Below are 56158 nucleotides of genomic sequence, written 5' to 3' on the forward strand. Positions count from 1 at the left end.
CTGTCATCACGTCGCTCGTCCAGGAGACGCGCCATGGAGCATTGGAAAAGCACCATTCTCAAAGGCAACAGCTGCTTCAACCGTGGCGATCTGGTGGACGCCCGCGAACTCTATCTGCAAGCCCTCGCCTTGGCGCAGGTGCTGCTGGAGCGCTGGAAAAACCCGGATGAAGCAGTGGCGGCCTTCGTGATTTCCCACCACAACCTGGCGGACCTGCACCTGAGCCTGAAACAGCCGGAAGAAAGCGCCGAGTACCTGTGCGCGGCGCATCAGCGGCTGTTGCGAGTGATTCAAGACCCACGCATTGCGCCGGGGCTGCGTCAGGCGGCCTTTCGCCACAGCCATAAAACCTACAGCGAACTGCTGACCTTCATCACCGATCACGGTGAATACCCACGGACCCGCCGTCTGCTCAATAGCAGCGGCGAGCACGCACGCACCGTGCTCGAGCGCAACGCCGCTGCCGCCGGAACCCTGTCATTTGGAGTGCACTGATATGCCCTACACCTTGCCTGCCTTGCCCTACGCCTACGACGCCCTGGAACCGCACATCGATGCGCAGACCATGGAAATCCACTACACCAAACATCACCAGACCTACATCAACAACCTCAACGCCGCGGTCGAGGGAACGGAGTACGCGAACTGGCCGATCGAAAAGCTGGTGGCCAGCGTCGCCCAACTGCCGGAAAAGCTGCGTCCGGCGGTGATCAATCAAGGCGGTGGTCACGCGAACCATTCGCTGTTCTGGGACGTCATGAGCCCGAACGGCGGTGGCCTGCCAAACGGCACGCTGGCCAAGGCCATCGAGAGCGATTTGGGCGGCATCGACGCGTTCAAGGAGGCGTTTACCAAAGCGGCGCTGACCCGCTTCGGCAGTGGCTGGGCCTGGTTGAGTGTCACGCCTGAAAAAACACTGGTGGTCGTAAGCAGTGGCAACCAGGACAGCCCGCTGATGAATGGCCATACGCCTATCCTCGGTCTGGACGTCTGGGAGCACGCCTACTACCTGCGCTATCAGAACCGCCGTCCTGAATACATCGCGGCGTTTTACAACGTAGTGAATTGGGACGAAGTGGCCCGGCGCTACTCGGCTGCCATTTCCTGATGTTCTGACGAGACAGACGACTTATGCCTTCCGATTTACTCACCCTAAGCAGCGCACGCCTGCTCCGGCTGGCCGTCGGTTCGATCCTGCTCTTGGCGGGGATCGGGCTGCTGATCAATCAAGGGCTCACCTGGTTGAGCCTTGAGCCCCGACTGCTGAGGGCGTTGGAAGGTGGCGCGCTGTGCGCGCTGGGAACTGCATTGGGGGCCGTGCCGGTGCTAGTGATTCGTGGCATGCCGGTGGCGGTGTCCGACGCTTTGCTGGGGTTTGGCGCCGGAATCATGCTCGCCGCCACCGCCTTTTCTCTGATCGTGCCAGGCCTTGGCGCGGCGCGGGACCTTGGGTTCTCGGCCTGGGGTGCGGGGGCGTTGGTCAGTGCGGGGATTCTGGTCGGGGCGGTGGGACTGTTTGTCGTCGACACCCTCGTGTCATCCGGGCCGCAGTTGTCGGAGCCTGCTACCACACCGAGCATCCCGTCGAATATCTGGCTGTTCGTCATCGCGATCATCGCCCACAACATCCCCGAAGGCATGGCAGTGGGCGTGTCTGCGGGGGGAGCCCTTGCTCATGCCGACAGTCTGGCGATGGGCATTGCGCTGCAGGATGTACCCGAAGGGCTGGTCATTGCGCTCGTGCTCGCGGCGGCGGGCATGTCGCGTCTGAGTGCATTTCTCATCGGCGCGGCATCGGGGTTGGTCGAGCCGGTGTTCGCGGTGCTCTGCGCCTGGTTGGTGGAAATCGCTGCGGTGCTGTTGCCCGCAGGCCTGGCATTGGCAGCCGGTGCGATGCTGTTGGTGGTCACCCACGAAATCATCCCCGAATCCCGCCGAAACGGGCACGACAAGGTCGCCAGCTTCGGGTTGTTGATCGGGTTCTGTCTGATGATGGTGATGGACACGGCGTTGGCGTAGGCACGCCACAACCTCTGTAGGAGCGCGCTTGCCCGCGATGAACGATAACGCGGTATTGCAGACGCAGCGCGTATTGTTCATCGCGGGCAAGCGCGCTCCTACAGGGGTGTGTCTGGATCGGGAAAAACCCTTATAATCGCGCGCCTATTTTCCCTCAGATGCGAGATCCGCCGTGAGCTTACCGCCGTGCCCCCAATGCAATTCCGAATACACCTACGAAGACGGCACTCAGCTCGTATGCCCGGAATGCGCCCATGAGTGGTCCGCCGATGGCGCGACAGAGGCGGACGATGACGTGAAAATCATCAAGGATGCGGTGGGCAATACGCTGCAGGATGGCGACACCGTCACTGTGATCAAGGACCTCAAAGTCAAAGGTTCATCGCTGGTGGTCAAGGTCGGGACCAAGGTCAAGAACATCCGCTTGGTGGATGGCGATCACGACATCGACTGCAAGATCGACGGTATCGGCGCAATGAAGCTCAAGTCCGAGTTCGTCAAGAAAGGTTGAACACGATCATTGCCCGCGCTCTGCGTGGGCATGCCGCCTAGCAGACTCTGCGTCGTCTTCCCCCCGCCTGGCCATTCAACACGGCAAGTTCATCCCGAAGGTGTTCTCGCCGTCCTCGCTGCGGACGAACACCGTCCCGCCGTGCATCAACGCAATCGCCTTCACAATCGCCAGCCCCAGCCCATGGTTACCGCCGCTGTTGGTGCGCGACGCATCGACCCGGTAAAAACGTTCGAACAGTTTTGGCAGGTGCTCGGCAGCGATGGGCGCGCCGGGGTTGGTCACCCCGATGCTGACGTGATTGCCCGTATCCTGAATGTCCACCTGGATGACCTGCCCGGGCGAGGTGTGCTGCACCGCGTTGTGCAGCAGATTGATCATGGCCCGTCGCAGGTGGGCTTTTTCGATGGGCGCCCGCGCATCACCGTTGACCTGAACGTGCACCTGGGCGTCCTCCAAGATGAAATCCAGATAGTCCAGTGTGGTCGCCACTTCTTCGGCCAGCGACGCTTCAGTGAGCTCGGTGGCCTTGCTGCCCTGATCGGCGCTGGCGAGAAACAGCATGTCGTTGATGATCGAACGCAACCGCTCAAGCTCCTCCAGGTTCGATTGCAGCACTTCGAAGTAGTGTTCTGCGGATCGACCGCGTGTCAATGCGACCTGGGTCTGCCCGATGAGGTTGGTCAATGGCGAGCGCAGCTCATGGGCGACGTCCGCGTTGAACGACTCCAGCCGCGAGTAAGCCTGCTCCACGCGCTCCAGCGTCGAGTTGAATGAGGTGACGAACTGGTCCAGCTCAGGCGGCAAGGAGGAGAGTTGCAGGCGCCCTGACAGGCGAGGCGGTGTGAGTTTGCGCGCTTCAAGGGACAAGTCCAGCAAAGGCTTCAGACCGATGCGTGCCACCCAGTAGCCCAGTGCGGAGGCCAGCACGATGCCGATCGCCGCGAGGCTGATCAGGGCAACCAGCAGCGAATGCTGAGTCTGCCAGAAGGTCTCGGTGTCGATGGCGGTGAGGAAGCGCAGGGGAGGGCGTTGGTCTTTGGCCGGAAATTCGCTGACCAGCACTTTGAACGGGTAGGCGTGTTCGGTGAGGTTCAGGTCACGCATGCCTAGCGGGCCGCGCGCGAAGGCACGCACCTGCGCGTCAGGATGGCCGAACTCGAAGCCCGGGTCATCGCTGACCACCCAGAACCGCAGGCGTTTGTCTTCTTCACTGAGCAAGCGGAGCTTGGCGGTGAGCTTGATCCAATGCTCAGGCGTGCCGTACCGCTGCACTTGCGACTCCAGTACGCTGTAACGCGCATCGACTTCCGCTTCCGGCAACAGGCCAAGGCTTCTGTCCACTTGCAGGTACAAGGCCCAGCCGATCAACAGGAACACCAGCAGGGCCACCAGCGCGAACATGCCGCTCAGGCGCCAGGCGATGGAGTTACTCGCCACGACGGCTCTCCAGGACGTAACCCATGCCACGGATGGTGTGCAGCAGTTTCTGTTCGAACGGACCATCGAGTTTGGCCCGCAGCCGTTTGATCGCCACTTCGACGACATTCGCATCGCTGTCGAAATTGATGTCCCAGACCATCTCGGCAATCGAGGTTTTCGAGAGGATTTCCCCGTGGCGGCGAGCCAGCACGCTCAGCAGCGAGAATTCCTTGGCGGTCAGGTCCAGCCGGCTGCCGGCTCGGGTAGCCTTGCGGCTGATCAGGTCGATCCACAAATCCGCGATGCTGATCTGCACCGGTTCATGGCCGCCGCTGCGGCGAGTCAGCGCTTGCAGGCGAGCCACCAATTCCAGAAACGAGAACGGCTTGCCGAGGTAATCGTCAGCGCCCTCGCGCAGACCGCGAATACGGTCATCGACGTTTTCCCGGGCGGTGAGCATGATCACCGGCGTCTGTTTGCGCGCGCGCAGCGCCCGTAGAACGCCGTAACCGTCCAGCCCCGGAAGCATGACGTCGAGAATGACCACCGCGTAGTCGCTCTCCAGCGACATGTGCAAGCCTTCGATGCCATCCCGGGCAACGTCCGTGGTGTAGCCCTGCTCGGTCAGGCCCCGGTGCAGATAGTCAGCGGTTTTCTCTTCGTCTTCGATAATCAGGACACGCATGGGTGCATTCTCAAGTCGTTGGTGCTCACGATTCTGCTGCTGACCTTCGAGCCACGGGCACGCTTGTCGTTTTCTGGGGCGCCGAGGGCGGGGTCGATGTCGGCATCGGCTGCCGACGGTGGAAGAGCCGTTCCAGTTGCAGGTAAATGACAGGGGTGGTGAACAGCGTCAGCGCCTGGCTGACCAACAGTCCGCCCACGACGGCGATTCCCAGTGGCTGACGCAATTCGGCCCCCACGCCATACCCGAGCATCAGCGGCAAGGCGCCGAGCAGGGCGGCCAGCGTGGTCATGATGATAGGGCGGAAACGCGTTATGCACGCCTCGTAAATCGCCACCTCGGGTGACAACCCCCGATGCCGCTGCCCCTCCAGCGCGAAATCGACCAGCAGAATGCCGTTCTTCTTGACGATGCCAATCAGCAGCACGATGCCGATCAGGCCCATGATCGAGAAATCCTGGCCCATCAGCCATAGCAACAGCAGCGCGCCGATGCCCGCCGAAGGTAGCGTCGAGATGATCGTCAGGGGATGCACGAAGCTCTCATAAAGCACCCCCAGGATGATGTACACCGCAACCAGCGCCGCCAGAATCAGCCAAGGCTGGTTGGCCAGGGAGCTTTGGAACGCCTGGGCGGCGCCCTGAAAATTGCCGATGATCGACGCAGGCATGCCGATGTCGTTCTTGGCCTGATCCAGCAACTGCACCGCCTCCCCCAGCGCGACGCCTGCGGACAGGTTAAAGGACAGGTTGGCGGCCGGAAACATCCCGTCGTGGCTGATCGACAGTGGCCCCATCTTTGGCGCGCCGACCTTGGCCAGCGCGGACAGCGGGACCATTTCGTTGGTCAGCGGTGAGCGCAGGTAGAAATAATTCAGGCTTTCGGCCCTGCCGCGTTGGGAGGGGTCCAGTTCGAGTATCACTTTGTATTGGTTGATGTCGGTCTGGTATTCGTTGATCTGCCGTTGGCCAAAAGCGTCGTACAGGGCCTGATCCACGTCGGCGGTGGTGAGGCCAAAGCGCGCGGCGGCATTTCGGTCAATGTCCAGATGGGTCACGCTGCCGCCCAGTTGCAAATCGTTGGACAGGTCGCGAAAGGCCGGAATCGACCTGAGTTTTTCAGTGAGCTTCTGCGTCCATTCATTGAGCAGGGCGCCGTTGTTGCTCTTGAGCACGTATTGATACTGCGCGCGGCTGGGGCCTGAGCTGAGGTTGATGTCCTGCCCTGCCCGCAGGTACAGCACGATGCCCGGGATTTTCGCCAGCTTGGGGCGAATCCGGTCGATAAACTGGCTCGCGGAGACATCGCGCTCGCCACGGTCTTTCAACGCAATCCACACCCGGCCGTTGGCGATGGTCTGGTTGCTGCCGCTGACACCCACGGAGTGTGAAAACGCCTTGACGGCAGGGTCTTCGCCGATGATTTTCGCCAGTTGTTTGTGCTTGGCCACCATGTCCGGGTAGGAGATGTCAGCCGCCGCTTCACTGGTCCCCAACACCATGCCGGTGTCCTGTACAGGGAAGAAGCCTTTGGGAATCAGCACGTAGCCCACCACCGCCAGCACCAGCGTCAGGCCGAAGATGCCCATCATCAATCGTTGATGGGCCAAGGCATAGCGCACCCCCTTGGCGTAGCGCGCCAGCAGCTTCTCGCCAAAGCCGGGATTGGCATGGGCATCATGATGAGGGGCGCGCATGAACAGCGCGGCCAGGGTCGGTGCAAGCGTCAGCGAAACCATCACGGAGATCAGAATGGTCGAGGTCGCCGTCAGCGCAAACTCTTTGAAGAGCCGCCCGACCACACCTCCCATGAAGAGCAGTGGAATGAACGCCGCAATGAGCGAGAAGCTGATCGACACCACGGTGAAACCGATTTCGCCCGCGCCTTTGATGGCCGCATCGCGCTTGTTCTCGCCGGCCTCCAGGTGACGGTGGATGTTCTCGACGACCACAATGGCGTCGTCCACGACGAAGCCCACGGCGACCACGATGGCCACCAGTGTCAGGTTATTGAGGCTGAATCCGAGCACATACATCAGCGCGAAGCTGGCCACCAGCGACACGCCCAGTACGGCCGTGACGATCAGCGTCGCAGAGACCTGCCGCAGGAACAGGGCCATGACCGCGATCACCAGCGCAATGGCGATCAACAGGGTCATTTCCACTTCATGCAGCGAGGCGCGAATGGTCTTGGTCCGGTCGCTGAGCACCGTCACGTCCACGGAGGCGGGAAGCATTTCCTGTAGCCGTGGCAGCTCTCCTAGTACACGGTCCACGGTTTCGACGATGTTGGCGCCGGGCTGGCGGAAAATGACGATGTTCACGCCTTGTTGCTGCCCTGACCAAGCATTGACGTAGGCGTTTTCAGAGCCGTCGACGACCCTCGCTACATCTCGCAAGTGAATCGGCGCGCCATCCTTGTAGGCGACGATCAACTGATCGTAATCCTTTGCCTGGAACAGTTGATCGTTGGAGGCCAGGGTCGAGACGCTGTCCTTGCCGTATAACGCCCCTTTGGCCAGGTTCAGGCTGGTTTGCTGCAGCGCGCCACGCAGGTCAGCGAGGGTCAACCCGAGGGAGGCAAGCTTGTCCGGTGCGGCCTGAACGCGAATGGCCGGACGTCGCTGACCGGTGATCGCGACCTGACCGACGCCGTTGATCTGGCTCAACTGGCGGGCCAGCAAGGATTCGGTCACATCGCTCAATTCCGTGCTGGGCATCAGGTTGGAGCTGACGCTGAGGATCAACACCGGGCTGTCGGCCGGATTGACCTTGCGCCAAGTGGGCGCGGTGGGCAGATCCGCCGGCAGACGACCGGACGCGGTGTTGATCGCTGCCTGGACTTCCTGCGCAGCAGTGTCGATGCTTTTGTTCAGAACGAACTGCAGCGTCAGGTTGGTGGAGCCCAACGCACTGCTGGATGTCATTTGGGTCATGCCGGGAATGGCGCTGAACTGCACCTCCAACGGCGTGGCGACCGAGGAGGCCATGGTTTCCGGGCTGGCCCCGGGCAGCGTGGCTGAGACCTGGATAGTGGGGAATTCCGCTTCAGGCAGTGGCGCCACCGGCAGACGTGGAAACGCAATGCAGCCCAGAAGGACCAACGCAAAGGTCAGCAAAACAGTCGCGACAGGATGATTCACGCACCAGGCAGAAACCGAAGCATGGCCTTTCATTTCGCCGCTCCGCCCGCATCGGCTAGCGTGGCCAACGGTTCGGCCTTGACCACCTCAATGTGGGCGCCATCCTTGAGTCGCGATTGACCATCGCTGACCAGGACGTCGTTGACGTTGACGCCGCTGATCAACACCAGATCGCTGTTCTGGTACAGCACCTTGACCGGCACCACCTCGACTTTATCGCCCGTGACCCTGAACACGTAATGTTGATCGATACCCCGTTGCACCACTTGGGGCGGAACCTTGAGGGCAGCGCGATCGATGGCCGTTTGAATGCGTACGCTGACCAACTGACCAGGCCACAGTTTTTCGGTCGTGTTGTCGAAAAGCGCCTTGGCGCGAATGGTGCCGGTGGTCGCAGCCACCTGATTGTCGATCAGGCTCAATGTGCCGCCGCCCAGCAGCGTGCCCGTGGTCCCGTCACCCATGTAGGCGTTGACCTTCGCCGGAGCAGGCGCTGCCAGCAGTTCATGCAGAGTGGGAAGCATGTCCTGCGGCAGGGAAAATTCGACGGCAATGGGGTCGATCTGGGTCACCGAAAACAGGCCGTTGGCGTCCGTAACCCGAAGAAAATTGCCTTCATCGACATTGCGAATGCCGACACGGCCTGTCACTGGCGAGCGAATCTGGGTATAGGACAATTGCACTTGCGCAGCGTTGATCGACGCCTGATTGCCTTGCACCGTCGCTTTGAGCTGGTTGACCAACGCCTGTTGTTGATCGAACTGCTGCTTGGGAATGCTGTTGTCCTGCGTCAGCAACTTGTAGCGCTTGAGGTCGATTTCCGCCACGTTCAACTGGGCCTGGCTCTGGCTCAACTGAGCGTTGGCCTGTCCGAGGGCGGCACGGATCGAGCGATCATCGATGGTGGCAAGCAGATCCCCGGCTTTGACCCGTTGACCTTCCTTGACCATCAGCCGGGTCAGAATGCCGTCCACCTGCGTACGAACGACCACATTTTGCAAGGACAGCACCGAACCAATCCCCGTGGCGTAACGCGGCACGTCTTCGCGCACGACATTGACGACTTGCACCGGGACCGCCGTGGGTGCGGTGATTCGCTTCGGCGCGGGGCGAGTGAAGGTCCATAGGCCCACCGCCAACCCGCCAACGAGGACGGCCACGGCCATCACAGTTTTTTTCTTTTTGTGCATACAGGGATAACGCCAGCGAAAAGATGGGGTGCGGATAATCGAGCCTTCCCTTTATACCCCTAGCACCCGGTCAGCAAAATGACTGCTGCCTGTCAATATTGTCAGGTGGAGATGGGCGGAGGATGGAGTGGCATAAAGAAAAGCGGCAAGGGAGCGATAGCCTGAACGAGAGCGCGAAAATTCCTACCTCGAATGTGCGCGTTTTCTGATCGGTCGTCCTCCCCGGCTCGACATCACTGATTAATGCGAGCCTTCACTTCGGAGTGTGGCGATGAACAGTCAAAAAGCCCTGTCGATGTTTTTCTCGCTGGCGGTTGCCGGTGCTTTTGCTCAGGCGGTATCAGCAGCACCGCCCTCGCAATATGCCCTGGCATTCCACGGTGGGCTCGTGAATGCAGGATGCGATGCGAGGTTACAAACGGCCGACAGCAGACAGGAGCAATCGAAGTCGATGCACGTCAACCTGCGCCTGAGCCTCGCGCTGGCTGCCCATGACGATGCCTGCGAAGGTCACTGGGTGCCGGTCTCCGCCGCTTATATGGAACAGGCCTCTTCCCGCACCGGACAGCGCAACGCAGTCGTGACGCTCACTTACCACTGACCTTTTACCGCACACCTATCAATCAACATAAGCCGCCTCGGACCTCTGGTCCGGGCGGCTTTTCTGTGCGTTCGCCTGGTGATCGGCATTCATCCTTGCAACGCGTCGCAGAAGACCGCGCAGCACTTTCTTCGTTGGATCTTGATAAGGGCGCAATTTACACGGGCTGCAGCGATGCTCTGATAAATCCTACGGAAATATCCTTCGTTTTTCACTGTCGTTTCTGCCCGTTCGAGGTAGACAGCCTGACATCCTGACGCTAACGCCGTCCTTATAGTTCTCGTCGTCCTTAAGGGCACACACGAACTGACACAAGGAATGTCGTTAACATGAAAAATATTTCTCTTTCTCTGGCTGTCATGGCTGCAATGGGGCTGGGTATGGCAGGGACTGCCACCGCGGCAAACAACGGCAAGCTGATCATGACCGGCACGCTGACCAACATCACCTGTGACGTGAGCGCGGGCGTCGGCGCAAGCCAGGGCTCGAATGCGGGTGAAATCAACGTCGACATGGGGAACGTGTCGTTCGCTGACATCGGCACCTACGCCCAGGCCAAGCTGGATACTGCTTCGCCCATTCAGTTGCTGGTCAACTGCTCCGGCGGAGCCTCGGCGTACAACTCTGTCGACATGCGTTTCATTGCCCGTCAAGGCAGCGGCCTGGACAACAACGACCAGAAACTGCTGCGTACCACCGGCGCGGCTGACGGTGTGGGCATCGGCCTGCTCAATGCTTCGAACCGCCTGATGGACCTGAGCGGCACCGAAACCATCGAAACCGACCTGGTCAAGAACGGCGACACGGCAACCGCTGAAATCAATCTTGGCGCGGTGTATGTGCTCAATGGCACAACCACCAACCCTGGCAACGCAGATGGGTTCTTGCCTTTCGTGATGGATTACAAGTGATGTCCCCGGCGAGATGAGCCCCGGCTCTTCTCGCCACCTACCTGTGCGGAATCCTTTCCATGTTTTCTACGATAATGCGTAAGTTGGGCCGCTGGTTGTGCTCCGGTCTGGCCATGACGCTGGCTGTCCAGGTTCAGGCGGGCATCGTACTGAACGCCACGCGTGTGATTTATGACGGCGCCCAAAAAGAGGTTAGCCTGCAAGTGCATAACACCGGTGCTTCGGAGGTGCTGGCGCAGTCATGGATCGATACCGGCGGCGAAGACACCGCATCGTCAGCGCCTCCGTTCGCCGTCACACCTGCCCTCGCTCGCTTGCCGGGCGATGCTCGGCAACTGATCAGAATCATGTATTCGGGCCAAGGGCTGCCGACCGATCGCGAGTCGGTGCTCTGGCTCAGCGTTCAGGAAATCCCCCAGGCGGGCCGTGAGAACGAGTTGCAGATTGCCATCCGCCAACGCATCAAATTGTTCTATCGGCCACAGGGTTTGACGGGCGATCCGCTGGACGCTGCACAGGCGCTTGAATGGCGAATTCGCGACGGCCAGTTGGAAGTGGTCAACCCCACTCGCTACCACGTATCGATGATCAAGCTTGAAGGGCGACGCAGCACAAAGGTCGTGCTGGAGGAGGACAGCAGGATGCTGGCCCCCGGTGAGCGTCGCCAGATGCCTTTGCAAAAGCCCGGAGGTGGGCCGCTTGAACTGGCCTTCATCAGCATCAACGACTTCGGCGCGCAGGAGCGGTATCACGCCACGGTAGCGTCAGACCGTCCCGCACAGGCTATCAAGACCGATCCTTCAACCTGACAAGGCTCAGGGCTTTTTCGTTGACCCACTTTTTCAAGCCGGACCTGTGTCCGGCTTCGCTTCGCACGCCTGCAAGAAGGGACTCGGCAGTGCATCGAACTCAGAACACGAGTGAACACAGCTAATGGAACGGCGACACAAGCGCAGCAAGGAAAGCCAGATAAAAGTCACCCGTGGCGTTGATCCACGCGGGACCAAGCGGCAGTCAAGGACATCTGGAATTCAGCCATGGTCATTCTGGATCGCAGTGAGCACGGCATGCATGACGTTGCCGGAGGCGATGGCGATGACAGACGGGACCGGCGTCAGTGCACCGCCAGTGAAGTTCAACACTGCCTTCATTCAGGGCACCGATCAACCGGCAGACCTCGACACGTTCCTGCAAGCCAACAGCGTGCTTCCCGGTACGTATCGGGTGGATATTTTCGTCAATCGCGTGCTCAGTGGCCGACGCGACATCACGTTTGTCGCCAACCCTCGTAACGGGACCATCGAGGCCTGTCTGACGCTGGACATGCTGGGGCAATTCGGCATGAACGTCGCCGATATCAAGGGCGTGCCTGGGTCGTCCGACCGATGTTTCGATCTGGTGGCAAACGTTGAGTTCGCTCGCGTGGAGTACGAGCCCAACCGCTTGCGGCTCAATATCAGCATTCCCCAAACCATGATGCAGCGCAGTGTTCGGGGATACATCGCGCCGGAGTTGTGGGACGAGGGCGTGTCGGCAGGTTTCGTGAGTTACGCGTTCAGCGCAGCACGGCGTGAGCGGCAGCATCGGACACAGGATCAGTATTACCTGGGGCTGCGCAATGGGCTGAATCTCGGCGCCTGGCGACTACGCAATGAGTCGTCCGTCGTCTACGGCGACAATCAACCCTATCGGTTTCGGAGTAACCGGACCTTTCTCCAACGAGACATCACCTCCCTCAAGAGCCAACTGACGCTTGGGGAAACCTTCACCGATTCGCAAGTCTTCGACAGCGTTCGTTTCGTCGGGGCCATGCTCTCGACCGACGACAGCATGCTACCGGACAACGAACGGATCTATGCCCCGGTCATTCGCGGCATCGCAGAAACCAACGCCACCGTCGAGGTACGACAAAACGGCTTCATGCTGTTCAGTGGCAACGTTTCACCGGGGCCCTTCGAGATCTCGGACATCTACCCCAGTGGCTCGAATGGCGACCTGGAAGTCACTGTGGTCGAAGCCGACGGCCGCAGACGCGTGTTTACACAGGCCTATGCTTCCTTGCCGATCATGGTTCCCAAACATGCGCTGCGTTACAGCCTCGCCGCAGGCCAATACGACGGCTATGAGCAGGGTGAAGATTCGCCCGCCCTGGCCAGCATGACCCTGATTTACGGGTTGACCGACCGGGTGACGGTGGCCGGTGGCGCGCAACTCACGCAGGGCTATCAGGCGGCTAACGTCGGTGCCGGCATCAACACCGGCGTGGGGGCTGTCTCGCTGGACTTGACCCAATCAAGCAGCCAACAGCAGGGGCAGACAGACAATGGCCAGAGCCTGCGACTGCGCTATGCCAACACGCTGGCGGCGACGCATACCACGCTGGCGGTTGCCGGCTACCGCTACTCCACCGACACCTACCGAACCCTCGACGAGCACCTCGAAGAACAGCAGCGGCTGACGTTTTCAGGTGCCGGACGCGCGAAAGACCGCTTGGAAATCAATCTGACCCAGGCGCTGCCCGAGCAGTTTGCGTCGTTAAGCATTACCGGTTCCGAGCAGCGTTACTGGGGTGACGCCGGCAAGACCCGACAACTTTACCTGTCGTGGAACGCGGCCTGGCGCCGCCTCAGCTACAGCCTGTCGCTGGAACGCAACCAGACGTTCGAGCGCGATGGTCAGCGTCAGAGCGACAACCGGATCGCACTGACCTTGAGCCTTCCTCTGGGCGACGACGCGGGCAGCTCACGGGCTTTCTTCAACGCGGTTCGCGACCGGCGCGGCGATTACGATCTGCAGGCAGGCCTGAATGGACAAGTGCTCGGTGATCGCAACACGTTCTACTCGCTTCAGGCCGGGCGGGCCAGCGGTTCGAGTACGTCGATGTTCGGCAGGTTGAACACCGCGACGTCATACGGCCGGTTCGACGCCGGTTACGGTCAAGGGAGCGATTTCCGTGCGTTGAGTTTGGGCGCGTCGGGCTCGGTCGTTGTACACGGCGGCGGAGTGAATGTGGGTCAGCCCTTGGGCGAAACCTTCGCCCTGGTGCACGTGGAGAACGTCGACGGCGCTCGTTTGAGCAATCACAGCAATGTTGAAACCTCGGCCAACGGCTATGCCGTGGTTCCCTACGCTCAGCCCTACCGCGCCAACTGGATCAGCCTCGACACCCGCCAGCTTGGGGCTGACATCGAGTTGGAGAACGCCGTATTTCAGGTGGTTCCGCGTCGGGGAGCCATACCGGTGGCCAGTTTCAAAACCCAGATCGGGCGAAGGGTGCAGTTCGAATTGCTGCGCCCGGATGGCAGCCGTCTGCCGTTGGGAACATCGGTCGAGGATGAATCGGGTAACGTGCTGGCAGCCGTAGACCCGACGAGTCGCGCCTTGGTGTTGAGCGAGAAGGATGCGGGTGAGCTGGTGCTCAAAGGCGATGATTTCGCGTGCCGTGCTCGCTACCAGTTGCCTGAGCGCGATCCGCAGCGCGCTTACGATCGGCTGAAGGTCATTTGCCAATGAAACCACTCAAATCACTTGTCGTGATCGGTCTGGTCGTTGCGCTGCTCAGCCAACACGCCCGAGCAGTTGTTTCTTTGAGCGGAACGCGACTGGTATTCGATGGTCGCTTTCATGAGGCAACGCTCGACATCAGCAATCCCGGCGCTGCCGAGGTGCTCGTTCAAGCCTGGCTGGAAAACCCACAGGCCGCCACCGAGGAACGGGGGGGCGCAGTGGCGGATCTGCCGTTTGCGGTCACGCCACCCCTCACACGACTGGCAGCGCAGGGCAAGCAAACGTTGCGCATTCTGTACGAGGGGGTGGGGCTTGCGCGGGATCGCGAAACCCTCTTGCACCTGTACGTTCTGGAAGTGCCGCGGCGCAGTGCCGCCAAGCGACAGTTGAACCTGGCTGTGCGGCAGCGGATCAACCTCTTCTACCGTCCCCAGGGGCTTGCCGGCGATCCGGCGCTGGCCACGCAAGCGCTTATCTGGCAGCGAATGCCGGATGATCCGTCGCTGCTGCGCATTTCCAACCCGACCCCCTTTTATGTCGCGTTGAACAAGATCGACATCGACGGCGCTCGGATGCACGACGACGTCATGCTCGATCCTTTTTCCAGTCACGCCCTGCGCGTCCCGCCCGCGTTCGCCCAGCGGGCGCTTCCCACGCTGACCTTCAAAGCGCTGACCGATTACGGCGGTCAGCGTGATTTCTGCGCGCAACCCCAGGACAGCGCGCCTTTCCACGCCCGGCCGCAGAGCGCGGGCCCTCGTTCTTCCATAGGGACATGCTGATCATGAAGACCTCCTCATCTGTCTATTGGCGTTCAACGTTGCTCGTCGCGATCCTTCTGCCCTCCGCCGGGATGGCCATGACGTGCAAGACCCAGGGCAGTGGCGAAACGCTCATTCGCGCGGACCTCAGCAGCAGCGTCGCCATCCCCGCGAGCCTGCCGGACGCCAGCGTGGTCTGGCGCTCGGAGCGCCTGAACCTGCAGGTCGAGTGCGCGCGGGACCGACCGGGTGCTGCCGAACCTGTCGCGATTTATCTGAACCCCGAGAACCGTCAGATCGGGCAGGGCATTCGAGCGGGACTGACCTTTGGCGGTGTCGACCATGTGCAAAGCGGGGGGCAGATTCCCACTCAGCAGATTCTGCCCGCATGCAATGAGTCAGGCGCCCGGCTCGCAATGTGCCCCAAAGTAACCTTTTCATTGCCCTTTTCGGTGTTCATCGAGAAGTACGGCCCCACTCCACCTTCAGGCGTGGCCAGTGATCTGCTCGATTAAAGGTTCTTCCAGCTCGACAGCGCGACGGGCATGAATCCAGATCCTGACAACAACCTCAATTACGTCATCAACAACCTGAACGGATTGCGCTTCGTGGCTTGCAACGCCGAGCTGCGCGTGATGCCGGAAACGGTCGAGTTCGGCGACGTGCCCATCAAGAATGTAAGGGTGGGCGAGGTGGCGACCTTCCAACGGTTTGCGCTGGCCACCAGCCGCGTCTGCGATTCGCCGTTCAGCCTCAATGCGCGCTTTACCCCTGTCTCCGGTGTGTTGTCGGGGGACGTGCTGGTGCCTGTCAACAACCGCAGTGTTGGCATCCGGCTGACGAACGCGCGTAACAATCTGCCGGTGCGCTACCACGAGCCCTTTCATGTGACCGACCTGCAAGGCGAGAACTACTCCGCGACCGCCGATTTCAACGCCGAGTTGGTTTGGCAGACCGACGCGCCGATCCCCGGGCCATTTTCCGCAGAGGTCCTGGTGGACCTGTTCTACAAATAAGCGATGGGCCTAAGGCTTATCCGTCCTTGCGGAAGCTGTCGCGATATTGCGTTGGCGTGACCCCCAATCGTTGGGTGAAAATCAGGCGCATTCGGGCTGCGCTGCCGAATCCGCAGTCATACGCCACGGCTTTTATGGCGCGCTCGCTGCCCTCCAGCAGGCGCCTTGCCGCATCGATTCGCGCTCGCTGAACGAACTCGGCGGGCGTCACTTTCGCGTCTCGCGCGAACACGCGAGCGAAGCTGCGCGGGCTCATCGAAACGACATCGGCGAGCCGCTCCACCGAAAACGGCTCGCTGATGTGCTCCAGCACATAGCGCTGAATCTTCGCAACCGGGGAGTCGTCCTCTGCGGACGTGTTGAGGAACGGGCTGAACTGGGATTGGCCCCCCTGACGCTGGGCCACCACCAGTAGCCGTTTGGCGACGGCCAGCGCGATGGCCGGGCCATGGTCTTCGGCTACGAGAGAAAGGGCCATGTCGATGCCCGCGGTCACCCCGGCGGAAGTCATCAATGTTCCATCGCGCACGTAAATCCGGTCAGGCTCGACCCTTGCTTTCGGAAACATCTCCGCCAGTTCCAGAGCGTGGCTCCAGTGAGTGGTGGCCTTCTTGTCATCGAGCAGCCCAGCGTGGCCGAGAATGAAGGCGCCGGTGCAAATCGACCCGTAGCGTCCCGCCTGCGGCGTGACCTTATGCAGCCAGTCGGTGATGAGCGGCATTTCGGGGTTCTCAGGCAACATCGGGCCGCCCGGAACCAGCACGACATCGAACACCGGCGGGGCGCTCTCAAGCGTATGCTCGGCGCCGAGCGGCATGCCATTGGAAGCGCGAATGGGGTAGGGCGCGGCACCGACGGTGGTGATCGTGTAGCCTTCGCCCCCGCTGACGAAGCGGTTGGCTTCGGCAAATACATCCAGCGGGCCGGCAACATCCAGAGCCTGGACGTCAGGGAAGAGCACGATCGCCACGCTTTTCATCAGTGAGCCTCAGACACCCTGCAAAAGGATGAAGATATAGCTCATTTCTTCGGTGGTGTGGTGACGTTATCCCACTCGGTGATCAGCGCTTTCTGATGCTTGCGGTCGTACAGGCACAGCTCGGTGCCGGTCTTGTTCTTCATGAAAGCTTGCTTGTACTGGCCTTTGATCAACAGGGCGTTGTAGCCCACGCTGTCATCGAACATCGCGGCTGCGCCAGCGGGTCTGGCGTTTTTCAAGGTACTGGCGGCCACGCAACTGTCGACCAGCTTTTTGTCGAACGCATTCCACGCTTCGGTGCTCGACGCGCTAGCCGGACCTGCGATGGTGGCTAGGGCGATCAGGGCCAAGGCGGTCAATTTCATGTGAAGCTCCCTCGATTTCGGCGTCACGGAACGTGACAGCGTTTTAGAGTGCTCGGGCAGGATCGAGTTCTCCACGCTGCACATAGCGCATGCCCACGCGCTCATACAAACGACGGGCCCTGATGTTGCTCTCCATGACGTTGAGATCGACGTGACCTTCTCCGCGTGCGGCAAAGGCGCCGAAGGCCAGATTCAGCAGTCGTTCGGCGATGCCTTGGCGCTGGCCACGGGGATGCACCACCAAATGGCGGATGAAGGCGCTGTTCCAGCATTGGCAAACCGCAATCGCGCCTTGGGTGTCCGCGATGACGAAACATAATTGCGGATCGAATTCCGGATCGCTTTCGAACGCGCACAGCCACGTTTCGAAATCGGACACCCGGCCGCCCCCGACGGCAGTGCCCTCTGCCAGCAGACGGTGCGCAGCGAGTGCACTGTTTCGGTCAAAGGGCATGCGCCGCAACGGCGGTTGCCAGAGCGGCACCGACACTGGCTCGCTGAGCGAACGACGCATCAGCCAATAGTGCCGCGTGGAGGCGTCACATGGGCCGGGTCTCAGCTCCCTTGAGCTTCCACGGTACGGGCTGCTTCGATCAGGCATCGCGTCAGTTCGGGGGAAGAAAATTTGGTCAGGACCGCGTTGGCGCCTGCCAGCCTGGCCTTTTCGGCGTTCATCGCGCTGTCCAGCGAGGTGTGCAAGAGCACGTACAGTTGTTGGAAATCAGGTGTTTCCCGCAACGTTCGAGTGAAAGCATAGCCATCCATCTCCGACATTTCGATGTCGGACACCACGACGTTGATCTGTTGTGCCGTGCCCTGCAAATCCAGGAGCTGGTCAATGGCCTCCCGCGCACTGCGGGCCGTATGGCATTCGATGCCCAGCGTGCGCAGGGTCAGTACGGACTGCTGGAGCGCGACTTGACTGTCATCCACGACGAGAATCCGGGCTTTGGCCAACACTTCGCTCTCTTCCGGCGTCAGCTCTTCGGGCGTCGCCTCGATTTGCGTCGGGGCAATGCCATGAATGACCTTTTCGATATCCAGCACCTGCACCAGGGTCCCATCGACCTGGGTCACCCCGGTGATGAAGGATTTCGTGCCAGAGGCGTAGGGCGGGGGGCGAATGTCGGTGGTCAGGCAGTGGACGATCTTGCTCACGGCCTGAACGTGCAGCCCCTGCTTGGAGCGACTGACGTCGGTGACGATCAGGCAGCCACTGTCGGGGTCGAGCAGTGGGCGCTCGCCGATCGCGCGACTGAGGTCGATGACCGACAACGAATTGCCACGCAGTGTCGCCACGCCTTTGACGTGCGGGTGCGATTCGGGCAACCGTGTCAGGGGAGGGCAGGGGATGATTTCGCTGACCTTGAGCAGGTTGATCGCCATCAGCTTCCCGCTGCGCAGCGTGAACAGCAGAAGCGAAAGTGAATCTGCGCGGACGTTCTTGGACATGTGAGCCTTCTGTCTTGCGGTGGTTGCCTGCACCCAGTGGCGCAAACAACTGTCGATGACGGTGTATCGACCCGGCGCGGACAGGCTTTAGCGGTTTTCGCTATGGATGGGGATTGCATCAGGTCAAAATGACTCCTGTCTGGTCATAAAGACAACGTTCGAGATGGGGTCAAAAAAACTATAAGCTTAATAAGCTACTGATTTATAACCTTTTGTTTCCTGGCACGTTTTCTGTAAAGCCTAGGGCAGTTATTAACGCATTGAGCTTGAGGAGTTCATCATGTTGACTGCTTCCGATCGTGCCATCGTGAAATCCACCGTCCCGTTGCTGGAGAGTGGGGGTGAGGCCTTGACCACCCATTTCTACAAGAAATTGCTGGGCCGCTATCCCCAAGTCCGCCCTTTGTTCAACCAGGCGCATCAGGCCAGTGGTGACCAGCCGCGCGCTCTGGCCAACGGGGTGCTCATGTACGCAAGACACATCGACCAACTCGAACAGTTGGGTGATCTTGTGGTGAAGATCATCAACAAGCACGTCGCGCTGCAAATCCTTCCCGAGCATTACCCACTGGTCGGCGAGTGCCTCCTAGAGGCTATCCGCGACGTGCTCGGTGCCGAGATTGCCACCGATGAAGTCGTGGCGGCATGGGGCAAGGCATACGGGCAATTGGCAGAGATCCTGATCGCTGCCGAGGAGCAGATGTATGAACAGAAAGCCCGGGCGCCCGGAGGTTGGCGCGGCGGGCGTGAATTCACGGTCGTGGCGAAGATACGCGAGAGTGAAGAAATCACCTCGTTTTACTTCGCCCCTGCCGATGGGCAGCCGATTCTGGACTTCACAGCGGGTCAGTACATCGGGCTGCAGTTGACCGTGGACGGCCAGGAGGTGCGCCGCAATTATTCACTGTCCGCGCGAGCGAGGAACAATCAGTACCGTATCAGCGTGAAACGCGAACCGGGGGGCCGGGCCTCCAATTATCTGCACGACCGGGTCCACATTGCTGACAGCGTTCAACTGTTCGCACCTTCAGGTGAATTCACCCTGCGCGACAGCGACAAACCTCTGGTGCTGATCAGTGGCGGCGTAGGCATCACGCCGACGCTTGCCATGCTGGAGGCCGCGTTGGCAACCTCGCGCGCCATTCACTTCATTCACTGTGCTCGCAACGGTGCCGTCCACGCGTTCCGCCAATGGGTGGACGACCTGGCCGGGAAACACCCTCAACTCAAGCGGTTCTATCTGTACCAAGAAGACGACGGTGTAAGCCCGGCCGCGGATGGTCTCGGCGTCCTCGACAAGACGCGCCTCGAACAATGGTTGCCAGAAGACCGCGATCTGGACGCCTACTTTCTCGGACCCAAAGGCTTCATGGCGGCGGTCAAGCGTCAATTGAAGGCAGCGGGTGTGCCAGACGCACAAGCCCGGTATGAATTCTTCGGCCCGGCCTCGGATTTGTAACCGTCCTGGCCCTCAACGGTGGTGACGACGCACGTGAACCACCTCACGTGCAGTCGCCCGGGCTCGCGTCATGCCGCACATTCTTCTTTCTATAAGGAAGGGTGCGGCGAACGGTCCCTGCGTCATAGCGTCGCATGCTTCTATATATAAGGAAGAAAACATGCAGAGCGCAGCGGGATTGTTGCGCATTTTGCTTAATGTTCCGGTAATTCCGATCGCTTAACCATCTGGCCGGTGTGAGACCGCGACGGTGGTAGAATCGTCGGCTTTCCGGGACGCACCGGGCACGCAACACAGATCGGCCGATCTGAATGGACACCATCTTCAAAGGGTATGTGAATGACTGAAGCGATGATTTACCTGCGCCGTGAAAAGCAGTTCCTGGTTTTGTTGGGCATCATCTGCCTGGCGCTGATCGGTGGGGCGTTGTACATGCAGGTCGTCTTGGGCGAGGCCCCGTGCCCGCTGTGTATCCTGCAGCGCTATGCGTTGTTGTTCATCGCGATCTTCGCGTTCATCGGTGCGGCGATGCCCGGGCGCCTGAGCCTGACCATCTGCGAGGTGCTGGTTACGCTCAGCGCGGTGGGCGGGATTGTTGCAGCAGGACGTCATGTCTGGATTCAAACGCACCCGACCGAAAGCTGCGGCATCGACGTCTTGCAGCCAATCGTGGACGGCTTGCCACTGGCGAACCTGTTTCCCCTCGGTTTTCAGGTGGCTGGCTTCTGCGAGACGCCATATCCGCCAGTTTTCGGACTATCGCTTGCGCAATGGGCTCTGATCGCTTTTGTTCTAACGGTAATTCTGGTACCGGCAGGCATCATCCGAAACAGGGCGAAACCACGCTGATTACAAAGTGTTGCGTGAAAATGTGCCCCAATGACCTTAGGAAAATTGGGGCCTTAGAGGCTTTTTCGAGTGCGGCATATGCGCGCATTCTTACAAATCCGGAAATTAATTGTTGCGCAGAAACTCATAGTCAATAAAACTTTACGCACCTACAATCGCCCCCACTTAACGCCCCCCTCACGCGAAGGGCGGCGTAAATCGAGGTCGGAAAGCGTTTTTACGCCTTTGTAGACACCGTTTGGATGGCCTCTTGCGTCAAATTCTGAATGGCTGCGCCAAGGGATTTGGGCCGCATTGGCGGTTGCCACCATTCGAATAAGAAATCACAGCAAAACCGGATTTGTTACGAGGCCACAAGCTTCTTGACAGGCCCCTGTTCAATCCAAGCATTTGCCAGCACCTGGCAGGGTGAAGTGTTGGCGGTCGAAACCCAACTGCGATGCGAAAGCTGCTTTTAGAGGTCGTGAGATGAGTAAAAAAAGGTACCCCAGGTTTTTTGGCTTCTTGGCCCTTTTCAGCATGCTCCTGCTCAGCGGGTGCGATTACACCCTGCTGGATCCCAAGGGCCACATCGGCATGCAGGAACGTGACCTGATCGTCACCGCCACTCTGCTGATGCTGCTGGTCGTGGTGCCGGTCATTTTCATGACCATCATCTTCGCCTGGAAATACCGTGCCACAAACAAGAGCGCGACCTACACGCCCGACTGGGCGCATTCGACCAAGATTGAACTGGTGGTCTGGCTGGTACCGCTGGCCATCATCATCGTGCTGGGCTACGTGACCTACAAGTCCACCCACGCGCTGGACCCTTATCGTCCTCTGGAATCGGACGTGAAGCCCCTGACCATCGAAGTGGTCTCGCTTGACTGGAAATGGCTGTTCATCTACCCGGAACAGGGTATCGCCACCGTCAACAAGATCGTCTTTCCGGCTCACACCCCGATCAATTTCCGCATCACTTCCGATTCGGTCATGAACTCGTTCTTCATTCCTGCACTGGGCGGCCAGATCTACGCAATGGCCGGCATGCAGACCAAACTGCACCTGATCGCCAATGAGAACGGCGAGTTCGACGGTATCTCCGCCAACTACAGCGGCGCAGGCTTCACCGGCATGAAGTTCAAGGCAACCGCAACCGATCAGGCTGGTTTCGACGCCTGGGTTGCCGATGTCAAGAACTCGCCGAAAAAACTGGCAACGGAAGAGTATGCCGCCCTGGCCAAGCCCAGCGAGCGTAACCCCGTTGAACTCTACTCCTCGGTCACTCCGAACCTGTTCCAGATCATCATCGACAAGTATGAAGGTATGAAGCCGGGCAAGATTGTCCACGAGAAGAAAGAAGTGGCCGGTATGGAAGGGATGGACATGGGTAAGAATTCAGCTGCGCAGGCAGAGGAGTAAACGATGTTTGGTAAATTAAGTCTGGACGCGATTCCGTTCCACGAACCGATAGTCATGATCACGCTTGCCATGATCGCTATCGGCGGTGCGGCGGTACTCGGTCTGATCACGTACTTCAAAAAGTGGACCTACCTGTGGACCGAGTGGCTGACGTCGGTCGACCACAAGAAAATCGGCGTGATGTACATCATCATCGCGATGGTCATGCTGCTGCGTGGTTTTGCCGACGCCATCATGATGCGTTCCCAACTGGCCCTGGCCACCGAAGGCTCCCCTGGCTATCTGCCGCCTGAGCACTATGACCAGATCTTCACCGCCCACGGTGTGATCATGATCATCTTCATGGCGATGCCGTTCTTCACGGGCCTGATGAACATCGTTCTGCCTCTGCAGATCGGCGCTCGCGACGTTGCCTTCCCGTTCCTGAACTCCCTGTCCCTGTACCTGCTGATCTCCGGTGTGGTGCTGGTGAACGTTTCCCTGGGCGTCGGCGAATTCGCTCGCACTGGGTGGGTTGCCTATCCACCGCTGTCTGAACTGGGCTACAGCCCGGGCGTGGGTGTGGACTACTACATCTGGGCGCTTCAGTTGTCCGGTCTGGGTACGACACTGACGGGCGTTAACTTCCTGGTTACCGTCCTGAAGATGCGCACCCCAGGCATGAAGCTGATGGACATGCCGATCTTCACCTGGACCTGCACCTGGGCCAACGTCCTGATCGTGGCTTCGTTCCCGATCCTGACCGGCACCCTGGCATTCCTGACCCTCGACCGTTACCTGGACTTCCACATCTTCACGAACGAATTGGGGGGTAACCCAATGATGTACGTGAACCTGTTCTGGGCATGGGGTCACCCCGAGGTTTACATCCTGATTCTGCCGGCGTTCGGTGTCTTCTCCGAAGTCATCTCGACCTTCACCGGCAAGCGTCTGTTCGGCCATCACTCGATGATCTACGCATCGGGCGCGATTTCCGTACTGGGCTTCATGGTTTGGCTGCACCACTTCTTCACCATGGGTTCGGGCGCCAGCGTCAACGCCTTCTTCGGTCTGGCAACGATGCTGATTTCCATCCCGACGGGTGTGAAACTGTTCAACTGGCTGTTCACGATCTACCAGGGCCGTCTGCGCTTCACCGCGCCAGTCTGCTGGACCCTGGGCTTCATGATCACCTTCTCCATCGGTGGTATGACCGGCGTTCTGCTGGCGATTCCGGGTGCTGACTTCGTTCTGCACAACAGCCTGTTCGTGATCGCGCACTTCCACAACGTGATCATCGGTGGTGCGGTATTCGGTTACATCGCGGGCTTCGCGTTCTGGTTCCCTAAAGCATTCGGCTTCAAGTTGAACGAGAAGTGGGGCAAGGCAGCGTTCTGGTTCTGGATCTCGGGCTTCTACGTGGCGTTCATGCCGCTGTACGCCTTGGGCTTCATGGGCATGACCCGTCGTCTGAACACCACTGACAACCCGGACTGGACCCCTTACCTGCACGTCGCTTTCTGGGGTGCTGCGCTGATCATGATCGGTATCGCCTGTCAGCTGATCCAGATCTACGTGAGTATCCGCGATCGCAAGCAGAACCTGGACGTCACCGGCGACCCATGGAATGGCCACACACTGGAATGGTCCACTTCCTCGCCACCGCCGTTCTACAACTTCGCAGAACTGCCGAAGGCTGAAGAAATCGACGCGTTCTATGCCGCCAAGCGTGATGGTGAAGCGTACAAGGTTCCGGCCAAGTACTCCGACATTCACATGCCAAACAACACCGCGACTGGCCTGGTGATGGGCGCTCTGCTCACCGTCTTCGGCTTCGCGATGATCTGGCACATCTTCTGGCTGGCTGCCGCCAGTCTGATCGGCACCGTCGTTTACTTCGTCATCCACGCTGCGCGCGACGATCAGGGCTACATGGTTCCTGCTTCCGAAGTGGCACGTATCGAAGGCGAGCAACACAAGATCCTGGCCTCGGTGCGTAACGCCCAGGCGAACTCTCCTGTCAACAAGCTGGAGCAGGCATAAACAATGTCGAACTTAGTATTTGATGGGGCGAAAGGTCACGATCACGATCATGACCACGCCCATGATCACCACGATGCCGGCGAGATGAAGATCTACGGCTTCTGGATCTACCTGATGACCGACTGCATCCTGTTTGCGTCGATCTTCGCCATCTATGCAGTGCTGGTTAACAACGTCGCCGGTGGTCCTTCGGGCCACGACATCTTCGAGCTGCCCTACGTGCTGGGCGAAACCGCCTGCCTGTTGCTCAGCTCGATCACCTACGGCTTCGCGATGCTCGCGATGCACAAAGGCAACAAAGCTGGCGTGCTGGGTTGGTTGTTCATCACCTTCCTGTTCGGTCTGGGCTTCATCGGCATGGAAGTCAACGAATTCCATCTGCTGATCGAAGAAGGCTACGGCCCTAACCGCAGCGGCTTCCTGTCGGCGTTCTTCACGCTGGTCGGTACCCACGGTGTGCACGTCACCAGCGGTCTGATCTGGATGGCGATCCTGATGTATCAGGTCAGCAAGAACGGCCTGACTTCGACCAACCAGACTCGCCTGAGCATGCTCAGTCTGTTCTGGCACTTCCTGGACGTTGTCTGGATCTGTGTGTTCACCGTTGTCTACCTGATGGGGACCATTTAAATGGCTAATTCGCATCACTCTCACGACGATGCCAGCCACGGCAGCTTCAAGTCGTACATGATCGGTTTCGTCCTGTCGATCATCCTGACCGCAATTCCTTTCGGTCTGGTGATGTTTCCGACACTGTCGAAAACCGCAACCTTGTGGATCGTCCTGATCTTCGCAATCGTGCAGGTCCTGGTTCACCTCGTGTATTTCCTGCACTTGGACCGTTCGATCGCGCAACGTAACAATGTGATCACCTTCGCGTTTGCCACGTTGGTCATCGTCCTGCTGGTTGGCCTGTCTGTCTGGATCATGTTCAGCATTCACACCGTCATGATGGCGAAGTGAGGAAAACCTGATGTCGCTGAAGCACTTTATCCAAATCACCAAACCGGGGATCATTTTCGGTAACGTGCTTTCGGTGGCGGGTGGCTTTTTTCTGGCGTCCAAGGGGCATGTCGACTTTGGCCTGTTCCTGGTTGCGATGATCGGCACGTCGCTGGTCGTCGCTTCCGGTTGTGTCTTCAACAACTGCATCGACCGCGATATCGATCTGAAGATGGAGCGCACCCGTAATCGTGTGCTGGTGCAGGGCCTGGTTTCGTTGAAACTGGCCCTGGCCTACGCCACGGTTCTGGGAGTCGTCGGTGTTGCCATGCTGTACTACAAGGCCAACCCGTTGGCGGCGCTGTTCGCCGTGATCGGTTTCGTGATCTATGTGGGGTTCTACAGCCTCTATCTGAAGCGCAAATCGGTTCATGGCACGTTGGTCGGCAGTCTGTCGGGTGCCATGCCGCCGGTGATCGGTTATGTCGCGGTGAGCAACAGCTTCGACCTCGCAGCGCTGACCTTGCTGGTCATGTTCAGCCTGTGGCAGATGCCGCACTCCTACGCCATCGCCATTTTCCGTTTCAACGACTACCTGGCGGCTTCGATTCCGGTTCTTCCGGTCAAACGTGGCATCCGGGTCGCCAAGCTGCACATTCTGGTCTACATCCTGGCTTTCCTGGTCGCAACCCTGATGCTGACGTTCTGCGGTGCCGCAGGGCTCAACTATCTGGCAGTCGCTGCTGCCATGGGCATGTACTGGCTGTACATGGCCTGGACCGGATACAAAGCCAAGGACGACACCGTCTGGGCACGCAAACTGTTCGTGTTTTCCATCTTCACCATCACGGCGCTAAGCGTGGCGATGTCGCTGGACTTTCAGGTCACCAAGGAACTGCTCGTCACCTACGCCGCTCCCTGATTGCCTGACACGAAAGAGCCAACCCCGTCGTTCGCAAGATCGACGGGTTTTTTTATAGTGCGCGAAACCGTCCAACGTCCGTGAAAACATCGACGCGTTCACCTCAGCCGCGTGATTGGCACTTGCGTTGCCAATCATCCCATGACAAAACTCATCGCTTTGCCGCATCATGTGCCGGGTATGTACACGGATCGTAACGCAGAGTCGGCGATCCAGTCGTAGAGCGGCGCCACATAGACTTATGACCGACCCAATCAAGCAAGAAATCTGTCCATCAAGCGACTCGATGCCCCTCGTATCGATCATTGCCCCCTGCTACAACGCCGAGAAATATCTGGACGTTGCGATGGCGAGCATTTTCGCGCAGGACTATCCGAACTTCGAAGTCATCATCGTAGATGACGGGTCGACCGATAACAGCGTGGCGATGCTTGAGGCGTTGAGGGGCACATACGATTTCCAACTGTATTCCCAAGCCAACCAAGGGGTCAGTGCCGCGCTGAACCATGGTCTGAAGTACGCCCGTGGCCAGTACGTCTGCACACCTGATCTGGACGACATCATGTTGCCGTCCTCGGTCCGTCTACGTGCCGATTATCTGGACCGTCACCCTGAGGTCGGCTGCGTCGGCGCGTTGATCATCTACATGGACTCCGATGGCAACGACACCAAGACGCAACAGCTTTCGGCGATCAAGAAGCTGACCTTCGATGAAATTCTGGCGGGCGCGCTGGTAGTGGGCGCTCCCGTTTCGCTGTATCGGATGGATGCGCTTCGGGCAGTCGATTTCTATGACCCCGACATCCGGGTTCAAGACTTTCAGATGACGCTGAAGATTGCGAGCAAGGGTTATGAAGTCCACGTCCTGCCTGTCAGTGTCACCCGCTACCGTCGGCATCCCAACAACCTGTCCCGGCGTTACAAGGTGCTGCTCGATGCCGACATGCGCACCATCGAGCCTTATCGCTCGCATCCGGCCTACAAGCGGGGTTTGACGGCCATCATCAACAAGGCCTTGAAATACGCCGTCGTCAACGACAAGAAGTACGCCTGGACCTTGCTGCGCTCCATACCGTTACGCCAATTCAACAAAACCACATTTCGTCGTTTCAAGCGGCTGTTGCTGCATCGCCAGAGCAGTTGATCGAACCGCGCCGCGCCCGTTTTTCCGCTTCGGACCCCCGCATGAAATTTCTAGAGCTGCTCAAAACCCGTAAAACCCGCAAGCGCCTGCGCAGCCTGGACAAACTCGAACGCGCGCCGGAGAAAATCCGCCTGCGTTATCCTCATTACGAGGTGGGGACTGGTACGTACGGCATCCCGGAAGTCTTCGAATTCGGTGATGACACCGTTCTGCGGATCGGTTCCTACAGTTCCATCGCCGCCGGGGTGAAGATCCTGCTGGGAGGCGAACACCGTACCGACTGGCTGACGACATACCCCTTTCCCGCCATGATGAACGGCCTGGAAGACATCAAGGATTACGCGCCCAGCAAGGGCGATGTGGTGATCGGCAGTGATTGCTGGATTTGTGCGGGAGCCACGATTCTCTCTGGCGTGACCATCGGGCACGGGGCCATCGTTGCCGCAGGGGCGGTGGTGACGCGGGACGTTGCGCCTTTCTCGGTGGTCGGTGGTAACCCCTGCAAGTTCATTCGCTGGCGGTTCGACGAATCGGTTCGGGAACAGCTCCTGGAGGCCGCCTGGTGGAACTGGCCGATGGAAGAGGTCAAGAATGTGGCCCGCATGCTGTCGGGGTCGGACCTCGAAACGTTCCTGGATTACGTGCGCAAACGCAACGCCGTCTGAAGCGGGAACCGCTTAGGGCATCTCGGCGGCTTTTTCCTTGGTGGGGCCCAGTACTATCGCCAAATGGCGCAGGTCATCGATCTCCACGCTGTAGCTCTTGCCCGAGGGGCTTGCGACCAGGGTGCCCAAGGCAAAGACCGTGAAGAAGCGGACCTCATCGGCATGGCTCAGCAGTTCGCTGATGTAACGGCTGGACCGGTACGCCTGCATTTGAGCGGGCGATACATACAGCGTGACCAGCTTGCCCTGCAGCCTGTCGAAGAATTTGAATTTGAACCCAGTGCCATAACGCTCCACCAGTCCGCCACCATACAACACCCGTTGTTCTTCGCCGGGTTGAGCGTATTTGATGTGACGGAAGTACGACCGTAGCGACACCTCTCCCTGTCCGGGGATGCGCAACGTCAACAGTGCAAACTCATCTTTAGTGAGTTGGGCCTGCGCCTGGCGAAAGCAGTCGACCAGTCTTTCCAGGTTGTTCGTGCGGGTTTCAGTCCGTTTGCCCTTGGCGCTTTGGTCGCTGGGGGTTGCAGGCGCGGCTCGCTCCGGCACTGCTTCGTCAGGCTTCACCGCGGCGGGCTCTCGCTTCGGCGGTTCTCGCAGGGCCGGGTCGAACACGTCGATGTAGTCATCCAGCTTGCGCTTGGCTTTACCCAACGCCGTTTCCGGCTCGGCAGCCGGCGTTTGGCCGGAGAGATCCGTTTCGTCGACCCACTCGCAATCAGGGTGATGTGCGTAATGAGGGTTGGCGCGAAAATGGGCGGCAACGAAGGTGGGGTGCTCCTGAGGTTTCACGTCGTATCGCACGCCGGTGATTTTCACACCCAGGGCGCGACAGGCCTCACTCGAACAGAGGAAGTTGAACCGAGTGCGCGGCAATTCCTGAGAGAAGTATTCCCGTCGAGCTGCAACGATCGACAGCTCTTGCTGTAGCTCGACACAGAACGCGCGCGTGATATTCCTGCTGGTCTTCATGGGGCGGCCGGGTCCACGGGCAGAGAGTCAGGGTGACATGATGCGCAATCGCCAGCGCGCTATACAACCCTGACCCCCGAAAACGATTCACCGCGGGTGAGAAGTGCACCGCGCCTGGTTCGCTTGCGTGGAAAGCATTACTCGCCCGGCACCGCGAGCCATTCGCCGACGACTTTCTGATAAGCCCCGGTCGCCTTGGACAAGTGCAGCCATTGGTCGACATAGGCTTTCCAGCTCACGTCGTCGCGAGGCAGAAGGTAGGCCTTCTCACCGTATTGCATGGCGCGCGATGGATTGACCGCGCACAAGCCTGGCAGGCGCTTCTGCTGATACAAGGCTTCCGAAGCGTCGGTGATCATGACGTCGGCCTTCTTGTCCAGCAATTGCTGGAAGATGGTCTTGTTGTCATGAAAATCCAGCTTCGCAGCAGGCAGATGCGCCCGGGCGAAGGCTTCATTCGTCCCACCCTGTGGTTCGATCAGGCGCACGTCTGCCTGGTTGATCTGTTCAATGGTCTGGTACTTGGATTCGTCTTCGCAGCGCACCAAAGGAATCTTGCCGTCGACATCCAGCGTGTTGCTGAAGAAAGCCTTCTTCTGCCGCTCCAGCGTCACCGATATCCCACCCATTGCGATGTCACATTTACCCGCTGTGAAATCGGTCATCAGCGTCTTCCACGTGGTCGGTACCCACTGCAGTTTCACCCCCAGGCTCTGCGCCAGCGACTGCGCCATCTCGATGTCGATGCCTTCGTACTGTCCGTCCGCTGTATGAAAGGTATAAGGCTTGTAATCGCCGGTGGTACACACCGCCAGCTCGCCCTGCTGAAGGACAGTGTCCAGATGTGACGCTGACTCCGACGCCTGCGCGTGTGCGACGCCAGCCACAGCCACCAGTAACATGGAGGTGAAACATGCCCTCATTTTGGAAATCCCTGCCAGTCGATAAGCCAGGCTGTGGTTATAGAGCGATACGCGCCTTAAGGGAAGCGTTGCCGCCCGACGCAAGGGCTCGCCGGGCGGTAGCGCCTATGGCTTTGGCGTCCCGCCGATGCGAGCCTTTGCGCGGTGATGTCGGTACAGCGCGACGCCTGCCGCGATCACGACGACGCCGAGAATGATGGGGAGTCGATAAGGCTTGAGATTGCCCAGCAGATGCTCGAGTGCTTGACCTGCCCAGTAGCCGGCCATGACGAACAGGGTGGCCCAGACGCCTGCGCCCAGCAGGTTGATCACCGCAAATCGAAACGGGGACAGCCGGCTCGCGCCAATGACCAAAGGGCCCACCAGCCGCATGCCGTAAAGGAAACGGACCGAGAAGATGGAAGCGGTCGGGTAGCGTTTGATCAGGTCGGATACGCGGTCGATGGCGGCCTGCTTTCGATGCAGACGTGGCAACAGGCGGGGGCCAAAGGAGCGCCCGATCCAGAACAGGATCTGATCGCCGATCATTCCCCCCAGTGTGGCGACGGCAATGACGTCCACCAACCGCAATGACGTCTGGTGCGCCGCCAGGCCGCCGAGGATCAGGATCGTCTCGCCTTCCAGCAGGCAGCCAATGAAAATCGCCCAATAACCGTAATGGGCCAGCAGGGAAGTGATGTCGAGGTGTTCGAACATGAGCAGCAGTGATCTCGGGGTAGGGAGGGGCCGCGAGGTAACGCAGCAGGCATGCCGTTCGACCTGAACCGCGAATGAACAGTTCTATTCATTCGGAGGCGGTTGAAAGACCTAGTCGCGGTAAGCTGCCTCAAGCGCGGCGAGATCTTTTTCGATCACCTTCATCAACATTTCCCACTCGCCCTGAGTCCGCTTCAACGCTTCACCTTCACGCGAATAGAGAAAATCGATGATGTTAGCGGTCTCCTTGGTTTTGTTGGTCGGGCGAAAGGCATCCATGCTTAAGACTCGGGCCAGCATATCCAGCTCAGTGGCGTGATTGACCCACTGCCAGTCGTTCTTGATGACGACTTTGTCGATGAGAATGCACTGTTTCTTGAAGCTGCGCAGGCTTGCACCGAAGGGGCTGGTCGCCAGTAACGAGGTGATCCGCGCCCCTTCGCTATTGGCTTTTTCTACGGCGTTCGGCCCAAAAAACCACTCGTTGAAACTCAGCTCGATCTCACGAAACGCCACGTTGGCGTCCCAGATAATCCCCAGGGCCTTGTTGTGGATGATTTCATTCTTCCACGCGCGATAGGCTTTGAATGCCAGGCCAACCAAGCCCATCGCCGCGAGCGCTTGGATAAGTGAGGCGCATGAATTGATGACGTCATAGGCCCGCGCCGACCCTGAAACACCGACGATGGAATAGGACTCGTAAAAGACAGACCCGGTCATCGCGGCGAGCGCGAAAAGGGCGCAATAGAAACCGAACGCGTAGGGATCTTTCATTGTTGTTTCTGTCCGATCAGCGAGGTTGAGCATGGGGTCCATTCGCTTTGGATCAGTCAGTATCAGGTTAGTAGATAACCGCGCGGTCACGCAGGGAAAGGGACGAAATACAAATCCGCTATTCGCCGAAAGACACGCCGCTAACCATGCCCAATCCCTCTGCACCGTGTCTGAGCAGCAGCTTGAGACGAGGAAGATATTCGGTGTTTCACTGCGGGAACACCTGCGAGTCGCTGAGGCATGTCATCAAATGGTCGTAGACCAATCGCACCCGCGGTGGTACGGGGCCTGACTGTGTACGGTAGATCATCAGATCAATGGCAGGCGGGGCGATCTCGGGCAAAACTTCCACCAGCGCTCCGCTACTCAAAGCGGGTTCGGCCAGATACGTCGGCATTTGGCCGATCGCCAGGCCCGCCGACACGAACTCCAGTTCGGTCTCCGGATCGTCGCAGGAAAAAGCGGGTGAGGGCGGCAGATAAGTCTGGCCCTGCGCAAAGAACCAAGGCCATGGCCGACCGTTGTTTCGGTCAATAAGGACTGAAAGTGGGCGTTGCTTCAAAGCTTCCAGGTCGGAAGGAGCCCCTCCGGATGCCAGTAGCGCGGGCGCTGCCACGATTTTCAGACGCACCGGGCAGACTGAGCGAGCGATGTACCGGCGATCCCGCACCGTGCCAATCCGGACGCCGATATCGATGCGCGACGCCACGGCGTCGGTCAATTCGTCGTCCAGGCTCAATTCAATTCGCAACGCCGGATGCGCTTGCATCAACGGCGCAAGGAATCTGACCAGGTACAGCTTGCCGATCGCGTGGGGCGCGGTGATGCCCACCCGTCCGCTGATGCTCTCTCGTGGCTCTCGGGTATGCGAAATGAATAGCCGGTCCAGTTGGCCGAGTGCTTCTTGGGCCTGCTGCGCCATTTGCGCACCGAAGGCAGTGAGCTGTGCCTGTCTCGTGCTCCGATGGAACAGCGGCTCGGCGAAGGTACGCTCCAGCGCCTGCACGGCCCGTGTCACTTTTTGGGGGGAGGTGCCGAGCTGGTTCGCTGCCTCACGAAAACTGGGTGCTTGCGCCGCCACAACGAATATCCGCAGCATTTCCATGCGATTGAGCATCGGTTGACCTTCTTTCAAAAAGAGTTCCAGAAAGTGGAATTCTGAAAGCCTAACTCTTCCATTTTTTGTTTCAGGGTTCCAGCGCAAACTTCTCTCAACCCCCTAACCCAAGAGTCAGCAGGAGATTGATCATGAATAGTGGCATCCAAGGTAAAGTCGTCATCATCACCGGCGCCAGCAGCGGACTGGGCGAATCCACCGCGCGGCATTTGGCAAGGCTTGGCGCCAAGGTCGTACTGGCTGCGCGTCGTCAGGAACGCATGGACGTCATCGTCAGCGAAATCAGGGCAGAAGGCGGTCAGGCATCGGCCTACACCGTCGACGTCACCCGCCGCGAAGACCTCGAAGCGCTTGTTGCACATGCTGTCGAAGACTTCGGTAAGGTCGACGTGATGGTCAATAACGCCGGTTACATGGCCATCGCGCCCATTACCGAACGGCGGGTCGATGAATGGGATCGGATGATCGACATCAACATCAAGGGCGTGCTCTACGGCGTGGCCGCCGCACTGCCCAAATTTGAAGCCCAAGGCTTCGGCCACTTCATCAACATTTCATCGGTGGCAGGCATCAAAGTCTTCAGCCCGGGCGGTTCGGTCTACAGCGGCACCAAGTTTGCCGTCCGCGCCATCTCCGATGGTCTGCGTCACGAGGTCGGCAGCAAGATCCGTACGACCACCATCGAGCCGGGTGCCGTAGAGTCCGAACTCAAACTGGGCAGCGGGCACCAGCCAAGCGCCGAAGTCGTGAACGAGTTCTACAAGATGGCCATACCGGCTGAGTCGGTCGCCCGGGCGATTGCCTTCGCCATTGAGCAACCGGCAGACGTAGACATCAATGAGATTGTGCTGCGGCCGACTGCGCAGGATTTCTGAGGGGGGTAAAAACGGGTTGCGGTGATTAACTTCCAGCGCAACCCTGATGTTCAATTTGACGTATTTTTCCCATAAGACTTGGAATATTTATTTAGCAGGCGAACCGCCCAATCGGCGTTTCTCGATGGTGTTCGAGTTTCTTCTAGATACAGATCCTGCAGCTTGGTTGTAGGAGATATCGCGTCATGAGGTAGGAAGTGGATGAAATATCGATCTGCACTACCTTTCCGCTTGTTATAACAGAGAGTCCCCATTAGCTTCCTGCGGCTTCGTACCAGGCACCCCTTGAGCATCTCTATCCGGAGGCGCTGAAGTCCATAAGGAAGTTTTATGTCTATTCAGGAAGAATTCCGTGTTCTTCTCAGTTATGCCCAGATGGCAGCCATTCTGGAACATGAGTCATTATCCGAAACGGAGATAAGGCACAATCGTATATTCGGCAGTCTGCGACTTGTCGGCGGCATTATTGAGTTGGCCGGAGCGGGGCTTCTCTGCGGTGCACCTGAGCCTACACTGGTGACCAAAGCGGGTTGCATTGCGATGGGTGTGCACGGTGCCGATCAGTCGTCCGCTGGCCTGCATCAGCTAGTGACGGGGAGATCTACTGACTCATTTGCTTTCAAGATCGGCGCATCCACTGCCGGGATGCTGGGGGCATCACAGACATCCGCTCGCGTCATAGGGTTGGCGACTGAATTCGCTGTGCCTCTGTCTACTGCGTCTCTGTATAGCGCGTTCAGAGTGTCCTCCGTGAGGGCAGGAAGAATGACAATAGCCGTCAGTGAACAGCCTTTACATGCGGCTAACAATAGTATTGGCGGGCATGCCATTAAATTTCACGTCAATAAGGACATAACGGCACTTCAGAAGCGGCTGAAGAAAAAAAGAAACGCAGATGTTATGTCGACATTTGAGAGTTTGGACAAGGCAGAGTGGGTGGTGAGCCGAGCGCTCAGAGATAATAGGTACAAGGTGTTGGTCTACTCGCAAGCAAAGTTTCTGCGTACAAACAATAGGGTAACCTTAAAGGCGAGTTTCGTAGACGACATTGGATGGGGAATTACCCGCGCAGCACCTGATACCCCTGTGGGCATGAAAAAGGTGGTCGTTATCGTCGAGTTTGCAGAGTACAACCATATGCCTGCTTTCATCGTGACGGCTTATCCCGTCCTTTAGCACCGAAAATTAGGTTGTGATGCAAGGTAGTGGCTCATAGCTCTTGCCAGTGAACCATTTTAAATCGATTTTTCCATTGGCATGGAAATGGGCCTTCGCCGCTATGAGAACTGGGTTGGATAGGTCGGCCAACTCCAGTCCACGCCATTCACCATCGATTGTGATGCTCATGAAGCTTGCTTCTTCCGGATCTTCGTCATAGCTGCGAGCCGTGACTGAAACACTTCCGTCTGTGAACTGGTAGACATCACATTCGTAATGGTAGTCGTACACGCCATTTTTATCTGGCGTGCTGCAGTCTACGTGATGGAAAACCTCAATCTTCATGGCTGGGCTCCTTGCCTATGCATTTACTGTCTGGCGTTGTTGCATGGCGGAGATGAGGTTCGCCGCCCCTCTCCGGATTAACTCCAAAAAAAAACCGGCTCAAACATGGCCGGTTTTTTCTCGCTTCAAGGCGCTTAGCCCCTTGAAGATACTGCTGTTTGGTGCCCCGAGGGAGACTCGAACTCCCACTCCTTTCGAAAACGGATTTTGAATCCGCCGCGTCTACCAATTCCGCCATCAGGGCTTGTGGCGGCGGAGTATAGAGACGTGCCTACCGTTGGTCAATCATGTTTCATGGTCAATTTTCACTTTCTCCGCTAAACTTCCCGGCCCTGCTAGACGAACCCCATCATGCGTGTTGCCGACTTTACCTTCGATCTCCCTGATGCCCTGATCGCTCGCCACCCTCTGGCGGAGCGTCGTGGCAGCCGTTTGCTGACCCTCGACGGGCCGAGCGGCGCGCTTGCTCATCGCCAATTCATTGATTTGCTGGAGCATTTGCGCCCTGGCGATCTCATGGTTTTCAACAATACCCGGGTGATCCCGGCGCGGCTGTTCGGGCAGAAAGCCTCCGGCGGCAAGCTGGAAATTCTGGTGGAACGGGTGCTGGATCAGCACTCGGTCGTGGCCCATGTACGGTCGAGCAAATCGCCCAAGGCGGGCTCCTTGATCCTGATCGATGGTGGGGGGGAGGCCGAAATGGTCGCGCGCCATGATGCGCTGTTCGAGCTGCGCTTCGCCGAGCCGGTGTTGTCACTGCTCGAACGCGTCGGGCACATGCCGTTGCCGCCCTATATCGATCGTCCGGATGAGGACGCCGACCGTGAGCGTTATCAGACCGTGTATGCCCAGCGCGCTGGTGCGGTCGCGGCACCGACGGCAGGGCTGCATTTCGATGAGCCGATGATGCAGGCGATTGCCGACAAGGGCGTCGAGACGGCGTTCGTCACGCTGCATGTTGGAGCGGGGACGTTTCAGCCGGTGCGCGTCGAGCGCATCGAGGATCACCACATGCACAACGAGTGGCTCGAAGTCACTCAGGAGGTGGTCGATGCCGTCGCCGCTTGCCGTGCCCGGGGCGGACGCGTCATCGCGGTGGGCACCACCAGCGTCCGCTCGCTGGAGAGCGCCGCGCGTGACGGCGTGCTCAAGCCATTCAGTGGCGACACCGACATCTTCATTTACCCCGGTCGGCCGTTCCATGTGGTCGATGCACTGGTCACCAATTTCCATTTGCCTGAATCCACGCTGCTGATGCTGGTTTCGGCCTTCGCCGGCTATCCGGAAACCATGGCGGCCTATAAGGCTGCAGTGGACAACGGGTACCGCTTCTTCAGTTACGGGGATGCCATGTTCATCACCCGCAATCCGGCGCCGACTGCACCTCAGGGATCAGACGCGGCCCCCGAGGATCAAGCATGAGTCGCACCTGTCGTATGTCGTTCGAGCTGCTGGCCACCGATGGTAAGGCTCGTCGTGGTCGATTGACCTTTCCCCGTGGCACGGTGGAAACCCCGGCGTTCATGCCGGTGGGCACCTATGGCACCGTCAAGGGCATGCTGCCGAGGGACATCGAGGCCATCGGCGCCGAGATCATTTTGGGTAACACGTTCCACCTCTGGCTGCGCCCGGGCACCGAGGTGATCAAGGCCCACGGCGACCTGCACGACTTCATGCAGTGGAAAGGCCCTATCCTGACCGACTCAGGCGGTTTTCAGGTGTTCAGCCTGGGGGCCATGCGCAAGATCAAGGAAGAGGGGGTGACGTTCGCGTCCCCGGTCGATGGCGCCAAGGTGTTCATGGGGCCCGAGGAGTCGATGCAGGTCCAGCGCGACTTGGGCTCTGACATCGTCATGATCTTCGACGAATGCACGCCTTACCCGGCGAGCGAGGACGTCGCGCGCACCTCCATGGAGCTTTCTCTGCGCTGGGCCAAACGGTCGAAGATCGCGCACGGCGACAATACCGCGGCGCTGTTCGGCATCGTTCAGGGCGGTATGCACGAAAGCCTGCGGATGCGCTCGCTTGAGGGCCTCAACGAGCTGGACTTCGACGGTCTTGCCATTGGCGGCCTGTCGGTCGGCGAACCCAAGCACGAGATGATCAAGGTGCTGGACTATCTGCCGGGGCACATGCCCGCTGACAAACCTCGTTACCTTATGGGGGTAGGCAAGCCCGAAGACCTCGTTGAAGGTGTGCGCCGCGGAGTCGACATGTTCGACTGCGTCATGCCCACGCGCAATGCTCGCAACGGTCATCTGTTCATCGACACCGGTGTGCTGAAGATCCGTAACGCGTTTCATCGCCACGATGATTCGCCACTGGACCCGACCTGTGATTGCTACACCTGCAAGAACTTCTCTCGCGCCTATCTGCACCACTTGGACAAGTGCGGCGAAATGCTGGGGAGCATGCTCAATACGATCCACAATTTGCGGCATTACCAGCGCCTTATGGCTGGTTTGCGCGAGGCTATTCAACAAGGTACATTGGCCGCCTTTGTCGACACGTTCTATGCCAAACGCGGGCTTCCTGTGCCGCCGCTGGACTGAAAGACAGCCGGTCTTACCGCTTCCTATTATTAAAATTATGCAACTGGAGTGTTAAATGAGCTTTTTCATTTCCAACGCCATGGCCGACGCGGCCGCCCCTGCGGCTGCAGGTCCGGCGGGCTCGGGCTTTGAATGGATTTTCCTGGTCGGTTTCCTGGTCATCTTCTATCTGATGATCTGGCGCCCTCAGGCCAAACGTGCCAAGGAACAGAAGAACCTGCTGAACAATCTGCAGAAAGGTGACGAGGTCGTTACTTCCGGCGGTATTGCGGGCAAGATCAACAAAGTGACCGACGACTTCGTCGTGATCGAAGTGTCGGACACCGTCGAGCTCAAAATCCAGAAGGGCGCGATCGCTGCCACCCTGCCCAAAGGCACCTTGAAGGCCATCTGATTCCCGTTTTTTACCCATCGTCGGGGCGCGCAAGGCGCCCCGCGTTTTAAGCAGGCGGCGTGATGTTGAACAAATACCCTCTGTGGAAATACATCCTGATCCTGGCAGTGCTGGCGGTCGGTTTTATTTATTCCGCACCCAATCTCTATCCTGACGACCCGGCCATTCAGGTCAGCGGCACCAGTACGGCGCTGCAGGTCACTCAGGCGGACCTGGATCGCGTAAGCAAGGCGCTTACCGATGCTGGCATCGCGGTCAAGGGCGCGTCTCTTGCCGAGAATGGCAAGGGCGGTTTGTTGCGTCTGACCAAGCAGGAAGACCAGCTCCCGGCCAAGGATGTCACGCGTAAGACACTGGGCGACGATTACGTCGTTGCACTGAACCTGGCACAGACCACGCCGCAGTGGCTGCATAGCATCGGCGCTCGTCCGATGAAGCTGGGTCTGGACCTGTCGGGCGGCGTGCACTTCCTGTTGGAAGTCGACATGGAGAAAGCGCTCAGTGCGCGTCTCAACGTTTATGAAGGTGAAGTCAAGAGCCTGCTGCGCAAGGAAAAGTTGCGGTATCGCAGCCTGCCGCAGGACAACGGCGCCATTCAGTTGGGCTTCAGCGACACCGATTCCCGCGAGCAGGCACGTGCCCTGATTCGCAAGGATTACAGCGATTTCGACATCACCACCAGTGACCGTGGTGAAATGCCGATCCTGCGTCTGGCGATGACGCCGGCCAAGATCACCGAAATCCGTGAATATTCCATCAAGCAGAACCTGACCACCGTTCGCAACCGCGTCAACGAGCTGGGCGTCGCCGAGCCGCTGGTGCAGCGTCAGGGCGCCAACCGCATCGTGGTCGAGCTGCCGGGCGTGCAGGACACTGCCGAAGCCAAGCGTATTCTCGGCAAGACCGCCAACCTGGAGTTCCGCCTGGGCGCTGGCCCTGACGACACCAAGGCGACTACCGAGACGTTCGAATTCCGTGAAGGCGGTCGTCCGGCGGCGGCTGTCGAGCGTGGTTTGATCATCACCGGTGATCAGGTCACCGATGCTCAGGCCAGCTACGACGAGCATGGCCGTCCGCAAGTGAACATCAAGCTCGATGGTCACGGTGGTGATCTGATGAGTCGCGCCACCCGTTCGAACGTGGGGCGCAGCATGGCGGTGATCTTCATCGAGCAACGCCCGGTGACCACTTACGTCAAGCAGACCGTGGATGGCGTAGAGAAGGAAGTGCCGGTCCAGACGTTCAAGGAAGACAAGAAGATCATCAGCCTGGCGACCATCCAGTCGCCGCTGGGCAGTCAGTTCCGCATCACCGGGCTGAACGGCCAGGGTGAATCTTCCGAACTCGCGCTGTTGTTGCGTGCCGGTGGCCTGGCTGCGCCGATGTACTTTGCCGAAGAACGTACCATTGGCCCGAGCCTGGGTGCGGATAACATCACCAAGGGTATCGATGCATCCCTGTGGGGCATGCTGTTCGTGTCGCTGTTCATCATCGCCATTTACCGTTTCTTCGGTCTGATCGCGACCGTGGCACTGGCCTTCAACATGGTCATGCTGTTGGCCCTGATGTCGATCCTCGGTGCTACGCTGACCCTGCCGGGTATTGCGGGTATCGTGCTGACGATGGGCATGGCGGTCGATGCCAACGTGCTGATTTTCTCGCGGATCCGCGAGGAACTGGCCAACGGGATGAGCGTTCAACGGGCGATCCACGAAGGTTTCGATCGTGCTTACACCGCGATTCTCGATGCCAACCTGACCTCGCTGCTGGTCGGCGGCATTCTCTACGCCATGGGCACCGGCCCGGTCAAAGGCTTCGCCGTGACCATGTCCCTCGGTATCTTTACCTCGATGTTCACAGCCATCATGGTGACCCGCGCAATGGTCAACCTGATTTACGGCGGCCGTGACTTCAAGAAGCTGTGGATTTAAGGGGCTGCCATGAAACGTACGATCAACTTCATGGGCGTGCGCAACATTGCGTTCGCCCTCACCATGCTCCTCACCGTCCTGGCGTTGTTCAGTTGGTTCCACAAAGGACTTAACTTTGGCTTGGACTTCACCGGCGGTACGCTGATCGAACTCACCTACGAGCGGCCTGCCGATCTGGGCAAGGTGCGTGAAGAACTGGCGGGTGCGGGTTATCACGAGGCCGTGGTGCAAAGCTTTGGCGCGACGACTGATTTGCTGGTGCGCATGCCGGGTGAAGACCCGCAGTTGGGTGCCCAGGTTGCCGAAGCGCTGCGTAAAACCGGTGGCGACAACCCGGCCACGGTGAAGCGCGTTGAATTCGTCGGGCCACAAGTCGGTGAAGAACTCCGTGACCAGGGCGGCATCGGTATGCTCCTGGCGCTTGGCGGTGTCCTGATTTACGTGGCTTTTCGCTTCCAATGGAAGTTTGCGGTGGGCGCGATCATTTCCCTGATCCACGACGTGGTCGTGACGATGGGTATTCTCTCGTTCTTCCAGATCACGTTCGATCTGACCGTACTGGCAGCCGTGCTGGCGATCATCGGTTACTCGCTCAACGACACCATCGTGGTATTCGACCGGGTTCGTGAGAACTTCCGTCTGCTGCGCAAGGCGTCGCTGATCGAAAACATCAACATTTCGACGACGCAAACCCTGCTGCGGACCCTGGCGACTTCGATCTCGACCCTGCTGGCGATCATCGCGCTGTGGATCTTCGGCGGCGACAGCCTGCATGGCTTTTCGGTAGCGCTGTTCATCGGCGTGCTCGCGGGTACGTATTCGTCGATCTACATCGCCAACGTGGTGCTGATCTGGCTCAATCTGCGTTCCGAAGATCTTCTGCCACCAGTGGCGACGGAGAAAGTTGACGACCGTCCATAAACATCTCTCCGGACCGGTCATCACGTAAAAAGGCGCGAGCATGAACTCGCGCCTTTTTTTGTGCTCCAAGGCTGGGAGTGGTGCGAGCAATCGCGCTGAATATGGTCAGGAGGTTCAACGTGAACAAGTCGTTGCTAGTCGGTGCGGTATTGGGTGCTGTCGGTGTGACTGCCGGTGGTGCTTTGGCCACCTACAGCCTCGTAAAGAACAACGGTCCTGAGTACGCCGAAGTACTCGCCGTCGAGCCTGTCAAAGAACAGATCAAAAACCCACGCCAAGTGTGCAAGGACGTTGCCGTGACTCACCGCGCACCGGTGAAGGATCAGCATCAGATCGTCGGCACTGTCGTCGGTGCCCTGGCCGGTGGCCTGCTGGGTAACCAGGTAGGTGGTGGCAACGGCAAGAAGATTGCCACCGTCGCCGGGGCGGTGGGTGGTGGTTATGCCGGTAATAAGGTTCAGGAAGGCATGCAGAACCGCGATACGTACACCACCACAGAAACCCGCTGCAATACGGTCAACGACATCAGCGACAAGGTCGTGGGCTATAACGTGAAATACAAGCTCAATGACAAGGTCGGTCAGGTTCGCATGGACCGCGATCCGGGCAATCAGATTCCCGTCAACAAGGACGGTCAGTTGGAGCTGAGCCAGGCAGGTCAGTGAGATTTAACAAAAGCACCCCTCTTGTAGGGGTGCTTTTTTATGTGCGTGATTCGCCTTTCCACACTCAGATCGCACCTGCTTCTTTAATATGTAGAAAGTATTGACTCGGTACTAACTATATATTTTTTATTTGCATTCCCGCCGCGTAAGCTTTTTTCAGGTGGCCGAGAAGGGCTGATTCCCTGTTCGGGCCGCCTGAATAATTCCAATAAAAAGCTACACCATGCGGGAATAACAATGCACAAGAGCCCTGTATCTCTAGGCCTCACGTCCGCTGCTCTGGGACTGAGCCTAACCTTCCCCGGCTTTGCCGAAGCCGAGTTCTTCGAAGACAGCAAAGCTGATCTCGAATTTCGCAATTTCTACTTCAACAGCGATTACCGTCAGCCGGGCGCAAGCCAGTCCAAACGCGACGAGTGGGCCCAAGGGCTGATTCTCAACTATGAGTCCGGTTTCACCGAAGGCACAGTCGGCTTCGGCGTAGACGCCATCGGTCTGTTCGGTCTGAAACTGGACTCGGGCCCGGACCGACGCAACTCCGGCTTGCTTCCGGTGGGGGATGACAAAGCCCCGGACGACTATGGTCGGGCGGGTGTGACGGCCAAGGCTCGGATTTCGAAAAGCGTTCTGCGGGTCGGCACGCTGCTGCCGAGGCTACCGACCGTCCTGCCCAACGATGGTCGGCTCCTGCCGCAAACATTTCGCGGCGCACAGGTGACCTCCAAAGACATCACCGACATGACCCTAAATGTCGGTCGGCTGACCAGCAATACCGAGCGCAACGACAGCGGGCACGAGGACATCGAGGCGGAAGGCAAAGGTATCAAGGGCGGCCGCCCGAGTGACAAGTTCGATTTCGCCAGCGCCAGTTACAACTGGACCAAGGGGCTGACGACCTCCTACAACTACGGCGGTCTGGAGAATAACTACAAACAGCACATCGTCACGTTGCTGCACAGTTTTCCACTGGGCGAATCGCAGTCCATCAAGAGCGATCTGCGCTACGCCCGCTCGCTTAAGGACGGGAATACCAACATCGACAACACCGCAGTGGGTGCGCGTTTCACCTACAACGTGCGCGGGCACGGATTCGGCGTCGCCTACCAGAGAATGAGCGGTGAAACCGGCTTTCCGCACTTGGCCGGAACAGACTCCTTCCTCGTCAACTACGTGATGATCTCCCCAGATTTCGCCAACCCAGAAGAGCGCTCGTGGCAAGCCCGCTATGACTACGACTTCGCCGCCGTCGGCCTGCCTGGCTTGACCTTCATGACGCGCTATCTGCAAGGCGACAACTTCGCCCGTGGCAATAAAGAAGGCACGGAGTGGGAGCGCAACACCGACATCGCCTATGTGTTTCAGAGCGGAATGCTGAAGAACCTCGAGTTGAAGTGGCGTAACGGCACCTATCGCAGCAATGGCGGCAACAACATCGACCAGAACCGCGTCATCGTCAGCTATACGCTGCCGCTGTTCTAAGTCGCGCTGGACACTATTTCCAACAACGCTCAACCCTCGGCCACGACCGAACCGGAGCCTGAAATGCCCACAAGAAAAACGTTGATCCACCTGGCAGTCGCTTTTGCTCTCTTCAACAGCTATGGCGCTTATGCAGCCAATACCGCCGACCTGCCGTGCGCGACCACCGAGCAGTGCGCGGCTCAAGCCGCGAAGATAGGCGCCACCGTCGATAAGTCGAAAACCAGTGGCAGCAAGACGGACAGCCAGTTTTCCTGGTTGAACCGGATCAACAAGGCATCCATCGTGATGCTCACCGAAGAAGGGATCGTCAAACCCGAGATGGGTCAGAAGATCGCCACCGGTGTGCGCTATGCCATCGATCAGGCAGACCAGCCCAATGGGAAGCGCCCGAGCGATGTGCTGCAGCTTGAGCAGATCATGACTGACAAGATCGGGCCGGAGGCTTCGCTCATTCACTCCGGGCGCAGCCGTCAGGACATGCTCGCCACCTACCGCCTCGCGAAGTTGCGGTCTGAGGTGCTGGCGTACGTCGACGCGCTGAACGCGACCCGCAAGCGGCTGCTGGAGCTTGCGGACAAAAACGTCGACACGCTGATCCCCGCTTACACCAACGGTGTGCAAGCGATGCCGATCACTTACGCGCATTATCTGCTGGCGTTCGAAGCGGCGTTCGATCGCGACGGCCAGCGTGTTCGTGAACTGTACCAGCGGCTGAACCTCAGCCCGATGGGTACCGCGGTGTTGGCTAACTCGGCCTATCCGCTGAATCGTGAGCGCATGGCAGAGCTGTTGGGCTTCGATGGGGTACGAGAAAACTCACTGGATTCCAGTCAAGTCTCGACCTACGACATTCCGATCGAAGCGGCGAATATCGCGTCTTCCTCGGCCATTCGCATCGGTGCGTTGATAGGCGACATCCATACCCAATATCACCAGATTCGTCCGTGGCTGCTGCTGGACGAGGAAAAGACATACACCAGCAGTGCCATGCCTCAGAAGCGCAATCCCGGCTTGTTGATGCGGGCGCGAGAGTCGGCATCCGATGTCGTCGGGCTGGCTCAGGCCGTGACCTTGCGTGCGCACAACGTCACAACAGGCATGACCGACTATAAGTTCGCCTTCGATTCGCTGGGTGTCTTCGATTCGACCAAGGACATGTTCGGTGCCATGGACGCTGTGCTCGATGCCTTGCAGGTCAATCCACAACGCGCTCGCGAGGAACTGGAGAACGAATGGACGACGTCGATGGAGCTGGCCGACACTCTGGAGCGCACTCAGAAGGTGCCGTTCCGCATTGGTCACAGCTTTGCCTCGTTGATTGTTGAGCAGGCGCGTGATCAGGGCCTGACGCCCAAGACATTCCCTTACGCTGACGCGCAGAAGCTTTTCACCAAGGCCGCCGACAAGTATCAATGGAAGGCGAATACCCTGCCGCTGGATGAGGCTACTTTCCGTGCCGCGCTCTCACCGGAAAACATGGTGAAAACCCGTAAGGGCACTGGCGGCCCGCAGCCAGAAGAGGTCAAGCGCATGCTGGCCGAAGCACACAAGACGCTGGACTCGGATCAGGCATGGCTGCGCGAACGTCGCGAGAAGCTGACGCAGGCTGAGGGTAAGCTGGACCAGGCCTTCGAGAAGCTGCTGTCCTCCAAACAGTAATTGCTGCCTAACGCTGCGCGCGGTGGGCTTGCTGAAAGGTGAAGGTGGATTCGATAGCGTGTTATCGCATCGGCTGACGCATCCGAGGGCAAGCTCGCTCCGTGTAGCTTATGTGTCCGTGGCGGGGTGGGGCGGCTACGAGGATGCCCTTGCGGTCAGTGCTCCCCGCTCCGATGCACGCTGCCAGCGAGTGATTGCCAGGCATGCCACACAGTTACCCAGCACATTGGTTAACACGCGACATTTCATCAAACGCTCGACACCGAGCAACAACCCCACGCTGTCCACTGGCACGATGTGCAACAGATTGAGCGTCGCAATCAGGGTGAAGAACGCCGATCCGGCCATGCTCGTAGAGCCCAATGACGTGACCAGTGAAATCAGCAGCAATGTCAGCAACTGCGCGCCTGTCAGCTCGATGCCTGCCATCTGCGCTAGAAACAGCACCGCGATAATCAGGTAGATATTCGAACCACTGAGGTTGAAGGTGTACCCCGTGGTCAACACCAGGCGCGTGAGTTGGCGGTCGCAGCCAAGGGTCTGCATTTTTTCGATGAGGCCCGGAAGGGCCGCGACCGACGACCCGGTGAACGTCACCAACAGTAGCTGCTCCTTGATGTGCTTTACGAGTGACCACAACGGCAGCCCGCAAACCTGGGCGATGGGCGCCAGCACCAGCACGATGAACGCTGCACTGGCCAGATACATCACGACGATAAATTTGATCAAGGGCAGGGCCGCGGCTGGGCCGAATTTGCCGATGGTGAAGGCGATGGCGCCGAAGGCCGCCACGGGCGCGAATTTCAGAACCCCTCTCAGGCCTTGGAACAGCCAATCGACGGCTCGCTCCAACGCTTTGTGCAAGGGGCGGGAATAGCGATGGTGGCGGGCCCGGCCCAGGAGAAGGCCGGTCAGCAGGCCGGCCAGCATGATCTGCAGGATGGGATTCTGGGTCAGTGCGTGGACGAGGACTTTGCCTGCGGATGCCCAGGAAAACCCGGTGTCAGCAACGGGCGCGATAATCAGTGTCGCTGCAGAGGGCGTCGTCAAGGTGTCGGCGCCAGGTTGGGTCAGTTGGGCAACGAGGCCGGCCAGCGCCAGTGCGATCACCGCCATGACTTGGAAATACAGCACCATCCTGCCCGCTACGCCTCGTTGCCCGCTGGGCAGCCCAGCGACTCCGGAGGCGATCAGCAGGAACATCATGACTGGCATGAGCCAGCCAATGATGCGGATAAAGCCGTCGCTCAGTGGCTTCATGCTCACCGCCAATTGCGGATCGAGCACACCCAACAATGCTCCGCACAGGAGGGCGAGGAGCAGTTGCAACGTAGTGCTGGTGAAAACCCTGAGGCGCATGGGCGTTCCGGAGCTGGCGTATTTATTGTTATGAGCGCGCCTTGTCAGGCCGCTGAGGATTGGGCACGCTTGCCGAGCGTTGCCGCATCGACCGGGCAGCCATCATAAAACCTCGTTGCGGGATAGACCACCATGGAGCTTCGTCATCTGCGCTATTTCGTCATGGTGGCCGAAGAGCGTCATTTCACTCGTGCGGCTGCGCGTTTGAACATGCAGCAACCGCCCCTGAGTCAGCAGATTCGCGCACTGGAAGAGGAACTGGGCTTCGAGTTGTTCAAGCGCCATCCCAAAGGCGTTGACCTGACGGCCGGTGGCCACGTGTTTCTCCAAGAAGCGCAGGATATTCTGACGCGGGTCAAGGAAGGGGCTGACAAGGCTGCCCGGGCCGCCCACGGCATTGAGGGGCAATTGACTGTTGGCTTCACCAGTTCTGCGGCCACGCACCCTTTGATCCCGCGCATCGTTCGGGCGTATCGCGAGCGCTTTCCAGGGGTGGCCGTTTCGTTGAAAGAGGGCAGTGCGCAGCAGTTGACCGATGCGACGATCGACGGCAGTGTCGATGTTGGCATTCTCAGAGCCCCTGTCAGCCGTCACCAGCGCATCCAGTTTCACCGTCTGCTCAATGAAGAGATGTTTCTGACATTGCCCGTCGGGCATCGGCTACTGATGGGGTACAGCGGCGTGGGAGAGGCGCCTGCGATTTCCCTCAAGGACTTGGCCGATGAACAGTTCATTCTGGTGCGGCGGCCCGGTGCCCCCGGCATGTACGCCAATCTCATCACGGCCTGTCAGAACGCGGGCTTCAACCCAAGCATCGCTTTCGAGGTCGAGCGGATGCTCACCAACGTCAGCCTCGTTGCGGCGGGTGCGGGTGTTTCGATTGTCCCGGCGTCGATGCGGGACGTGCACAAGGAAAGCGTCGTCTATTGCCCGATTGCCAATGCCAAGCCGCGGCTGCATGCGCCCATTACCTTGGTCTGCCGCAGCTTCAACCCGCTCCCGCCCCTGCAGAACTTCATCGGCCTGTCTCGCGAGTTGAGCGGCCGTTCGCGAGGTACCCGGTAGTGCCTGTGCATTGCTGGGGGAGGGGCGCGATGAAGCCATGCGCGAGGCACAAAAAAACCGGCACGAGGCCGGTTTTCTGATGGTAGTGCAGTTCAGCGCTTCAGTGATGCGGGCACGAACGGAGCGATCGAGGTCAACACGGCTTTGAAGCACTTGGTATTGCCTGCGACGATGTGGCCTTTTTCCAGGAAGTCATGGCCGCCATTGAAGTCGCTCACCAAGCCACCCGCTTCCTGGATCAGCAGCGCGCCGGCGGCCATGTCCCACTCCGAGAGGCCCGACTCCCAAAATGCGTCGAAGCGCCCGGCAGCCACGTAGGCCAGATCCAGGCTGGCTGCGCCCGCACGACGGATGCCGGCAGTCTGGCCAACCAGTGAGCGGAACATGTTCAGGTAGTTTTCCAGATTGTCCATCTGGTTGTCGCGGAAGGGGAAGCCGGTGCCCAGCAGGGCGCCTTCCAGGCTCTTGCGAGGGCTGACGCGCAGGCGACGGCCGTTCAACTGTGCGCCACGGCCGCGGGTTGCGGTGAATTCTTCCTGACGAACCGGATCCAGCACGACAGCGTGCTCCAGGCGGCCGCGGTATTTGCAGGCGATGCTGACGGCGAAGTGAGGGACACCGCGCACGAAGTTTGTGGTGCCATCCAGTGGATCGATGATCCAGAGGTAGTCGGCGCCTTCGCCCGTGCCTTCTTTCAGGCCGCTTTCTTCGCCGAGGATGCCGTGGGTCGGGTAAGCCTTGAGCAACGCATCGATGATGGTCTTCTCGGCTGCACGGTCGACCTCGGTGACGTAGTCTTTGGCGTCTTTTTCATCGACCTTGATGCTATCCAGGCGCTCGATGGAGCGGAAAATCAGTTCGCTGGCACTGCGGGCGGCGCGCAGCGCGATATTCAGCATGGGCTGCATGGATAAATCACCTAGGTCGTTAAAGAGAGCCGGGCATTCTAGGGGTTCTCGCCGATGATTTCCAGAGCGAGTGCGGTGTTGTCACTGCGTCCGGTCGCCTCATCGAAGGTGGATACGTGCGGCTCAAAGGTGTATGAAAAGGCGCTGGAGCAGCGCTTCGTGGCGTTGGCCTCGGTGCTTCTGTAACATTCCTCCCCCCTTATCACCTGCAAGTGAGACTTCAGCCGTGCTGCAAAACATTCGTGTGGTTCTGGTCGGTACCAGTCATCCGGGCAATATCGGAGGCGCGGCACGTGCCATGAAAAACATGGGGCTTTCGCGGCTGGTGCTGGTCGAGCCGGCACACTTTCCCCACGCCGATGCGGATGCCCGCGCCGCCGGCGCCAGCGACGTGCTGGAAGGTGCGCAGGTTGTCTCGACGCTCGAAGAGGCGCTGGTGGGCTGTACCTTGGTGATGGGCACCAGTGCGCGCGATCGCAAGATTCCCTGGCCGATGCTCGATCCGCGCGAAGCGGGTGTCATGTCGGTGGAACACGCTGCGCAAGGCGAAGAGATCGCGCTGGTGTTCGGCCGTGAATACGCAGGGCTGACCAACGAAGAGCTGCAGCGGTGTCATTACCACGTTCACATTCCATCGGACCCGACGTTCAGCTCGCTGAATCTGGCGGCAGCGGTGCAGGTGCTCAGCTACGAGGTGCGCATGGCGTGGCTGGCGACCGAGGGGCAGGCCAACGAGGTCGAGCAGGCCGAGCCCAGGGTCGAGCGCGTGACGATGGATGACATGGAAAAATTCTATGAGCATCTTGAGGCCACTCTGGTGAACATTGGCTTCCTCGACCCGGACAAGCCTCGGCATCTGATGGCCAGATTGCGTCGTTTGTACGGTCGCTCGGAAATCGACCGATCTGAAATGAGCATATTGCGTGGCATCCTCACCGAAACCCAGAAAGCGGCCAACGGTGAGCCCTACAAGCGGAAGGATCAGTGATGTTCGAGCGTTTGCGAGAAGACATTCAAAGCGTGTTTCACCGTGACCCGGCAGCCCGCAACGCGTTTGAGGTGCTGACGTGCTATCCCGGTATGCACGCCATCTGGCTGCATCGATTGTCCGGCTGGTTGTGGGGCAAAGAGCTCAAATGGCCTGCAAGGATGGTTTCGAATTTCGGACGCTGGTTGACCGGCATCGAGATCCACCCTGGTGCCAAGGTCGGTCGCCGTTTCTTCATCGATCACGGCATGGGGATCGTCATCGGCGAGACAGCCGAAATCGGCGATGACGTGACGCTGTATCAGGGCGTGACGCTGGGGGGAACGAGTTGGAATAAAGGCAAGCGCCATCCGACCCTTGAGTCCGGCGTGGTCGTAGGCGCCGGGGCGAAGGTGCTGGGCCCGTTCACTGTCGGTGCCGGGGCGAAGGTCGGCTCCAATGCTGTGGTAACCAAGCCGGTTCCAGCGGGCGCGACCGTTGTGGGCATTCCGGGGCGGATCATCGTCAAGGCTGATGAAAGCGATGCGCAGGCCAAGCGCAAGGCCCTGGCCGAGAAGATCGGCTTCGATGCCTATGGCGTCGGTGAAGACATGCCTGACCCGGTCGCCCGTGCCATCGGCCAACTGCTTGTCCATCTTCAAGCGGTGGATGTGCGCATGGAAGACATGGGCAAGGCGCTGAAGAGTCTGGGCGGCGAATACCGAGAAAAGGAGCTGCCCGAACTTCATCAGGAAGTATTCGATTGCATCAAGGAGCGCAACCAGACCAAGGTCGGTCAAGGTATTTGACGCAAACGGTGCTGAAGGCGTCGTGGAAACGTACTATTCGACGGGTGGTTTTGCTATTATGCCGCCCGCTCTTTGTCGGTAATTCCGACTGCTGCGCTAGGTCTTATAGTTGACTTAAATACTCGGAAATAGCATACTCGCTCCCATTCCGAACCTCCGCGGTACACGTCATGCGACTGACTACAAAAGGCCGTTACGCTGTCACTGCCATGCTGGATCTGGCTTTGCACGCGCAGCATGGGCCGGTGTCTCTGGCCGATATTTCCGAGCGGCAAGGGATTTCCCTTTCCTACCTCGAGCAACTGTTTGCCAAGCTGCGCCGCAGCAATCTGGTCTCCAGTGTGCGTGGGCCGGGCGGTGGCTATCAGCTGTCCCGAAACATGCAGGGCATTCAGGTCGCCCAGGTGATCGATGCAGTCAACGAATCGGTCGATGCCACGCGCTGCCAAGGGCTCGGTGATTGTCATGCTGGCGATACCTGTCTGACCCACCACCTGTGGTGCGACCTCAGCCAGCAGATTCACGAATTTTTAAGCGGTATCAGCCTGGCCGACCTCGTCACTCGCCGTGAAGTGCAGGAAGTCGCCCAGCGTCAGGATCTGCGTCGTTGCGGTAACAAGACGCACTTTCTGGACAAGATCGAAACATCCGCCGTTGAGTGAACGCAGATGAACGCGCGGCGTGCCTGCCCGATAGGAGATATTCAATGAGATTGCCGATTTACCTCGATTATTCCGCGACGACTCCGGTCGATCCGCGTGTTGCGCAGAAAATGAGCGATTGCCTCCTGGTCGATGGCAACTTCGGCAACCCGGCTTCGCGTTCTCACGTCTTCGGCTGGAAAGCGGAAGAGGCTGTCGAGAATGCCCGCCGTCAGGTGGCCGATCTGGTGCATGCCGATCCGCGTGAAATCGTCTGGACCTCCGGCGCCACTGAATCCGACAACCTGGCGATCAAGGGTGCCGCGCATTTCTATGCCACGAAAGGCAAGCACCTGATTACCAGCAAGATCGAACACAAAGCCGTACTCGACACCATGCGCCAGCTTGAGCGCGAAGGTTTCGAAGTGACTTACCTGGAGCCGACCGAGGACGGTTTGATCACGCCGTCGATGGTTGAGGCGGCTCTGCGTGACGACACCATTCTCGTCTCGATCATGCACGTCAATAACGAGATCGGTACGGTCAACGACATCGCTGCGATTGGCGAACTGACTCGTTCGCGTGGCGTGTTGTTCCATGTCGATGCGGCTCAGTCCACGGGTAAGGTCGACATTGACCTGTCGAAGCTGAAAGTCGACATGATGTCCTTTTCCGCCCACAAAACCTATGGTCCAAAAGGCATCGGCGCGCTGTATGTGAGCCGCAAGCCGCGTGTGCGCATCGAGGCGACCATGCACGGCGGCGGTCATGAGCGTGGCATGCGTTCCGGTACCCTCGCGACCCACCAGATTGTCGGCATGGGCGAAGCGTTCCGTATCGCCAAGGAAGACATGGTCGCTGAAAACGCCCGCATCAAGGCGCTCAGCGATCGCTTCTACCAACAGGTCGAGCATCTCGAGGAGCTGTACGTCAATGGCAGCCTGACCGCTCGCGTGCCGCACAACCTGAACCTGAGCTTCAACTACGTCGAAGGTGAGTCGCTGATCATGGCGCTCAAGGACCTCGCCGTGTCGTCCGGTTCCGCCTGCACGTCGGCTTCGCTGGAGCCGTCGTATGTACTGCGTGCCCTGGGTCGTAACGATGAACTGGCGCACAGCTCGATCCGCTTCACCTTCGGCCGCTTCACCACCGAGGAAGAGATCGACTACGCCGCCCAGAAGGTCTGCGAAGCCGTGACCAAACTGCGCGCTCTGTCGCCGTTGTGGGACATGTTCAAAGACGGCGTCGACATCTCGAAGATCGAGTGGGCAGCACACTAATTTGAAGTCGCCACACGATGCGGCGCTTTGAAAACCGGGTTTTTGAAGTGCCGTGAGAGCGGCAGTGAAGTTCTGATGAGGATTTGAACCATGGCTTACAGTGAAAAGGTCATCGACCACTACGAGAATCCGCGCAACGTCGGCAAGATGAATGCGGAAGACCCTGATGTGGGCACCGGCATGGTCGGCGCTCCGGCGTGCGGCGACGTGATGCGCTTGCAGATCAAGGTGAACGAGCAGGGCATTATCGAAGATGCCAAGTTCAAGACATACGGCTGCGGTTCGGCCATCGCGTCCAGCTCCCTGGCCACCGAGTGGATGAAGGGCAAGACACTGGACGAGGCTGAGACCATCAAGAACACCCAACTGGCCGAAGAACTGGCACTGCCGCCGGTGAAAATCCACTGCTCGGTACTCGCTGAAGACGCCATCAAGGCGGCGGTTCGCGATTACAAGCAGAAGAAAGGTCTGCTCTGAGCAGCCTTGTACCTCTGGCAACAGTAAGGAGTCACGATGGCTATCAGCATGACTGAAGCTGCCGCCAACCACGTCCGTCGTTCGCTCGAAGGGCGCGGCAAGGGTGATGGCATTCGTCTGGGCGTACGTACGACGGGTTGTTCCGGGTTGGCGTATGTACTGGAGTTCGTAGATGAACCTGCGAGCGAAGATACGGTGTTCGAGCAGCATGGCGTCAAGGTGATCATCGATCCCAAGAGCCTGGTTTACCTCGACGGCACCGAGCTCGATTTCGTCAAGGAAGGGTTGAACGAAGGCTTCAAGTTCAACAACCCCAACTCGCGCGGTGAGTGTGGCTGCGGCGAAAGCTTCAACGTCTGAGGCTTATCGTGGGTACTCCTTGTCATTTCGCGTTGTTCGATCTTCAGCCCGCTTTCCTGCTGGATCTTGACGTGCTGGCCGCCCGCTATCGCGAGCTTGCCCGTAGCGTGCACCCCGACCGTTTCGCTGACGCCTCCGAGCGTGAGCAGCGGGTTGCGCTGGAGCGCTCGGCAAGCTTGAACGAGGCCTATCAAACGCTCAAGAGCGCGCCCAAGCGTGCGCGGTACTTGCTCGCGCTCAAGGGCGAAGTGCCGCTTGAAGTCACTGTGCATGATCCCGATTTCCTGATGCAGCAGATGCAGTGGCGCGAGGAACTCGAAGATTTGCAGGACGAAGCGGATCTGGACGGCGTTGCAGCATTCAAGCGTCGGCTCAAGAAGGCTCAGGAAGAACTCAACGAAAGCTTCGCGGCCTGTTGGGACGATGCTGCACAGCGCGAGCAGGCCGAACGGCTGATGCGTCGCATGCAGTTCCTCGACAAGCTCTCCTACGAAGTGCGCCAGCTCGAAGAGCGCCTCGACGATTAACCCCGCGTCGCCTCTGGGCGGCGCGCCAGTGATATCAGAACAGCAATGGCTCTACTGCAGATCGCCGAACCCGGCCAAAGTCCCCAACCCCATCAGCGCCGTCTGGCTGTCGGGATCGATCTTGGCACCACCAACTCGCTGGTCGCTGCGCTGCGCAGCGGTATCAGCGAGCCCCTGCCGGACGCCAACGGTCAGGTCATCCTGCCGTCGGCCGTGCGCTACCACGCCGACCGCGTCGAGGTCGGGCAGGCTGCCAAAGAAGCGGCGGCCGCCGACCCGCTGAACACCATCATCTCGGTCAAGCGCTTGATGGGTCGCGGCGTCTCGGATGTGAAGCATCTCGGTGGGCAGTTGCCATACCGTTTCATCGGCGGCGAGTCGCACATGCCGTTCATTGAGACGGTCCAGGGCGCGAAGAGCCCGGTCGAGGTCTCGGCTGACATTCTCAAGGTGCTCCGTCAGCGCGCCGAAGCCACATTGGGTGGCGACTTGGTGGGGGCAGTGATCACGGTGCCTGCGTACTTCGACGACGCTCAGCGCCAGGCCACCAAAGATGCCGCCAAGCTGGCTGGCCTGACGGTGCTGAGGCTGCTCAACGAGCCGACCGCGGCTGCCGTGGCCTACGGATTGGATCAGAACGCCGAAGGCATCGTCGCGATTTATGACCTGGGTGGCGGCACGTTTGACATTTCTATCTTGCGCCTGACCGGTGGCGTGTTCGAGGTCATGGCGACCGGGGGCGACAGCGCTTTGGGTGGTGACGACTTCGACCATGCCGTCGCCAGTTGGATCATCACCGAGGCCGGTCTTTCCGATGATCTCGATCCTGCAGCTCAGCGCAGCCTGATGCAGACCGCGTGCGCCGCCAAAGAGGCGCTGACCGATGCAGAGTCGGTCAGCGTCGCCTATGGCCCATGGTCGGGGATGCTGACTCGCGCTGCCTTCAATGCCCTGATCGAGCCGATGGTGTCGCGCAGCCTCAAGGCGTGTCGACGCGCAGTGCGCGATTGCGGCATCGAGCTGGAGGAAGTGCAGGCGGTCGTCATGGTCGGTGGCTCGACCCGTGTGCCGCGTGTCCGCGAAGCGGTGGGCGAACTGTTCGGCCGTCAGCCGTTGACGTCAATCGATCCCGATCAAGTGGTTGCGATCGGTGCGGCGATCCAGGCTGATACCCTGGCGGGCAACAAGCGTGACGGCGGGGAGCTGCTGTTACTTGACGTCATTCCGCTGTCCTTGGGCCTTGAGACCATGGGCGGGCTGATGGAAAAGGTCATACCGCGCAATACGACGATCCCGGTTGCTAGGGCGCAGGAATTCACCACTTATAAAGACGGCCAATCGGCCATGATGATTCACGTCTTGCAGGGTGAGCGGGAGCTGATCAGCGACTGCCGTTCATTGGCGCGTTTCGATCTGCGCGGTATTCCCGCCATGGTGGCAGGGGCTGCGAAAATTCGTGTCACCTTCCAGGTCGATGCTGACGGTCTGCTGAGCGTTTCTGCTCGCGAGTTGGCCTCGGGCGTGGAATCGAGCATTCAAGTCAAGCCGTCCTATGGCCTGACCGACGGCGAAATTGCCCGGATGCTCAAGGATTCGTTCCAGCATGCCGGTGACGACAAGGTCGCCCGCGTGCTTCGTGAGCAGCAGGTCGATGCGCAACGCCTGATCGAAGCGGTCGAAGGTGCCTTGGAGGCGGACGGTGAGCGTCTGCTCGACGCCGAAGAGCGCATGGTCATCGACATGCAGGTCGACGAACTTCGTGAACTGATCAAGGGCACCGACGGAGTGGCCATCGAGCAGCAGACCAAGCGTCTGTCGCAGGTGACCGACGCGTTCGCGGCCCGTCGTCTTGACTCGACGGTGAAAGCCGCTCTGGCAGGGCGCAACCTGAATGAGATTGAGGAATAACTGATGCCGCAGGTCATTTTTCTGCCCCACCACGAGTTTTGCCCGGAGGGCCTGGTGGTTGAGGCCCAGCCGGGTATCTCGATCCTCGAACTGGCGCACGAGCACCATATCGAGATGGAGAGCGCCTGTGGCGGCGTGTGCGCCTGCACCACGTGTCACTGCATCATCCGTGAAGGCTTCAATTCGCTGGAAGAGGCCGACGAGTTGGAAGAGGACTACCTGGATCGCGCCTGGGGGCTTGAAGCCACGTCTCGCCTGGCTTGCCAAGCCAAAGTCGGCACCGAAGACCTGACGGTCGAAATCCCGAAATATTCGCTAAACCATGCAGCTGAAGCGCCGCACTGACCGAGGGATTGTCATGAGCTACGGTTGGAATGACGTACAACGCATCGCCGAGGAATTGGCTGAGGCCCATCCGGGCCTCGATCCCTACTCGGTCGGGTTCGTCAGACTGCAACAGATGATTCAGCAACTGCCGGATTTCGACGACACCTCGGGTCGAGTCGGCGAGAAGGTTTTGGAGGCGGTGCAGACCCTTTGGGCCGCTGAAATAGACTGATCATCTCTGCACGTTAGGCAATACACCAGAACCCGCGTATAATTCGCGGGTTTAATTTTTCGCAACAATCACCGTTTCTGGAGTTTCACATGGCTGTTCAACGTACTTTCTCGATCATCAAGCCTGACGCAGTTGCAAAAAACGTCATCGGTGAGATCACCACTCGCTTTGAAAAAGCCGGTCTGCGCGTCGTCGCTTCCAAGCTGAAGCAACTGTCCAAGGCCGAGGCGGAAGGTTTCTACGCTGAGCACAAAGAGCGTGGCTTCTTCGGTGATCTGGTTGCATTCATGACCTCCGGCCCGGTTGTGGTTCAGGTTCTGGAAGGCGAAAACGCCATTGCCCGCAACCGCGAGCTGATGGGCGCTACCGATCCGAAGAAAGCAGACGCTGGCACCATCCGCGCTGATTTCGCCGAGTCCATCGATGCCAACGCCGTTCACGGTTCGGATTCCGAAGCCGCTGCTGCTCGCGAAATCGCTTACTTCTTCGCTGCTACCGAGGTAACCACTCGCTAAGCCGCCGCTGCGAGTGAGGGTGAATCCATGACTGAGACCACTGGCAAAATCAACCTGTTGGGGCTTACCCAGCCGGAAATGGAAAAATTCTTCGAGTCCATCGGGGAGAAGCGCTTCCGTGCCGGTCAGGTCATGAAGTGGATTCACCACTATGGCGTCGATAATTTCGAGGCCATGACGAACGTCGGCAAGGCGCTGCGTGAAAAGCTCGAGCGCCGTGCCGAAATTCGGGGCCCTGAAGTCGTCAGCGAGGACATCTCGGCCGACGGCACCCGCAAATGGGTCGTGCGCGTCGCGTCCGGCAGTTGCGTCGAAACCGTCTACATTCCGCAGGGCAAACGGGGCACG

58 protein-coding genes, 1 tRNA gene and 1 pseudogene (1 of these 60 only partly in view) are annotated in these 56158 nt (G+C 59.2%); 43 read left to right on the forward strand and 17 right to left on the reverse strand.

The window, feature by feature from the left end; all coding sequences use genetic code 11:
- Positions 1-33 precede the first annotated feature (33 nt).
- The 4 genes from N5D61_RS18875 (at position 34) to N5D61_RS18890 (ending at position 2530) form a co-directional block, all read left to right on the forward strand.
- Positions 34-495 carry a hypothetical protein gene (locus tag N5D61_RS18875; protein ID WP_279893825.1) on the forward strand — a complete coding sequence of 154 codons (462 nt, stop codon included), beginning with the start codon at positions 34-36 and terminating at the stop codon, positions 493-495.
- Position 496: 1 nt separating this feature from the next.
- Entirely contained in the window at positions 497-1108 is a 612-nt protein-coding gene (locus N5D61_RS18880; protein WP_279893826.1) for a superoxide dismutase, read from the forward strand.
- 23 nt (positions 1109-1131) lie between these two features.
- The gene (locus N5D61_RS18885) at positions 1132-2019 is read left to right on the forward strand and encodes a ZIP family metal transporter (protein WP_279893827.1); all 888 of its coding nucleotides are present in this window, start codon (positions 1132-1134) and stop codon (positions 2017-2019) included.
- Between the two features lie 172 nt (positions 2020-2191).
- Positions 2192-2530: a zinc ribbon domain-containing protein YjdM gene (locus tag N5D61_RS18890; protein ID WP_108235936.1), complete on the forward strand. Its 339-nt coding sequence runs from the start codon at positions 2192-2194 to the stop codon at positions 2528-2530.
- A gap of 75 nt (positions 2531-2605) precedes the next feature.
- Here the strand turns inward: N5D61_RS18890 and N5D61_RS18895 are convergent, their stop codons facing one another.
- Genes N5D61_RS18895 through N5D61_RS18910 form a run of 4 tightly spaced genes read right to left on the reverse strand, consistent with a single transcriptional unit; the run spans position 2606 to position 8969 of the window.
- Complete coding sequence (locus tag N5D61_RS18895) at positions 2606-3970, reverse strand: heavy metal sensor histidine kinase (RefSeq protein WP_279893828.1); 1365 nt, start codon at positions 3968-3970, stop codon at positions 2606-2608.
- A complete protein-coding gene (locus tag N5D61_RS18900; RefSeq protein ID WP_108235934.1) occupies positions 3960-4637 on the reverse strand; it encodes a heavy metal response regulator transcription factor in 678 nt (225 codons plus the stop codon). The genes N5D61_RS18895 and N5D61_RS18900 overlap by 11 nt, the downstream gene beginning before the upstream one ends.
- Before the next feature lie 25 nt (positions 4638-4662).
- Entirely contained in the window at positions 4663-7812 is a 3150-nt protein-coding gene (locus tag N5D61_RS18905; RefSeq protein ID WP_279893829.1) for a multidrug efflux RND transporter permease subunit, read from the reverse strand.
- The gene (locus tag N5D61_RS18910) at positions 7809-8969 is read right to left on the reverse strand and encodes an efflux RND transporter periplasmic adaptor subunit (RefSeq protein ID WP_279893830.1); all 1161 of its coding nucleotides are present in this window, start codon (positions 8967-8969) and stop codon (positions 7809-7811) included. The genes N5D61_RS18905 and N5D61_RS18910 overlap by 4 nt, the downstream gene beginning before the upstream one ends.
- Positions 8970-9240: 271 nt before the next feature.
- Between N5D61_RS18910 and N5D61_RS18915 the strand changes: the two genes are divergently transcribed.
- The 6 genes and pseudogenes from N5D61_RS18915 to N5D61_RS18940 all read left to right on the forward strand — a co-directional run bounded on the left by N5D61_RS18915 (position 9241) and on the right by N5D61_RS18940 (position 15765).
- The gene (locus N5D61_RS18915) at positions 9241-9570 is read left to right on the forward strand and encodes a hypothetical protein (RefSeq protein WP_279893831.1); all 330 of its coding nucleotides are present in this window, start codon (positions 9241-9243) and stop codon (positions 9568-9570) included.
- Positions 9571-9899: 329 nt separating this feature from the next.
- A complete protein-coding gene (locus tag N5D61_RS18920; protein ID WP_177410981.1) occupies positions 9900-10481 on the forward strand; it encodes a fimbrial protein in 582 nt (193 codons plus the stop codon).
- Between the two features lie 59 nt (positions 10482-10540).
- Positions 10541-11290 carry a molecular chaperone gene (locus tag N5D61_RS18925; RefSeq protein WP_256600347.1) on the forward strand — a complete coding sequence of 250 codons (750 nt, stop codon included), beginning with the start codon at positions 10541-10543 and terminating at the stop codon, positions 11288-11290.
- A 286-nt stretch (positions 11291-11576) separates the two neighbouring features.
- Positions 11577-13994, forward strand: a complete 2418-nt coding sequence (locus N5D61_RS18930) for a fimbrial biogenesis outer membrane usher protein (RefSeq protein WP_279893832.1) — start codon at positions 11577-11579, stop codon at positions 13992-13994.
- Positions 13991-14770 (forward strand): molecular chaperone, encoded by a 780-nt coding sequence (locus N5D61_RS18935; protein ID WP_279893833.1) that lies wholly within the window; start codon positions 13991-13993, stop codon positions 14768-14770. Before N5D61_RS18930 ends, N5D61_RS18935 begins: the two co-directional genes overlap by 4 nt.
- Positions 14771-14772: 2 nt before the next feature.
- Positions 14773-15765: pseudogene (locus N5D61_RS18940) on the forward strand (fimbrial protein).
- Positions 15766-15781: 16 nt separating this feature from the next.
- Here the strand turns inward: N5D61_RS18940 and N5D61_RS18945 are convergent.
- From N5D61_RS18945 to N5D61_RS18960, 4 genes are read right to left on the reverse strand one after another with little or no spacing between them, the layout of a single operon-like run.
- Positions 15782-16744 carry a GlxA family transcriptional regulator gene (locus tag N5D61_RS18945; protein WP_108235927.1) on the reverse strand — a complete coding sequence of 321 codons (963 nt, stop codon included), beginning with the start codon at positions 16742-16744 and terminating at the stop codon, positions 15782-15784.
- A 41-nt stretch (positions 16745-16785) separates the two neighbouring features.
- The gene (locus N5D61_RS18950; protein ID WP_279893834.1) at positions 16786-17109 is read right to left on the reverse strand and encodes a hypothetical protein; all 324 of its coding nucleotides are present in this window, start codon (positions 17107-17109) and stop codon (positions 16786-16788) included.
- A gap of 43 nt (positions 17110-17152) precedes the next feature.
- Positions 17153-17623, reverse strand: coding sequence for a GNAT family N-acetyltransferase (locus tag N5D61_RS18955; RefSeq protein ID WP_279893835.1), 471 nt, complete (start codon positions 17621-17623; stop codon positions 17153-17155).
- A 41-nt stretch (positions 17624-17664) separates the two neighbouring features.
- A complete protein-coding gene (locus tag N5D61_RS18960; protein ID WP_108235924.1) occupies positions 17665-18561 on the reverse strand; it encodes a chemotaxis protein in 897 nt (298 codons plus the stop codon).
- Positions 18562-18841: 280 nt separating this feature from the next.
- Between N5D61_RS18960 and hmpA the strand changes: the two genes are divergently transcribed.
- From hmpA to N5D61_RS19005, 9 genes are all read left to right on the forward strand, one after another.
- Entirely contained in the window at positions 18842-20020 is a 1179-nt protein-coding gene (hmpA, locus tag N5D61_RS18965) for an NO-inducible flavohemoprotein (protein ID WP_279893836.1), read from the forward strand.
- Between the two features lie 339 nt (positions 20021-20359).
- The gene (locus N5D61_RS18970) at positions 20360-20869 is read left to right on the forward strand and encodes a disulfide bond formation protein B (protein WP_108235922.1); all 510 of its coding nucleotides are present in this window, start codon (positions 20360-20362) and stop codon (positions 20867-20869) included.
- A 468-nt stretch (positions 20870-21337) separates the two neighbouring features.
- A complete protein-coding gene (gene cyoA / locus N5D61_RS18975) occupies positions 21338-22273 on the forward strand; it encodes a ubiquinol oxidase subunit II (RefSeq protein ID WP_108235921.1) in 936 nt (311 codons plus the stop codon).
- A gap of 3 nt (positions 22274-22276) precedes the next feature.
- On the forward strand, positions 22277-24295 hold the full coding sequence (gene cyoB, locus N5D61_RS18980) for a cytochrome o ubiquinol oxidase subunit I (RefSeq protein ID WP_108235920.1): 2019 nt from the start codon (positions 22277-22279) through the stop codon (positions 24293-24295).
- A gap of 3 nt (positions 24296-24298) precedes the next feature.
- Positions 24299-24925, forward strand: a complete 627-nt coding sequence (locus tag N5D61_RS18985; RefSeq protein WP_108235919.1) for a cytochrome o ubiquinol oxidase subunit III — start codon at positions 24299-24301, stop codon at positions 24923-24925.
- On the forward strand, positions 24926-25258 hold the full coding sequence (cyoD, locus tag N5D61_RS18990) for a cytochrome o ubiquinol oxidase subunit IV (protein ID WP_108235918.1): 333 nt from the start codon (positions 24926-24928) through the stop codon (positions 25256-25258). It abuts the gene before it with no gap.
- Between the two features lie 10 nt (positions 25259-25268).
- On the forward strand, positions 25269-26159 hold the full coding sequence (gene cyoE, locus N5D61_RS18995; protein ID WP_108235917.1) for a heme o synthase: 891 nt from the start codon (positions 25269-25271) through the stop codon (positions 26157-26159).
- Positions 26160-26445: 286 nt separating this feature from the next.
- Entirely contained in the window at positions 26446-27303 is an 858-nt protein-coding gene (locus N5D61_RS19000) for a glycosyltransferase family 2 protein (protein ID WP_279893837.1), read from the forward strand.
- A 41-nt stretch (positions 27304-27344) separates the two neighbouring features.
- Positions 27345-27968, forward strand: coding sequence for a CatB-related O-acetyltransferase (locus tag N5D61_RS19005; RefSeq protein ID WP_108235915.1), 624 nt, complete (start codon positions 27345-27347; stop codon positions 27966-27968).
- Positions 27969-27980: 12 nt separating this feature from the next.
- Here N5D61_RS19005 and N5D61_RS19010 read toward each other — a convergent pair whose 3' ends face one another.
- The 5 genes from N5D61_RS19010 to N5D61_RS19030 all read right to left on the reverse strand — a co-directional run bounded on the left by N5D61_RS19010 (position 27981) and on the right by N5D61_RS19030 (position 32471).
- On the reverse strand, positions 27981-28943 hold the full coding sequence (locus N5D61_RS19010) for an ATPase (RefSeq protein ID WP_279893838.1): 963 nt from the start codon (positions 28941-28943) through the stop codon (positions 27981-27983).
- A gap of 137 nt (positions 28944-29080) precedes the next feature.
- The gene (locus N5D61_RS19015) at positions 29081-29866 is read right to left on the reverse strand and encodes a transporter substrate-binding domain-containing protein (protein WP_279893839.1); all 786 of its coding nucleotides are present in this window, start codon (positions 29864-29866) and stop codon (positions 29081-29083) included.
- A gap of 105 nt (positions 29867-29971) precedes the next feature.
- Positions 29972-30562 (reverse strand): DedA family protein, encoded by a 591-nt coding sequence (locus N5D61_RS19020; RefSeq protein ID WP_279893840.1) that lies wholly within the window; start codon positions 30560-30562, stop codon positions 29972-29974.
- 111 nt (positions 30563-30673) lie between these two features.
- Positions 30674-31369 (reverse strand): hypothetical protein, encoded by a 696-nt coding sequence (locus N5D61_RS19025; RefSeq protein ID WP_146749624.1) that lies wholly within the window; start codon positions 31367-31369, stop codon positions 30674-30676.
- A gap of 175 nt (positions 31370-31544) precedes the next feature.
- The gene (locus N5D61_RS19030) at positions 31545-32471 is read right to left on the reverse strand and encodes a LysR family transcriptional regulator (RefSeq protein ID WP_279893841.1); all 927 of its coding nucleotides are present in this window, start codon (positions 32469-32471) and stop codon (positions 31545-31547) included.
- Between the two features lie 113 nt (positions 32472-32584).
- On the opposite strand from N5D61_RS19030, the gene N5D61_RS19035 reads away from it, so the two are divergent.
- On the forward strand, positions 32585-33328 hold the full coding sequence (locus N5D61_RS19035; protein ID WP_279893842.1) for an SDR family oxidoreductase: 744 nt from the start codon (positions 32585-32587) through the stop codon (positions 33326-33328).
- Between the two features lie 330 nt (positions 33329-33658).
- A complete protein-coding gene (locus tag N5D61_RS19040; RefSeq protein ID WP_279893843.1) occupies positions 33659-34504 on the forward strand; it encodes an RNase A-like domain-containing protein in 846 nt (281 codons plus the stop codon).
- A 9-nt stretch (positions 34505-34513) separates the two neighbouring features.
- On the opposite strand, the gene N5D61_RS19045 is transcribed toward N5D61_RS19040, so the two are convergent.
- Positions 34514-34831, reverse strand: a complete 318-nt coding sequence (locus N5D61_RS19045) for a hypothetical protein (protein ID WP_279893844.1) — start codon at positions 34829-34831, stop codon at positions 34514-34516.
- Between the two features lie 159 nt (positions 34832-34990).
- Positions 34991-35075: transfer RNA gene (locus N5D61_RS19050), tRNA-Leu, on the reverse strand.
- Positions 35076-35182: 107 nt separating this feature from the next.
- Between N5D61_RS19050 and queA the strand changes: the two genes are divergently transcribed.
- From queA to N5D61_RS19090, 8 genes are all read left to right on the forward strand, one after another.
- Positions 35183-36253: a tRNA preQ1(34) S-adenosylmethionine ribosyltransferase-isomerase QueA gene (queA, locus tag N5D61_RS19055; protein ID WP_279893845.1), complete on the forward strand. Its 1071-nt coding sequence runs from the start codon at positions 35183-35185 to the stop codon at positions 36251-36253.
- 14 nt (positions 36254-36267) lie between these two features.
- Positions 36268-37383: a tRNA guanosine(34) transglycosylase Tgt gene (gene tgt / locus N5D61_RS19060; protein WP_177410990.1), complete on the forward strand. Its 1116-nt coding sequence runs from the start codon at positions 36268-36270 to the stop codon at positions 37381-37383.
- A 55-nt stretch (positions 37384-37438) separates the two neighbouring features.
- On the forward strand, positions 37439-37777 hold the full coding sequence (gene yajC, locus N5D61_RS19065) for a preprotein translocase subunit YajC (RefSeq protein ID WP_108235905.1): 339 nt from the start codon (positions 37439-37441) through the stop codon (positions 37775-37777).
- A 62-nt stretch (positions 37778-37839) separates the two neighbouring features.
- On the forward strand, positions 37840-39708 hold the full coding sequence (secD, locus tag N5D61_RS19070) for a protein translocase subunit SecD (RefSeq protein WP_108235904.1): 1869 nt from the start codon (positions 37840-37842) through the stop codon (positions 39706-39708).
- A gap of 9 nt (positions 39709-39717) precedes the next feature.
- Positions 39718-40629, forward strand: coding sequence for a protein translocase subunit SecF (secF, locus tag N5D61_RS19075; protein WP_279893846.1), 912 nt, complete (start codon positions 39718-39720; stop codon positions 40627-40629).
- A 119-nt stretch (positions 40630-40748) separates the two neighbouring features.
- Positions 40749-41294, forward strand: coding sequence for a glycine zipper 2TM domain-containing protein (locus N5D61_RS19080; RefSeq protein WP_108235902.1), 546 nt, complete (start codon positions 40749-40751; stop codon positions 41292-41294).
- 237 nt (positions 41295-41531) lie between these two features.
- Entirely contained in the window at positions 41532-42773 is a 1242-nt protein-coding gene (locus N5D61_RS19085; protein ID WP_108235901.1) for an OprD family porin, read from the forward strand.
- Positions 42774-42836: 63 nt separating this feature from the next.
- Positions 42837-44435: an argininosuccinate lyase gene (locus N5D61_RS19090; protein WP_279893847.1), complete on the forward strand. Its 1599-nt coding sequence runs from the start codon at positions 42837-42839 to the stop codon at positions 44433-44435.
- A 135-nt stretch (positions 44436-44570) separates the two neighbouring features.
- Here the strand turns inward: N5D61_RS19090 and N5D61_RS19095 are convergent, their stop codons facing one another.
- The gene (locus N5D61_RS19095) at positions 44571-45794 is read right to left on the reverse strand and encodes a cation:dicarboxylase symporter family transporter (RefSeq protein ID WP_279893848.1); all 1224 of its coding nucleotides are present in this window, start codon (positions 45792-45794) and stop codon (positions 44571-44573) included.
- 132 nt (positions 45795-45926) lie between these two features.
- Between N5D61_RS19095 and N5D61_RS19100 the strand changes: the two genes are divergently transcribed.
- On the forward strand, positions 45927-46859 hold the full coding sequence (locus tag N5D61_RS19100; RefSeq protein WP_279893849.1) for a LysR family transcriptional regulator: 933 nt from the start codon (positions 45927-45929) through the stop codon (positions 46857-46859).
- Between the two features lie 92 nt (positions 46860-46951).
- Here N5D61_RS19100 and suhB read toward each other — a convergent pair whose 3' ends face one another.
- Positions 46952-47767 carry an inositol-phosphate phosphatase gene (gene suhB / locus N5D61_RS19105; protein ID WP_108235897.1) on the reverse strand — a complete coding sequence of 272 codons (816 nt, stop codon included), beginning with the start codon at positions 47765-47767 and terminating at the stop codon, positions 46952-46954.
- A 54-nt stretch (positions 47768-47821) separates the two neighbouring features.
- Between suhB and N5D61_RS19110 the strand changes: the two genes are divergently transcribed.
- The 13 genes from N5D61_RS19110 to rlmN form a co-directional block, all read left to right on the forward strand.
- Positions 47822-47953, forward strand: a complete 132-nt coding sequence (locus N5D61_RS19110) for a hypothetical protein (RefSeq protein ID WP_256600356.1) — start codon at positions 47822-47824, stop codon at positions 47951-47953.
- Positions 47954-47993: 40 nt separating this feature from the next.
- Positions 47994-48755 carry a tRNA (cytosine(32)/uridine(32)-2'-O)-methyltransferase TrmJ gene (gene trmJ / locus N5D61_RS19115; protein WP_279893850.1) on the forward strand — a complete coding sequence of 254 codons (762 nt, stop codon included), beginning with the start codon at positions 47994-47996 and terminating at the stop codon, positions 48753-48755.
- Entirely contained in the window at positions 48755-49543 is a 789-nt protein-coding gene (gene cysE / locus N5D61_RS19120; protein ID WP_279893851.1) for a serine O-acetyltransferase, read from the forward strand. Before trmJ ends, cysE begins: the two co-directional genes overlap by 1 nt.
- Before the next feature lie 170 nt (positions 49544-49713).
- The gene (iscR, locus tag N5D61_RS19125) at positions 49714-50205 is read left to right on the forward strand and encodes a Fe-S cluster assembly transcriptional regulator IscR (RefSeq protein ID WP_108235894.1); all 492 of its coding nucleotides are present in this window, start codon (positions 49714-49716) and stop codon (positions 50203-50205) included.
- Positions 50206-50249: 44 nt separating this feature from the next.
- Entirely contained in the window at positions 50250-51464 is a 1215-nt protein-coding gene (locus N5D61_RS19130; protein ID WP_108235893.1) for an IscS subfamily cysteine desulfurase, read from the forward strand.
- 90 nt (positions 51465-51554) lie between these two features.
- Positions 51555-51941 carry a Fe-S cluster assembly scaffold IscU gene (gene iscU / locus N5D61_RS19135; protein WP_062383507.1) on the forward strand — a complete coding sequence of 129 codons (387 nt, stop codon included), beginning with the start codon at positions 51555-51557 and terminating at the stop codon, positions 51939-51941.
- A gap of 36 nt (positions 51942-51977) precedes the next feature.
- Complete coding sequence (gene iscA / locus N5D61_RS19140; RefSeq protein WP_108235892.1) at positions 51978-52301, forward strand: iron-sulfur cluster assembly protein IscA; 324 nt, start codon at positions 51978-51980, stop codon at positions 52299-52301.
- A gap of 8 nt (positions 52302-52309) precedes the next feature.
- Positions 52310-52828 (forward strand): co-chaperone HscB, encoded by a 519-nt coding sequence (gene hscB / locus N5D61_RS19145; RefSeq protein WP_108235891.1) that lies wholly within the window; start codon positions 52310-52312, stop codon positions 52826-52828.
- Positions 52829-52873: 45 nt separating this feature from the next.
- A complete protein-coding gene (gene hscA, locus N5D61_RS19150) occupies positions 52874-54736 on the forward strand; it encodes a Fe-S protein assembly chaperone HscA (RefSeq protein WP_108235890.1) in 1863 nt (620 codons plus the stop codon).
- A gap of 3 nt (positions 54737-54739) precedes the next feature.
- Positions 54740-55081: an ISC system 2Fe-2S type ferredoxin gene (fdx, locus tag N5D61_RS19155; protein ID WP_108235889.1), complete on the forward strand. Its 342-nt coding sequence runs from the start codon at positions 54740-54742 to the stop codon at positions 55079-55081.
- Between the two features lie 13 nt (positions 55082-55094).
- Positions 55095-55295 (forward strand): Fe-S cluster assembly protein IscX, encoded by a 201-nt coding sequence (gene iscX, locus N5D61_RS19160; protein WP_108235888.1) that lies wholly within the window; start codon positions 55095-55097, stop codon positions 55293-55295.
- Between the two features lie 89 nt (positions 55296-55384).
- Entirely contained in the window at positions 55385-55810 is a 426-nt protein-coding gene (ndk, locus tag N5D61_RS19165) for a nucleoside-diphosphate kinase (protein WP_108235887.1), read from the forward strand.
- A gap of 27 nt (positions 55811-55837) precedes the next feature.
- A protein-coding gene (rlmN, locus tag N5D61_RS19170) for a 23S rRNA (adenine(2503)-C(2))-methyltransferase RlmN (protein WP_108235886.1) crosses the window boundary here: on the forward strand, positions 55838-56158 show its start. 828 nt of this gene lie beyond the right edge of the window; the window shows 321 of its 1149 coding nt (coding positions 1-321); its start codon is at positions 55838-55840; its stop codon lies beyond the right edge, outside the window.

It is taken from the genome of Pseudomonas sp. GD03842 (genome assembly GCF_029841165.1).
Lineage (GTDB): Bacteria > Pseudomonadota > Gammaproteobacteria > Pseudomonadales > Pseudomonadaceae > Aquipseudomonas.

Coding starts and splice junctions, on each gene's coding strand:
- N5D61_RS18985 (WP_108235919.1), top strand. CDS start 24,299: ATGTCGAACTTAGTATTTGATGGGGCGAAAGGTCACGATCACGATCAT.
- N5D61_RS19045 (WP_279893844.1), bottom strand. CDS start 34,831: ATGAAGATTGAGGTTTTCCATCACGTAGACTGCAGCACGCCAGATAAA.
- N5D61_RS19110 (WP_256600356.1), top strand. CDS start 47,822: ATGATTTCCAGAGCGAGTGCGGTGTTGTCACTGCGTCCGGTCGCCTCA.
- secF (WP_279893846.1), top strand. CDS start 39,718: ATGAAACGTACGATCAACTTCATGGGCGTGCGCAACATTGCGTTCGCC.
- secD (WP_108235904.1), top strand. CDS start 37,840: ATGTTGAACAAATACCCTCTGTGGAAATACATCCTGATCCTGGCAGTG.
- N5D61_RS18960 (WP_108235924.1), bottom strand. CDS start 18,561: ATGTCCAAGAACGTCCGCGCAGATTCACTTTCGCTTCTGCTGTTCACG.
- cyoB (WP_108235920.1), top strand. CDS start 22,277: ATGTTTGGTAAATTAAGTCTGGACGCGATTCCGTTCCACGAACCGATA.
- N5D61_RS18910 (WP_279893830.1), bottom strand. CDS start 8,969: ATGCACAAAAAGAAAAAAACTGTGATGGCCGTGGCCGTCCTCGTTGGC.
- cysE (WP_279893851.1), top strand. CDS start 48,755: ATGTTCGAGCGTTTGCGAGAAGACATTCAAAGCGTGTTTCACCGTGAC.
- hmpA (WP_279893836.1), top strand. CDS start 18,842: ATGTTGACTGCTTCCGATCGTGCCATCGTGAAATCCACCGTCCCGTTG.
- N5D61_RS18880 (WP_279893826.1), top strand. CDS start 497: ATGCCCTACACCTTGCCTGCCTTGCCCTACGCCTACGACGCCCTGGAA.
- N5D61_RS19095 (WP_279893848.1), bottom strand. CDS start 45,794: ATGCGCCTCAGGGTTTTCACCAGCACTACGTTGCAACTGCTCCTCGCC.
- tgt (WP_177410990.1), top strand. CDS start 36,268: ATGTCGTTCGAGCTGCTGGCCACCGATGGTAAGGCTCGTCGTGGTCGA.
- yajC (WP_108235905.1), top strand. CDS start 37,439: ATGAGCTTTTTCATTTCCAACGCCATGGCCGACGCGGCCGCCCCTGCG.
- N5D61_RS18920 (WP_177410981.1), top strand. CDS start 9,900: ATGAAAAATATTTCTCTTTCTCTGGCTGTCATGGCTGCAATGGGGCTG.
- N5D61_RS18875 (WP_279893825.1), top strand. CDS start 34: ATGGAGCATTGGAAAAGCACCATTCTCAAAGGCAACAGCTGCTTCAAC.
- N5D61_RS19025 (WP_146749624.1), bottom strand. CDS start 31,369: ATGCTCAACCTCGCTGATCGGACAGAAACAACAATGAAAGATCCCTAC.
- N5D61_RS19090 (WP_279893847.1), top strand. CDS start 42,837: ATGCCCACAAGAAAAACGTTGATCCACCTGGCAGTCGCTTTTGCTCTC.
- N5D61_RS18905 (WP_279893829.1), bottom strand. CDS start 7,812: ATGAAAGGCCATGCTTCGGTTTCTGCCTGGTGCGTGAATCATCCTGTC.
- N5D61_RS19020 (WP_279893840.1), bottom strand. CDS start 30,562: ATGTTCGAACACCTCGACATCACTTCCCTGCTGGCCCATTACGGTTAT.
- queA (WP_279893845.1), top strand. CDS start 35,183: ATGCGTGTTGCCGACTTTACCTTCGATCTCCCTGATGCCCTGATCGCT.
- N5D61_RS18925 (WP_256600347.1), top strand. CDS start 10,541: ATGTTTTCTACGATAATGCGTAAGTTGGGCCGCTGGTTGTGCTCCGGT.
- N5D61_RS19035 (WP_279893842.1), top strand. CDS start 32,585: ATGAATAGTGGCATCCAAGGTAAAGTCGTCATCATCACCGGCGCCAGC.
- iscR (WP_108235894.1), top strand. CDS start 49,714: ATGCGACTGACTACAAAAGGCCGTTACGCTGTCACTGCCATGCTGGAT.
- iscX (WP_108235888.1), top strand. CDS start 55,095: ATGAGCTACGGTTGGAATGACGTACAACGCATCGCCGAGGAATTGGCT.
- N5D61_RS18915 (WP_279893831.1), top strand. CDS start 9,241: ATGAACAGTCAAAAAGCCCTGTCGATGTTTTTCTCGCTGGCGGTTGCC.
- N5D61_RS18900 (WP_108235934.1), bottom strand. CDS start 4,637: ATGCGTGTCCTGATTATCGAAGACGAAGAGAAAACCGCTGACTATCTG.
- N5D61_RS19100 (WP_279893849.1), top strand. CDS start 45,927: ATGGAGCTTCGTCATCTGCGCTATTTCGTCATGGTGGCCGAAGAGCGT.
- N5D61_RS18945 (WP_108235927.1), bottom strand. CDS start 16,744: ATGAAAAGCGTGGCGATCGTGCTCTTCCCTGACGTCCAGGCTCTGGAT.
- iscU (WP_062383507.1), top strand. CDS start 51,555: ATGGCTTACAGTGAAAAGGTCATCGACCACTACGAGAATCCGCGCAAC.
- cyoA (WP_108235921.1), top strand. CDS start 21,338: ATGAGTAAAAAAAGGTACCCCAGGTTTTTTGGCTTCTTGGCCCTTTTC.
- N5D61_RS19010 (WP_279893838.1), bottom strand. CDS start 28,943: ATGAAGACCAGCAGGAATATCACGCGCGCGTTCTGTGTCGAGCTACAG.
- N5D61_RS19085 (WP_108235901.1), top strand. CDS start 41,532: ATGCACAAGAGCCCTGTATCTCTAGGCCTCACGTCCGCTGCTCTGGGA.
- ndk (WP_108235887.1), top strand. CDS start 55,385: ATGGCTGTTCAACGTACTTTCTCGATCATCAAGCCTGACGCAGTTGCA.
- N5D61_RS18935 (WP_279893833.1), top strand. CDS start 13,991: ATGAAACCACTCAAATCACTTGTCGTGATCGGTCTGGTCGTTGCGCTG.
- suhB (WP_108235897.1), bottom strand. CDS start 47,767: ATGCAGCCCATGCTGAATATCGCGCTGCGCGCCGCCCGCAGTGCCAGC.
- iscA (WP_108235892.1), top strand. CDS start 51,978: ATGGCTATCAGCATGACTGAAGCTGCCGCCAACCACGTCCGTCGTTCG.
- N5D61_RS19015 (WP_279893839.1), bottom strand. CDS start 29,866: ATGAGGGCATGTTTCACCTCCATGTTACTGGTGGCTGTGGCTGGCGTC.
- N5D61_RS19040 (WP_279893843.1), top strand. CDS start 33,659: ATGTCTATTCAGGAAGAATTCCGTGTTCTTCTCAGTTATGCCCAGATG.
- hscA (WP_108235890.1), top strand. CDS start 52,874: ATGGCTCTACTGCAGATCGCCGAACCCGGCCAAAGTCCCCAACCCCAT.
- N5D61_RS18970 (WP_108235922.1), top strand. CDS start 20,360: ATGACTGAAGCGATGATTTACCTGCGCCGTGAAAAGCAGTTCCTGGTT.
- N5D61_RS19000 (WP_279893837.1), top strand. CDS start 26,446: ATGCCCCTCGTATCGATCATTGCCCCCTGCTACAACGCCGAGAAATAT.
- N5D61_RS19005 (WP_108235915.1), top strand. CDS start 27,345: ATGAAATTTCTAGAGCTGCTCAAAACCCGTAAAACCCGCAAGCGCCTG.
- cyoD (WP_108235918.1), top strand. CDS start 24,926: ATGGCTAATTCGCATCACTCTCACGACGATGCCAGCCACGGCAGCTTC.
- N5D61_RS18955 (WP_279893835.1), bottom strand. CDS start 17,623: ATGCGTCGTTCGCTCAGCGAGCCAGTGTCGGTGCCGCTCTGGCAACCG.
- N5D61_RS19130 (WP_108235893.1), top strand. CDS start 50,250: ATGAGATTGCCGATTTACCTCGATTATTCCGCGACGACTCCGGTCGAT.
- cyoE (WP_108235917.1), top strand. CDS start 25,269: ATGTCGCTGAAGCACTTTATCCAAATCACCAAACCGGGGATCATTTTC.
- fdx (WP_108235889.1), top strand. CDS start 54,740: ATGCCGCAGGTCATTTTTCTGCCCCACCACGAGTTTTGCCCGGAGGGC.
- N5D61_RS18885 (WP_279893827.1), top strand. CDS start 1,132: ATGCCTTCCGATTTACTCACCCTAAGCAGCGCACGCCTGCTCCGGCTG.
- N5D61_RS18950 (WP_279893834.1), bottom strand. CDS start 17,109: ATGAAATTGACCGCCTTGGCCCTGATCGCCCTAGCCACCATCGCAGGT.
- N5D61_RS18930 (WP_279893832.1), top strand. CDS start 11,577: ATGACAGACGGGACCGGCGTCAGTGCACCGCCAGTGAAGTTCAACACT.